The sequence below is a fragment of the Atlantibacter subterraneus genome (genome assembly GCF_007570865.1).
Classification (GTDB): domain Bacteria; phylum Pseudomonadota; class Gammaproteobacteria; order Enterobacterales; family Enterobacteriaceae; genus Atlantibacter; species Atlantibacter subterraneus.
This window is the reverse complement of record NZ_VLPS01000008.1, coordinates 1-55,813: the sequence shown is the minus strand read 5'-3', so window position 1 is coordinate 55,813 and position 55,813 is coordinate 1. Positions and strand designations below refer to the sequence as shown.

The following is a 55,813-nucleotide window of genomic DNA, read 5'->3' as shown; positions in this document are numbered from 1 at the left end:
AGGGCGATTTTTCCCCGCTGTTCCGCTACACCCTGGCGATTATGCTGCTGGCGATAGGTGGCGCGTGGCTGTTTATCCGCATCCAGAACCGACCGCTGGTGGACCTGGAGCATGCGGCGCTTCAGGTTGGTAAAGGCATTATTCCACCGCCGCTGCGCGAGTATGGCGCGTCGGAGGTGCGTTCGGTGACCCGCGCCTTTAACCATATGGCGGCAGGCGTGAAGCAGCTCGCCGATGACCGCACCCTGCTGATGGCGGGCGTCAGCCATGATTTACGCACGCCGCTGACCCGCATTCGTCTCGCGACCGAAATGATGAGCGCGGAAGATGGCTATCTGGCGGAGTCGATTAATAAAGATATCGAAGAGTGCAACGCCATCATCGAGCAGTTTATCGATTATCTGCGTACCGGCCAGGAGATGCCGCTGGAGCTGGCGGACCTGAATAGCGTGCTGGGCGAAGTGATCGCGGCGGAAAGCGGCTATGAGCGCGAAATCGATACCGATCTCCAGCACGGGGTGATTATGGTGAATATTCACCCGTTATCCATCAAGCGCGCGGTAGCCAATATGGTAGTTAACGCGGCGCGCTACGGTAACGGCTGGATCAAGGTCAGCAGCGGCACAGAACTTAACCGCGCCTGGTTCCAGGTGGAAGATGACGGCCCCGGTATCAAGCCCGAACAGCTGAAGCATCTGTTCCAGCCGTTTGTGCGTGGCGACAGCGCCCGCAGCACCAGCGGTACGGGTCTGGGGTTAGCCATCGTTCAGCGTATTGTTGATAATCACAACGGCGCGCTGGATATCGGGCGCAGCGAGCGCGGCGGGTTGCGGATACGGGCTTATTTACCGGTGCCGGTCGCACGGATCGCGCATCCGGTAAGAGAAAGCTAAACCGGATAAATTGCGCCCATAAAAAAAACCACCCTCAGTCATTCAGGGTGGTTTTTTATTTATCGTCACGTCAACTTACAGCTTCGGCCCTGCGCTAACCAGCGCTGCGCCAGCAGGCGTGTCGGTATACTTCTCGAAGTTAGTGATAAACAGCTTCGCCAGTTGAGTGGCTTTTTCCTGCCACTGCTCCGGTGAGGCGTAGGTATTACGCGGATCGAGAATATGGGTATCGACGCCCGGCAGCGTGGTGGGGATCGCCAGGTTAAACATCGGCAGATTAAAGGTTTCGGCGTCGTCGAGCGAACCATCAAGGATAGCGTCGATAATCGCGCGGGTATCTTTAATCGAGATGCGCTTGCCGGTGCCGTTCCAGCCGGTGTTAACCAGATACGCCTGCGCGCCCGCGGCCTGCATGCGTTTTACCAGCACTTCGGCGTACTGCGTCGGATGCAGCGACAGGAACGCAGCGCCAAAGCAGGCAGAGAATGTTGGCGTCGGTTCAGTCACGCCGCGCTCGGTACCGGCCAGTTTGGCGGTAAAGCCGGACAGGAAATGGTACTGAGTCTGGTTAGCGGTCAGGCGCGATACTGGCGGCAACACGCCAAACGCGTCCGCGGTGAGGAAAATCACCTTGGTGGCGTGGCCCGCTTTGGAAACCGGCTTAACGATGTTTTCGATGTGGTAAATCGGGTACGACACCCGGGTATTTTCGGTTTTCGAGGCGTCATCGAAATCAATCACGCCATCTTCGCCAACGGTGACGTTCTCTAACAGCGCGTCACGACGGATGGCATGATAGATATCCGGCTCCGCTTCTTCAGAAAGACGGATCGTTTTGGCATAACAGCCGCCTTCGAAGTTAAACACCCCGTCGTCGTCCCAGCCGTGTTCATCGTCGCCAATCAGGCGGCGTTTCGGGTCGGTAGAGAGCGTGGTTTTACCGGTGCCGGAGAGGCCGAAGAACACTGCCACATCGCCTTTTTCCCCGACGTTCGCCGAGCAGTGCATCGACGCAATGCCCTTCAGCGGCAGCAGGTAGTTCATGATCGAGAACATCCCTTTTTTCATTTCGCCGCCGTACCAGGTACCGCCGATTAACTGCATCCGCTCCGTCAGGTTGAACGCGACAAAGTTCTCGGAATTCAGCCCCTGGGCTTTCCAGTCAGGGTTGGTGCATTTCGCACCATTCATTACCACAAAATCGGGTTCGAAGCCTTCCAGCTCTTCGTCAGTGGGGCGAATAAACATGTTTTTGACGAAGTGCGCCTGCCAGGCCACCTCGGTGATAAAACGCACCGAAAGCCGGGTATCGGCATTGGCACCGCAGAACGCATCAATGATAAACAAGCGTTTACCGGAGAGCTGGCGGGTGACTAACCCCTTGAGGTGTTGCCAGGTTTCAGGCGACAGCGGCTTGTTGTCATTTTTTCCTTTGCCATTATCCGCCCACCACATCGTGTCCCGTGTTGTGTCGTCGCGGACGATATATTTATCTTTCGGCGAACGGCCGGTAAAGATGCCTGTATCGACTGCAACGGCCCCTAAATTGGTTAATACGCCGCGCTCGTAGCCTTCCAGTTCTGGGTTAAGCTCTTCGCGATAAAGCGTATCGTAATCAGGGTTGTAGACCACGTCCTGGGCGTCGTTGATACCATAAGCCTTGAGTTCTTGCGGGGTTAAACCTTTAACGCGCATATCACTTCTCCTTAGCCAATTTGTACTGCCTGAAATTGTAGGGTTGTTTGTAACATGTTAACCGGGACGTGCTTCATAGATTTACGTATCGACGCTTTTAAGACAGCGGAAAATACTGTGATTCAGCTCACGACGCGGGATAGAGTAGCGGAGGAGTGTATAACGGAAAGAGGAAAATGTTCTGATTATGTTAATGAATGGAAGCGTTAATATGACATTTTGTGAGTGTAAGCGCTTTCTTAAAGGTAAATTTTATGAAAGATTATCGCGTTTTTATGGACGAATCGATTTTGCAAACAGGGGCAGTGGGAGTGAAAAATAGCGAGCGCCTGACGTCGCAGGCGCTCGTTGTGGTTTTAATGGATCTGCGGATCCGCCGGTGAGGCGTTATTGCGGATCGCGGCAATGTCCATAGCATCGAACAGATAGTGTGTACCGCAGTAATCGCAGTGCATATCAATCTCGCCATCTTCCGCCAGGATGGTTTCAATCTCTTCATCCGGCAGGGTTTTCAGCGCGCCCGCACAGCGCTCGCGGGAGCAGGTGCATTTAAATTCCACATCCTGCGGATCGTAAAGCGTCACTTCTTCTTCGTGATACAGACGCCACAGCACGTCGTTGGCAGGTAAGGTAAACAGCTCTTCCGCCTTGATGGTTTCGGTCAGCGTCGCCAGGTGATTGAAATCGTCCGCCTGAGCATTCTGCGCAGGCAGAACCTGGAGCAGCATACCGCCCGCCGCAGGCTGGCCGTCTACATCGCCGGTGCGAATAAACAGACGCGTCGGCAGCTGTTCGGAGCGCAGGAAATAATCTTCCAGGCATTCTGCCAGGGTATCGCCTTCCAGACCGACCACGCCCTGATAGCGCTCGCCTTCGGCAGGGGTAATGGTGATCACCAGATAGCCGTTGCCGACCAGCGTTTTCAGAGAGGCATCTGCCGGTACGTCGCCCTGAACGCGTGCGACGCCGCGCATTTGCTGCTCGTTATTGCCGTTGATAACGGCCAGAGTCATGGGGCCATCACCCTGCAGCTGTACGGTGATGTCGCCCGCAAACTTCAGCGTGGCGGTAAGCAGGCTGGTCGCTACCAGCAGCTCGCCCAGCACGTTTTTTACCGGTTGAGGATAATCGTGATTTTCCAGAATCTGCTTCCAGGTTTCTGAAACGGTAACCAGCTCGCCGCGGACGGCATAGTTTTCAAATAGATAGCGATGTAATTGGTCGTGTTGAGCCATAATGTTCTCTCTTGCGGGCGACGGTTATTCGTCGTCACCGTATTTAAATTTTATCAAATCACGACGCTCTTTCTTATCCGGGCGGCGTTCCGGATGCGGCATCGTGAGCGCATTCATTTTGCGGGCAAGGGCCAGCTTTTCGCGGTTCTCCACGCTTTGCGCCGTCTCTTCGTAAAGCAGCACGGCTTCGCTCGCCGGGCGACGCTGATCGGTGATCGTTTTCACGATAACGGTGCGCTGATCGTTGCCCTGACGCAGAATAATCTCCGCGTTCAGTTCCACATTTTTGCTGGGGCGGGTGCGTTGTCCGTTGTAATGCACCTTTCCGCCTTCAATCATTTCACGCGCCAGCGCGCGGGTTTTATAAAAACGGGCCGCCCATAACCATTTGTCCAGGCGTACCTCAGACGGCGCTTTCTCTTTCATGGTCGTCACCTGTTTTGCAGTGAGGGTGCAACGCGGGGATTAACCGACGGTAGTCATTGAGCGCGGCGTGGCGCTGATACGCTTTCTCCGCCACGCCGGAGTCCGGATTGGTGACGCCGAGGCAGTAGCGAATGCCAAACTGCGCCGCCGCATCCAGAATCGGTTCGCTGTCGTCAATAAACAGCGTTCGCGCCGGATCCAGCCCGGTATGGGCCCTGACGGCTTCCCACAAACGCTGATCCTCTTTCGGATATCCAAATGTGTGGGTGGAAAGTAATAAATCAAGGTGCGAAGCCAGGCCTGTGTATTCCAGCTTCACCGCCAGATTATGAGGATGGGCGTTGGTCAGCAGTATTCGGCGCTTGCCGCAGGCTTTGAGCGCATCCAGAAAAGGCACCGTATCGTCGCGCAGTATCGCGCGTGGGCCTTGCTGTGTGGTCATCGCACAGATATCGAGGCCAAGCCGCTCGCTCCAGTAATCCAGACAGTACCAGTTTAGCGTATGCTGGACCGCGTGATATTCCTGGCGAATATACTGATGCGCCTCGTCCAGCGTGATGCCGCGCAGCTCGCTTAAGGTTTCTGGCACCAGCTGCTGCCAGAAATGGTTATCGAACGCTAAATCCAGCAGAGTGCCGTCCATGTCCAGTAACACGGTATCGACATCAGGCCAGGCGATATCTACATGCATGGGTCATCTCATCCTGTAAAAAAGTGACGACAGGGTAGCATAAACCCGTCGCCACGTTTTACTCAGGGGAGATGCTGCACCTCGGTGGTGGGAACCAGTTCCTGGTTGTAGCAGCTGGCGTAATACTGCTGAATATCCGCCAGCCGCGAGCGCTGGCGCTGCCAGCGGCGGATCGCCTGCACGCCGTTATACAGGGTACAAACAATCATCGCGAACAGCAGCAGGGTGGTGCTGACATAGCGCCATAAGCCGGCGCTGTCCGGGATACGGTGCAGAGAAACATGCTCGGTGCCGTTGGCGTCGGTGCGGATACTGGTAATCACCCCTTCGGCGTGGAACGGCGTCTGCATCAGCATTTCCGCCAGCCGCTGGAATTCGCTCCACTGTTGCTGGGCAGGGTAATCGTAGAGCGACATCGGCGGCAGCGGTTGATCGACTAAATCGCCGCCTTCTTCGCTGATAATCATAAAGCCGCCGGGAGCCGGGCTGTTCAGCGACTGGGCCGCGCGGTTAGTTTCACGAATAAAAAATGGCGCGGTAGAGGTGGTCACCAGGTTATCCAGCGATTCGGCGCTCACCGGGCGCAACAGCACGTTCACTCCATCGAGTTTTCCGCTGCTGGCGCGCTTAACCAGCGCTTCCCAGTCCTTGGTGTTGCCGAGGTTGATCAACGCGTTTTTCAGCCGGATGCACTCATCGTCTGCGGTACACAGCGCCTGCGTTTTCAGCACGATTTCCGCGAAATCATCCAGCAGTACCATGCCGGATTTCTGGATGGCGGAACGTAACTGCGGATTGACTTTGGAATCATTTTCCTGGGGATGAAGCTGGCGGTTAACCGCCTCGGTCAGCGCCGTGGCGTTGTTGACGATCTCTGATTCAGGCAGCGGCAGCGGTCGTGCGGCGTTCCAGATAATCTGTGAACAATCGAACGGCATAAACGGATAATTCTGGCGTGGCGAGTAGGTGCCGGGAACGTGAATATTGCACATACCGGTACCGGTGACTTTCAGGGTGTCACCCACTTTTAACCCCGATTTTTGCAGCTGCTCTACGCTGGTGGCCTCTACCGTTTGCGCGCCTTTCAACCAGGAAACGGTAAGTTTAATCGGCATATCCAGCGGCACCCAGAACAGCAGCATCATCAGCACCAGAAACGCCGCGCCGCTCAACACCAGGCTGCGCAACCAGTGTTGCAGCGGGAAGTTTTTTACCTCTTCATGGAGCGATAAAAAGCGCCCCTGACGGACGACGCGGCGATCGAGATAAATATCGATACCCGTTTTCTGGCCTAAATCGTAATGGGTGAACGGCTGCCAGTGCGGCGGGTACACTAAATCGACGATGCCCAGCGAAATAGTGTTGATCTGCTCCTGATCGGATTCGCCGAATAAACCCCAGCGTTTTGGCGTACCGCGCAGGCAGTGAATTTCGCGTAGCGTGTTTTTGGCAGGCGGTGCAAATATTCCCCACAAGCCAGCGGCCAGAAGCAGAACACCGCTCCCGGCGAGCCAGGGAATTAACACTTCGGGGGCTACCAGGCAGCTGAAAAAGAAAAAGAAGGAGAGGCCAATCAGCAGAGCCTCACGTAAACCGTCCGGGCGGCTCAGGGCATACTCTTCACGGGTTTCCTGACGAACGTTCAGTAACTCGATTTGCTCGCTTTCTTCACCGCGAATGGATGCCTGAGTACCGGTCACGCGTTCCAGAGCGTAACTGCCGGTATCCTGATGAGAATTGAGCAGCGTATGGCCATTCAGCGATATCACCAGCGGGCGCGTTTCGGTGCGGATAAACTCGACGTTATTATCATCGGTAATGTACTGCTCCCAGAACGGCGGTAAATGCACTTCTACCGAATCGAGGTAGTAACGCCATTTATTGGGATCGTCGGTAGATAAGCCATAGCGGGTGATCGCCCGCGTTACGGCGTATACGGTATTGCTCTGCGGCGTCAGCGTTAGCGTGCCGGGCGACTTGCTGGAGCCGGTTGGGGCGGGCGCACTCTCCGTACGGGACAGCGACTCCAGATAGCTTTCAACGGCGCTGCGCTCTTCCGGCGTCAGCTTGCGGGTGGCCGCGCCAGCAAAGGCTTGCAGCAACGGCAGCGCACGGCGTTGCCCCAGGCGATGCCTGAAAATCAAACCGACTGCTATCCCTATAACCAGCACCGTCACTACTACCGTCAATAAGGTGCCCATGCGTTCCCCATAACCAAAAAAGTCTTCATTCCACGCGCGAAGGTGAACTGTAACAAAAATTATTGTCAGTGAGTATTTATCGACGACTGTAGCGCAAACCGGTTGTTTTGCTGGCCTTGTCGCGACGATTCAGAATAACAGCAATAGAACCGCTGAATTATCAGCAAATTCTTAGCAGGATTTCAAACCCGGCGACATCGCTCATCGGGCTGAGCCTCTAGGAAAATGCCAAAAGTGTAAATAACAAACAATTAACATTGGTCAAACTGTGTGGGATATCGCACAATATTGTCATTCTCCTTATTTCATTCTCCTTACGATGAGTAAACCATTACAAAAGCCTACTATTTTGCGTGTTGAAACCGTCGCCCGTTCGCGCCTCTTTAACGTCGAAACGGTGGATCTGGAGTTCAGCAACGGCGTGCGTCGGGTTTACGAACGTATGCGCCCCTCGACCCGCGAGGCGGTGATGATCGTGCCGATCATTGACGAGAGTCTGGTGCTGATCCGGGAATATGCGGTGGGGACTGAATCCTACGAACTGGGCTTTTCGAAAGGGCTGATCGATCCGGGCGAAACGGTGTTTGAAGCCGCGAACCGCGAATTGAAAGAAGAGGTGGGCTTTGGCGCGCACCAGCTAACGTTCCTCAAAAAGCTGACCATGGCACCGTCCTACTTCTCCAGCAAAATGAATATCGTGGTGGCGGAAAATCTTTACCCGGAATCCCTGCAAGGTGATGAGCCGGAGCCGCTGCCAAAAGTACACTGGCCGTTGAAGGATATGATGGCGCTGCTGGACGATCCGGATTTCAACGAAGCGCGTAACGTTAGCGCGCTGTTCCTGGTGCGGGAGTGGCTGCGAGCGCAGGGCCGACTCTAAACGACAAATAATTAAGGCCCTGAAAAGGGCCTTAATTTTTAGCGCTACCGGTTAAAACAGCTCGTGGGTTTCACCGTTGTCGATAATAGTGGTGCCCACTTCATGAATCGCATGCTGCGTCGGCTGCGTCCCTTCAATGAAATACTCTTCGCGACTGTTTCCGCCGTTCGCCAACTGGCCGGTGCTGCGATCGATATTAACGCTGATAATGCCCGGCGGCGGCGTCAGCGGCTCTTCCGGCACGCCTTCCAGAATCGATTTCATAAAGGCATCCCAGGCAGGCTGGGCGCTTTTCGCCCCGCCTTCATAACCGGAGATCTGATCTTTGATTGCGCCAGACGCGGTGGTGCGGCCAAGGTCACGACGGTGATCGTCAAAACCAATCCACACTGAGGTCACCACGCCCGGACCGTAGCCGGAGAACCAGGCATCCTTCGAGCTGTTAGTGGTGCCGGTTTTACCGCCGATATCCTTACGCTGAAGATCGCGGCCCGCACGCCAGCCGGTGCCTTGCCAGCCGGGTTCGCCAAAGATGTTGGTGTTCAGCGCGCTTTTCATCAGGAAGGCCAGCGGCGTGTTGATCACGTGGGGGGCATATTCCTGCGGCTGGCTTTGCGCCACCAGCGCGCGGTTGACCTGCTCCAGTTGCGGCATCGGCACGGCGGCGTTTTGCTGCTCCTGAGAGATAGCGACATCTTCCACGTTGTTATTATCCAGCACGTTGGATTTCGGCGTTTCGCCATAAATCACCGGCAGATCGCACTCCGGGCAGGCGATTTTCGGTTTGGCTTCGAAAATATTGTCGCCCTGCTCATTGACGATTTTGGTGATGAAATACGGGTCCACCAGGAAACCGCCGTTGGCCATCACCGCATAGCCGCGCGCAACCTGCATCGGCGTAAAGGAGGCGGAACCCAGCGCCAGCGATTCGGTATGCACAATATTCTGCGCCGGGAAACCAAAGCGTTGCAGGTATTCCGCAGCGTAATCCACGCCCATGGCGCGCATGGCGCGCACCATCACCACGTTTTTCGACTGGCCTAAGCCCTGGCGTAAACGGATCGGGCCGGCATACTCTGCCGGGGAGTTTTTCGGACGCCAGTCAGAGCCTGCGCCTGCATCCCAGCGTGAAATCGGCACATCGTTGAGGATGCTTGCCAGCGTCAGCCCTTTATCCATCGCTGCGGTGTAAAGGAACGGTTTGATATTCGAGCCGACCTGACGCAGCGCCTGGGTCGCGCGGTTGAATTTGCTCTGGTTAAAGTCGAAGCCGCCTACCAGCGCCAGTACCGCGCCGTCACGCGGGTTGAGCGATACCAGCGCAGAGTTGACGTCCGGCACCTGCGCCAGCCACCAGTTTTCATCCACCTGACGGACCCAGATTTGCTGGCCCGCCTGCAAAACGTCAGTCACCCGGCGCGGTGTTGGCCCCTGGGCGGTATCGGAACGGTAAGGGCGCGCCCAGCGCACGCCGGCCATTTTCAGCGACACGCTGGAGCCATCGGCCATCAGCGCAGTAGCCTCATCGGCGCTGGCCTGGGTCACCACGGCGGCGCGCAGCGGGCCATAGCCCGGTAGGCCTTTCAGTGAATCGATAATTTTCTTCTGGTCCCACGCCGCTTCGCCGACTTTCCACAGCACGTTAGCCGGGCCGCGGTAGCCGTGGCGCATGTCATAGGCAAGAACGTTATCGCGTACCGCCTGCTGTGCGGCCTGCTGATCTTTGCGCTTAACGGTGGTGTAAACCTTGTAGCCGTCTTCGTAGGCTTTTTCGCCGTAGCGGCTCACCATCTCCTGGCGCACCAGTTCCGCGAGGTAAGGGGAAGAGAACGCGATTTCCGGCGCGTGATAGTTGGCGTCGATGGCTTCACTACGCGCCGTGTCGTACTGCTGCTGCGTGATGTAGCCTTCGTTCAGCATACGCGCCAGCACCACGTTACGACGCGCGGTGGCGCGATCCAGCGAATACAGCGGGTTATAGGTCGACGGCGCTTTCGGCAGACCGGCAATCACCGCAATCTCACTGAGCGTTAACTGATCGACGGTTTTACCAAAATAGACCTGTGCAGCAGCCCCAACGCCATAGGCGCGGTAGCCGAGATAGATCTTGTTGAGGTACAGCTCAAGAATGTCGTCTTTGTTAAGCAACTGCTCAATGCGAATGGCGAGGAACACCTCTTTAATCTTGCGCATCAGCTTGCGCTCGGGGCTCAGGAAGAAGTTACGCGCCAGCTGCTGCGTAATGGTACTGGCCCCCTGGGAGGCATGCCCTGAAAACAGCGCCACGCTGGTCGCGCGGAAAATCCCCACCGGGTCAACGCCGTGATGCTCATAAAAGCGGCTGTCTTCGGTGGCGATAATCGCTTTAACCAGTTCAGGCGGGATTTGCTTAAGCGTTAACGGGATGCGGCGCTTTTCGCCAAACTGCGCAATAAGTTCATTATCCGCGCTGTAAACCTGCATAGGTATTTGCAAACGCACGTCTTTCAGCGTCGCGACGTCAGGCAGTTGTGGCTCGACATATTTGTACAAACCATAAATCGAGCCTGCTCCCAGCAGGATGCAACACACTGCAAGGATGAATAAATACTTTACGAACTTCACCGAGGATTTCTCACCAGATTTCAATTGGGCAGTTTATAAACAACAGCTCGGTAGTATAAAGGCAAGCCAGAAGCATTGATATGTCCTTTTCATTAACAGGGGCTGCAAGGAGTGCAATATGGTGAGTCGCGTCTGGAAAATTGGTCTTCATATTCAAAGGGATGGCATTAGGGCCGTTGCGGTGCAGCGCCGCCGGGAAGGCTGGCAGCTCAAAAAGTGGTGGTATTTTCCGCTTAGCGCTGCGACCGATTGCCACGGCTTAATCATCAGCAACGCGCCGCTCATTCAGGCCCTGCAAACGCTGCGTGCCGAACTGCCAGCGCAGCATCATCTGCGCGTTGCGTTTCCGGCCAGGCGAACGCTACAGCGCACCATGCCGCTACCTGACCAACTTTGCGAGTCTGAATGCCAGGCCTATGTCACGACGGCGACGGCAAAAGCGCTACAAATGGCACCGGAAAGCCTTTTTTCCGATTACCGCCCTGACGCGGCGCAAAAGACGCTTTCCGTCACTGCAGCACACCGTCAGGAAGTGGGGGATGTGATAGCGCTGTTGGAGCGTGGCGGGTTTTCTTATTACGCGCTTACGCCCGATGCGTGCGCATTAACCAGCTTTTTTCCTTACGCCGCGCCGCAGATACAGGGAATTGCCGCCTGCGATGGCGAACAGTGGCTCTGGGCGACACGGGAACGTTGGGGAGGCCAGACTGAAGGCGGCCTCGGCGGCCTGGCCCAGACGCTGTCTATTCCCCTCTCGCAATGGCTTTGCTGTAGCGACACGCCGCAGGAGGGCGCAGCGGTTTGCGATCCCTGGCGCTGGCTGACATGGGTACATCCGCCAAAAGCGCCTGACGAATGGCGTTTTGCCGTGGCGCTTGGCCTGGCGATGGGGAATTACCCGATATGAGCGGGCTAATTAATCTTCTTCCCTGGCGCGCGCAGCGGCTAAAGCAGCGAATGATATTGTGGACCAGCCTGTTTCTGGCGGGCCTTATCACGATTGCGGCGGTGTGCGGCACGTGGCGTGGGTATATCGAATACTGTCTCGAGCAGGGGCGGTTAGTGCAGCCGTCGCCCCAACAGTTGAAAACGCTTCGTGGCGACAATGCCCGGCAACGCCAGCGACTGGACGTGCTGGCGGTTGAGCATCAGCAGCGGCTGGCGACACGTAAGGCGCAGGCCACTTTTCAACGTTGGGGACAGCGGCTGGAACAGCTCGCCGCGCAGTTGCCGGATGCGGTCTGGTTTACCGCGCTGCGTTTTGACGCCGGGCGGCTGGAGATCACCGGCAAGTCTTTAACGTCGGAAGCGTTAAGTCAGTGGGCGGAGACGCTAAAAGCGTTGCCTGGCGCGGGTATGCTTCATCAGGGGGCGACCGCGCGCGATAGTGATGGCGCATGGCAATTTCACTGGTCGTTGACCCTGGAGCCTGACGATGCGCCGACTCTTTGAACAATGGCTTACGGCGGATGCCAGGCTGCGTGTTGCCACATGGGCGGCGTCGATGATGTTGTTGATGGCGCTGGGCTGGCTTTGGGTCATCCATCCGGGCTACCAGGCGCTGGAGCAGCAACGCCTCAGCCGGGCAGCGGGCGTGCGGGCAATAAAAGAAGAGCAACAAATAAGCCGCGTACTCGGCGCGCAACTCAACGCAACGCAACGCAACGCAATTTACCGGCTCTGACATCAGAGAGTTTCTCTGCCATGGCGACGGGTAAACTCCCCGGCGTGACGCTGATGAAATGGCAGCCAGAGGGTGAATCAGCCGAGCTGGAGTTACGCAGCCAATGGTTACCCGTGCCTGGGCTGTTTAACGCGCTATCCCGTACCGATGCGCGCTTAAAACGTTTCTCCGTGGCAGCCGGTGAAGGGGGAGCGCTAACCGTGACCCTGCTGCTGGAGGCTGCCCATGAGAAATAGCATCGCGACACTTTCACTATTGTGCTGCCTGGCGGCGGATGCTGCTCCCCGCGATCCTTTCCAGCCGCCCGTTAATAACTGCCCGTACGCGCAGTGGGAGACATGGCGCTTTCACGGCGCGGTGGGTAACGCGTCGGCAATTAAAGCGTTAATTGAGAACCCGGAAGGTAAATGGCTACGGGTGAGCCCGAACCAGAATTTATCGGCAGAGTTACAGGTTAAGGACATCACCACGGACGCGATGGTGCTCGCCATACCTGCCGGGTGTGATAACGGTGAGATTCGTTGGCAACGGAAGGAAAAATTCTATGGCAAGGATGTGCAGATTAGCCGGGCTGATGCTGCTCCCACTGGGCGCAATAGCCGCAAAGCCGGCAAGTAATATCTCTCTGGTCGTTGATGACGTGCCCATACGTCAGGTTTTACAAGCGCTGGCGGAGACGGAAAAACAAAACGTGATCGTTGCGCCCGAGGTAGCGGGTGACGTGACGCTACATCTGGTGAACGTTCCCTGGCAGATGGCCTTTCAAACCGTTGTGGAGATCGGCCAACTTCACTGGCGTAAAGAGGGCAATATCCTGCGGGTTTATCCAGCGGAATGGCAACAGCGCCAGCAGCAAGAAGAAGAGCAAGCCCGCTTAAAGCGGCTCAGTAACCAGCCGTTAAGTACCCGTACGGTGTCCCTTCGCTACGCCGATGCGACAGAACTGGCGGCGGCGATGACGGCCCTGGGTGACAAACTGCTGGGCCCGAAAGGCAGCGTGATGGCGGATAAACGCACCAACCGACTGCTGATTGACGACAACCGCGCGGCGCTCAAAAAGATAGAGAGCTGGATTGCCAGCATGGATATTCCGGTAGGGCAGGTGGAACTCTCGGCGCATATTGTCACCATCAATCAAACCAGCCTGCGCGAGCTGGGCGTAAAGTGGAGTACGGCGGAGGGCGAAGGCAAAGAGCGGCTGTATCGCCCCAGTGCGATTTCTGCCGATCTTTCTGTTCCTGAAGCCTCAACGCGACTGAGTTTTAACGTTGGCCGGATTAACGGCAACATGCTGGATCTCGAGCTTTCCGCGCTGGAACAAAAGCATAAGCTGGAGATCATCGCCAGCCCGCGCCTGCTGGCTTCGCACCAGCAGCCTGCAAGCATCAAACAGGGCAGCGAAATTCCCTATCAGGTTTCCAGCGGCGAAAGCGGCGCGACCTCAATCGAATTTAAAGAAGCGGTATTGGGGATGGAGGTGACGCCAACCATTCAACCCTTTGGCAGGATCAGGATGAAACTGCGCATCAGCCAGAATATGCCGGGGCAGGTATTAAAGCAGTCGGATGGCGAAGTGATGGCGATTGATAAGCAGGAAATCGAAACCCAGGTGGAAATAAAAGACGGCGAAACGATTGCCCTCGGCGGCATTTTTCAGCAGAAGCGTAAAGGCGGTAAGGACAGCGTACCGTTTTTGGGCGATATCCCGCTGCTGGGCGGCTTATTTAGCTATGACGGGAAAGATGATGAACGACGAGAACTGGTGGTGTTCATTACTCCGCGCCTGATCGCGCCGAAGACGTAGCGTCCTTTATTGTCGATTTCACATTTTTCTTCGGTCGGGCGTTTGACGTCAGACTCGAATTAGCATACAAGGAGTACCGATTTGAGTGTCAGCCCAATTCGGTACTCCCGATGGCGTTTTTCCCTCCAGCTCTTCGGGCGCGGTAATTTAATCGGTTGCCAAACCACCTTGAGTGTTGAGATAATTTTTGGTCTGACTCTCGCACTATCGCATAAAGAGGTTTCAGTTCATTATCCGTAACGCAAACATGAAGCGCAGCGGGTTTACCATCAACGAATTGTCTTAGTAGTACCAAAAAAATGGCAGAGAAACGCAATATCTTTCTGGTTGGGCCGATGGGTGCTGGCAAAAGCACGATTGGGCGTCAGTTAGCTCAGCAGCTCAATATGGAATTTTACGATTCTGATCAAGAGATTGAGAAACGAACCGGCGCTGATGTAGGTTGGGTCTTCGACGTTGAAGGCGAAGAAGGCTTCCGTGACAGAGAAGAAAAAGTCATCAATGAACTCACCGAGAAGCAAGGCATTGTTCTGGCAACCGGCGGCGGCTCTGTAAAATCTCGCGAAACCCGTAACCGTCTCTCCGCTCGCGGCGTCGTGGTTTACCTTGAGACAACCATCGAAAAACAACTGGCTCGTACCCAGCGCGATAAAAAGCGTCCTTTGTTGCAGGTTGAAACCCCGCCTCGCGAAGTTCTGGAAGCGCTGGCCGGTGAACGCAATCCGCTGTATGAAGAGATTGCCGACGTAACCATTCGCACTGACGATCAAAGCGCGAAAGTTGTGGCAAACCAGATTATTCATATGCTGGAAAACAACTGATTCTGGCTAAATAAACACTCGCCCGCGGGTACAAGCAACAGAAGGTGTTGAGCGTCATGGAGCAGTTAACAGTCACTCTCGGGGAACGCAGTTACCCTATCACCATCGCTGCCGGCTTATTCAACCAGCCGGCTTCATTTTGGCCTTTGCGCGCGGGTGACCAGACGATGTTGGTCACTAACGAAACGCTGGCCCCGCTGTACCTTGATAAAGTCCGTCAGGTGCTGGAACAGGCGGGTGTCAAAGTCGATCAGGTTATCCTTCCTGATGGCGAGCAACATAAAAGCCTCGCCGTGCTGGAAACCGTCTTCAGTGCGTTATTAGAAAAACCCCACGGTCGGGATACGACGCTCGTCGCCCTTGGCGGCGGCGTGATTGGCGATCTCACCGGTTTCGCCGCGGCCTGTTATCAGCGCGGCGTACGTTTTATTCAGGTGCCGACGACGCTGCTTTCGCAAGTCGACTCCTCAGTTGGCGGCAAAACCGCCGTTAACCATCCGCTCGGCAAAAACATGATCGGCGCGTTTTATCAGCCTGCGTCGGTGGTGGTCGATCTGGATTGTTTAAAAACCCTCCCTCCCCGCGAACTCTCCTCCGGCCTGGCCGAAGTCATCAAGTACGGCATCATTCTTGATGGCGAATTCTTTAACTGGCTGGAAGCCAATCTGGATGCAGTGATGGTGCTCGACACCACGGCCATGGCGTACTGCATTCGCCGTTGTTGTGAGCTGAAAGCAGAAGTTGTGGCAGCAGACGAGCGCGAAAGCGGCTTACGTGCTTTACTCAATCTGGGCCATACCTTCGGCCACGCCATCGAAGCGGAAATGGGCTACGGCAACTGGCTGCATGGCGAAGCCGTTGCAGCCGGTATGGTGATGGCAGCGCGTACCGCGCAGCGGTTAGGACAGTTTGGCGAACAGGATATTCAGCGCATCATTACGCTGCTTAAACGTGCAGGGTTGCCGGTGAATGGCCCGCAGAGCATGTCGCCTGGCGCTTATTTGCCGCACATGATGCGCGATAAAAAAGTATTGGCTGGCGAGCTCCGTCTGGTGCTGCCGCTGGCAATTGGTCAAAGTGAGGTACGCGGCGGCGTATCGCACGAGCTGGTACTTAGCGCGATTGCGGATTGTCAGCAAGCGTAACTATTAAAAAGGTATTTCGCCGACAGGCGATGTTTAATTCAGGTGATATGGCAGTAGTACTGACATAAGCCTTTTAGTGGGGTGTGAAATGGATGAATTTAAACCAGAAGACGAGCTGAAACCCGATCCCAGCGATCGTCGTACTGGTCGTTCCCGTAAATCTTCCGAGTACGACAACGAACCGCAGCTGAATATCGACGATGTCGATCTTGACGCGGACGATCGTCGTCCGACGCGCGCGCGCCGCGCCCGTGACGAAGAGGCGGAGTATGAAGCGGAAGAAGAATTAGCCGATGACGCCGATGTTGAGCGCCGTCCGCGCAAACGTAAAAAAGCGCCCGCCAAAGGGCCGGTTTCCCGCCAGCACATCATGATGGGCGTCGGCATTCTGGTGCTGTTGCTGCTGATTATTGGCATCGGCTCCGCGCTCAAGGCTCCATCGTCAGATTCCACCACTGCGCAGAATCAACCTGCCGAGAAGAGCGTTAATCTCAACGGCGGCGATAACTCTGCCGCTAACCAGGCCAATGGCACCCAGCCAGCGCCGGGCGCGACCTCCGCTGAGAATCCGTCCAACGGCCAGGATATCTCTTTACCGCCGGTTTCCTCCACCCCGACTCAGGGCCAGGTGACTGCGGCACCTGAAGGCCAGCAACGTGTTGAAGTCCAGGGCGACCTGAATAATGCGCTGACTGCACAGCAGGGCCAGATTGATGCGGCGGTGACCAATTCCACGCTGCCGACTGAACCGGCTACCGTGGCGTCTACCGGCAGCCATGCCAGCCGACAGGCTGCAAGCAATGAAGCGCAGCCTGCGCGTACCGAACGCAAACAGGCGGTGATTGAACCTGCGCCGCGTAAAACGCAGGCCACGCAAACCGCACCGGCTCGCCAGCCAGCCGCGCCGAAAGCGACAGAAACAAAACCGACGGCGACCGTGAAACAAACCGCGCCTGCAGCCAATTCCGGCAGCGCCAGCGCCCCGGTTAAAGCGCCGACGGCAACGGCTACTGCGCCGAAAGCGACCACCAGCGCGCCAGCCGCGACGGCGACCGCATCAGCACCGGCAGCCAGCGCAGGCGCGTCAAGCGGCAACGTCGGTTCACTGAAATCAGCGCCTTCCAGCCACTACACGCTTCAGTTGAGCAGTTCGTCGAACTATAACAACCTGAATGCCTGGGCGAAGAAAGAGAGCCTGAAAAACTACGTGGTGTACCAGACAACGCGTAATGGGCAGCCCTGGTATGTGTTGGTTAGCGGCGTTTATGCATCAAAAGAAGACGCGAAGCGTGCGGTATCTACCTTACCGGCGGATGTACAGGCCAAAAACCCATGGGCGAAACCGATCCATCAGGTTCAGGCCGATCTGAAGTAATGATCAAAGCGCAGGATGCTCCAGGAGCCTTCTCCCTGGATAGAGAAGGTTAATCAGTAAGACAGCATGAAAAAAAAACGCGCTTTTCTTAAATGGGCAGGGGGGAAATACCCCCTGCTGGATGAAATCAAAAAGCACCTTCCTCAGGGTGACTGCCTGATAGAACCTTTCGTTGGCGCAGGGTCGGTTTTCCTCAATACTGACTATTCGCGCTATATTCTCGCAGACATCAACAGCGATTTGATTAGCCTGTACAACATCGTCAAGACCCAGACCGATGAGTACGTGCAGCAGTCGCGGGATTTGTTCACGCCGGAGTCAAACCAGTCCGAGGTTTATTACCAGCTGCGTGACGAATTTAATCAGAGCCAGGATCCGTTCCGGCGCGCGCTGCTGTTTTTGTATCTCAACCGTCATGGGTACAATGGCCTGTGTCGGTATAATTTACGCGGCGAGTTCAACGTCCCGTTTGGGCGTTATCGCAAACCCTATTTCCCGGAAGATGAGCTGTATCACTTCGCGGAGCGGGCGCGTAACGCGCTGTTTATTTGCGAAGGTTACGCCAGCAGCATGGCGCGCGCGCAGCAGGGCACGGTGGTGTATTGCGATCCGCCCTATGCGCCGCTTTCCGCCACCGCAAATTTCACCGCGTACCACACCAACAGTTTTAATTTCGAGCAGCAACAGCATCTCGCCGATCTGGCTCATGGGCTTAAAGTCAGCCAGGTTCCGGTGTTGATTTCAAATCACGATACCGAACTTACCCGCCAGTGGTATCGGCAAGCTGACGACCTGCACGTGGTGCGGGCGCGACGTAGTATTAGCAGCAATGGCGGCACCCGTAAAAAAGTGGACGAACTGCTGGCGCTCTATTCCGCCTGAGCCGTTTCGCCCGCCGCACAACACACTTATGGAGAAGCGGATGAAACAGTTTTTGATTGCCCCCTCGATTCTGTCGGCCGATTTTGCCCGTCTGGGTGAGGATACCGCCGCTGCGTTGGCCGCTGGTGCCGATGTCGTTCATTTCGACGTGATGGATAACCACTACGTGCCGAATTTAACCATCGGCCCGATGGTGCTGAAGGCGCTGCGCAAATACGGGATCACCGCGCCGATTGATGTGCATCTGATGGTGAAACCGGTGGACCGCATTATTCCTGATTTCGCCGCGGCGGGTGCCAGCTATATCACCTTCCATCCGGAAGCCTCCGAGCATGTGGATCGCTCTTTACAGCTGATCAAAGAGCACGGCTGTAAAGCGGGCCTGGTGTTTAACCCGGCGACGCCGCTTAGCTATCTCGATCACGTAATGGATAAGCTGGATGTGATCCTGCTGATGTCGGTTAACCCCGGTTTCGGTGGCCAGTCTTTTATTCCGCACACCCTGGATAAGCTGCGCGAAGTGCGTCAACGCATTGACGCCTCGGGTTATGATATTCGTCTCGAAGTGGATGGCGGCGTCAAAGCCTCCAACATTGGTAAAATCGCCGCCGCAGGCGCGGATATGTTTGTTGCGGGCTCGGCAGTGTTCGACGCCCCGGATTACAAAGCGGTTATCGATGAGATGCGTCGTGAACTGGCAAAGGTAAGCCATGGATAAGTTTAATAATATTCGCGGCGTGGCGTTCGATCTGGACGGTACGCTGGTCGACAGCGCGCCGGGCCTGGCCACGGCGGTGGATATGGCGCTGTATGCGCTGGAATTACCCCAGGCCGGTGAGGCGCGGGTAATTACCTGGATTGGCAACGGCGCGGATGTGCTGGTGGAACGCGCCCTGACCTGGGCGCGCCAGGAGCGCGATATACAGCGTGCGGCGTCGGGTAAACCGGCGGTTGAAGACGCGGATATCCCGCATGCCGATCGTGTACGCATGCTGCGCAAGCTGTTCGACCGCTTCTACGCCGATGCGGTGGATGAAGGTAGCGCGCTGTTCCCGGACGTGGCCACGACCCTGAGCGCCCTGGCGGAAAATGATATTCCAATGGCGCTGGTGACCAACAAGCCGACGCCGTTTGTCGCGCCGCTGCTGGAAGCGCTGGATATCGCCAAATACTTTACCGTGGTGATCGGCGGCGACGATGTGAAGAATAAGAAACCGCACCCGGAGCCGCTGCTGTTGGTGGCGGAAAAATTAGGCATGGCACCAGGCGAACTGCTGTTTGTCGGCGATTCGCGCAATGATATTCTGGCTGCGTCTGCCGCAGGCTGCCGTTCCGTCGGCCTGACCTACGGTTACAACTACGGCGAAGCGATTGAACTGAGCAACCCTGACGTGGTGTTCCATCACTTCAAAGACATTCTGCCCGCACTTGGGCTTCCCCACAGTGAAAATCAGGAATTAACAAATGAGTAAGCCCATCGTATTTAGTGGCGCACAGCCCTCAGGTGAACTGACTATCGGCAACTACATGGGTGCACTCCGTCAGTGGGTCAACATGCAGGACGACTACCACTGCATCTATTGCATCGTCGATCAGCACGCCATCACCGTCCGGCAGGACCCGGCTGCGCTGCGTAAAGCTACCCTGGACACCCTGGCCCTGTATCTGGCCTGCGGTATCGACCCGGAAAAAAGCACTATCTTCGTTCAGTCGCACGTGCCGGAACACGCGCAGCTGGCCTGGGCGCTGAACTGCTACACCTACTTCGGTGAGCTGAGCCGCATGACCCAGTTTAAAGATAAATCTTCGCGTTACGCGGAGAACATCAACGCCGGGCTGTTCGATTACCCGGTGCTGATGGCGGCGGATATTCTGCTGTATCAAACCAACCAGGTGCCGGTGGGTGAAGACCAGAAACAGCATCTGGAGCTGAGCCGCGATATCGCCCAGCGCTTTAACGCCCTGTATGGCGAGGTGTTTAAAGTGCCGGAGCCGTTTATTCCGAAGTCCGGCGCGCGCGTAATGTCGCTGCTTGAGCCGACCAAAAAGATGTCCAAGTCTGACGATAACCGCAATAACGTGATCGGCCTGCTGGAAGATCCGAAGTCGGTGGTGAAGAAAATTAAACGCGCGGTCACCGATTCCGACGAGCCGCCGGTGGTGCGCTACGACGTGGCGAACAAAGCCGGTGTTTCCAACCTGCTGGACATTCTTTCCGCCGTCACCGGCCAGAGCATTCCGGAGCTGGAGCAGCATTTCGAAGGCAAAATGTACGGCCATCTGAAAGGCGAAGTCGCGGAAGCGGTTTCCGGCATGCTGACCGAGCTGCAGGAGCGCTATCATCGCTTCCGTAACGACGAAGCCTTCCTGCAGAGCGTGATGAAAGACGGCGCGGCGAAAGCCCGCGCCCGCGCCAGCGAAACGCTGAAGCACGTCTACGAAGTGATTGGCTTTGTGGCCCAGCCGTAAGTCTGGCTGCGAAAAACGTTAAGAGGGCTTCGGCCCTCTTTTTTATTTCTGGCGCTGATTATCAATCGTCAGGCTGACGCGGTTGGCGCGACAGAACAGCTCTGAGTAGTGAACCGGCTTCGCATTCTGATCGAAGGCGATTTTACTGATGCGAAACAGCGGCTCGCCCAGTTCGCACTTAAGCCTTTGGGCCTCGGCTTTGGTAGCCATAAAAATATCAATCGTTTTTTTATCGCTCACCACGCGGGTGTCGAATTTTTCCTGGAACAACTTATAGGTAGACGCGCCCGCAGTATAAATTTCGTCAAATGCCGGGTAGCGGGACAGCGGGATCCAGGAGCTGTCGATAAACAGCGGCTCGTCGTCGAGATACATGACCCGCATCAGGCGAAAAATCTCGCTGCCGCCGGGGATATTTAGCCGCTCGCAGAACGGATCGGCGCTGATGCGCTCCTGTTCGATCACCTCTTCCCGGGTCGGTTTACCCTGGGAGACGCCGAAATCGGTAAAGCCGCTTACCGTCAGCAGCGCGTTTTCAACCTTTTTACTCTGCACGAAGGTGCCTTTCCCCTGCCAGCGTTGCAGCACGCCGTCGTTAACCAGATCGCTGATTGCTTTGCGAATGGTGATGCGGCTGACGTTATAGAGCGTGCATAACTCGCTTTCAGTCGGGATCTGTTGGCCCGCCCGGTAAACCCCCTGCGCGATATCATCAAGCAGGCGTTGGCGCACGGTGGCATAAAGGAGTTGATGTGAGTAGCGCTCCGTAGCTGGCATGAATCGACCCTGAAGTTGTAGGAAGAGTGGGGTTGATTATATGAGCGTTTTTGGATCAGTAACAGGCGTTGGCGTGCGGATTGTCACGCCAACGCTGACCTTACCAGGCACCATGATAGCCAATGGTGCGCGCGGCGCACTCGGTGCCCTGTTTCATGGCGTCCTGTAGCGGCAACCCGCTGGCGATAGCGCACAGGAACCCGGCAATGTAGGAATCCCCGGCCCCCATGGTATCCACCACCTCAACCTGTTGCGGCGGCATTCGCCAGAACTGTGTGCCGTCCCATGCCAGGCTGCCGTTTTCGCCGAGCGTGGCGATCGCCGTCCCCGCGCCGCACTGCACGATGGTTTGCAGCCGGTCGCGCAGCCACGGGTTTTCTTCATTTGCCGAGGAAAAAGCGTAATCAAGGTGTTCCGGCAGCGTGCGCCACAGCGGGCTTTCCCATTTGTCGGCAAAATCAAAAGACAGGATTTTGCCTGCCGCCTTCAGCGCAGGGAAGGCGGACTCCGCATGGCCCCAGATGGCGGAATGGATAATGTCGAATTGCTGGAGCCACGCAAGCTCCTGCTCGTCGACGCTGAAATCCGCCATCACGCCTTCGGTATAGTCGCCGAGAATACGATCGTTATTGCGCAGCTCCACCTGAGTTTGTGCCGTTACGCCGGGCATCACCCGCAGATGAGAGATATCCACGCCATGCTGCGCCAGATCGCGGCGCAGCATGGTGCCGTAATCGTCTTCACCTACCCAACTGACGCAGGCGGGTTGCATCCCGTAACGCGTGCTGTAGACCGCCACGTTAACGGCGTTGCCGCCGGAAAACGCTTTGCCCAACTGGGGATAGATATCCACGCAGTTATCGCCTACCGTAGCCAGCCGTTTCATTGCGCCTCCTGTGGCAGCAGCTCGCGAAAACGCGCCAGCGCCTGGCGGGCGTAAAGCCGCGGCTCGTTCATATACATCGTTACCAGTTCAATAGTGCAGTAGCCGTTATACCCGCTGTCGATAATATCGCGCATTAACTCGCGCAGCGGCATTTTGCCTTCCCCCGGAATGTAGTGGCTGTCGCTGGCACCGTCGCTGTCGACAATATGCAGATGGCGCAGCTTGTCGCCCAGCTTAGCGAAATAGCTCATCACCGGCTCGCCCTGGACAAACGGGGCGCAGATATCAATCATGCTGAACAGGCGCGGCGAGGGCACCAGCGCCAGCGCGCGCAACACATCGTTGGCGTTGCACACCACGTTGGACTCATACGGCGTCAGCGGTTCCAGCAGCAGATCCATGCCGATGTCTTCTGCATGATCGCAGAGTTCGCGCAGATTATCCGCCAGCCGCTGCCAGATGGCGTCAGGCGGCGTGAGATAGCCGGCGTGAGCAGCGGAAATCAGCGTGAATCCGGCGTCCATTTCTTTCGCCATATCCATACCGAGCTTGATCATATCCAGGCTTTCGCGGCGCATCCGCTCATCGCCCAGCATCATATTGTACGGATAGCCGTTGGTTTCCGGGGTGTAGCCGATGATTGGCATCTGATACACCCGCGCCAGTTCTTTAACGTGCTTAATGCCGCCCGCGTTGAGATCCGGCGCATAAGCGTGGGGTCGACCACCCCACAGTTCCAGCCCGTCATACCCTAATTCATGCGCGTCGCGAAACGCGTGCTCCAGCGGTAAACGCTGATGCCCGCAGGTAAACATACCCGTTTTCATCTTCCTGCTCCTTGCTGTGATGCCCGGCCTGCACGGAGGCCGGGCGAGGGAATTAATACTCGACGATACCGCCGTAGTAACGACGATCGTCCGGGTTATGGTCTTTGTAGATAGAGAGGTAGTAGCAGAGCCATTCCATCGGTACGAACATCAGGAACGGCGCGAGCCACGGGTGCAGCCCCTGGGCGATCTCGGCATAGTCGATCACGATGACGTTATCGGTACGCTCGCGCACGAAACGAATGGCGCGCTCGGTGGTGTGACGGCTTTCGTCGTTGCCGAGCAGGAACAGGAACGGCACGCCCGGCTCAACGATTTCCAGCGGGCCGTGGCGAAATTCACCGCTCTCAATCACCGAACCGTGGGTCCAGGTAAATTCCATCAGCGTGACGATCCCCTCTTTGTAACCCAGCGGGCGCAGTGGACCGGCGGAAACGGTATAGATCATTGGCCACTGGGAGGCCTGCTCGCCAAGCTGACGCCCTTTGTCTTCCCATGTGCGTACCAGATGCCCGAGCGCCTGCGGCAGCTTGCGCAGATCGTTTTTGATTTTACCGATTTCGGTATGTGGCGCGAGGCGGGTAATCATCTCCAGCACCACGCTGTAGCACAGCAGCAGATGGATTTCCCAGATGCAGTCGGCTTCATACGCCACTACATGTTCGGCGGCCTGAGTGATCGGGCTGTCCGGGCGTTTGGTAAAGGCGGCGGTCAGCGCGCCGCACGCCGCGCCCAGCTCCAGCGCTTTAATCACTTCTTCGGTCTTGCCGTAGTCAGAGACGCCGATCACCGCGCAGCGCGAATCCAGGCGGTGCGGGGTGTTATCACAGAATTCCCAGCCGGATAGCGCGTAGACCTGCAAACTGGAGAAGCGGTCCGCCAGATGTTTTGCCGTCTGCGCCGCATTCAGCGGGGAGCCGCAGGCAACAAAGTAAATGCGATCCACGCCGCGCGCGATCATTTCATCAACAATGGCATGCACGCGGGGAACGTCTTTCTCAAGTACCTTCTCCACTTCCTTGACCATGTTTTCGGTTACCAGGAAATCCACCGTGCTTTTATCAATATTCAACATGCAACAACTCTCCAGACAGGGTTAAGAAATATGCGCCAGGCGGCGGTTGCGCTTTTCCCAGAAGGCATAAGCGGGCAGGCCGGTGGCGATAACAATCAGGGCGCAAACCAGCCCCGGGATTGGCGCCCACACGAAGGTGGAGGCCACAAGAATCAAGCTTGAAGCGATAGCGGCGAAGGTCATCAGGCCGAACGCCGGCGTACGCCACAGCGGTTTATAGTCCTCACGCTTGCGGCACCAGATAATCGAGCCAAAGGTCAGGGTGTTTTTGAAGCACATCACCAGCGTGAAGTAGCCCAGCAGGCTGGTCAGGTCAGAAACGAAGATAAAGAAGATGCCGAGGGCGCATTGCAGGATGATGGAGACATCCGGCGTGTTGTATTTCGGGTGGACGTGCCCGAAGCTTTTGAAAAACAGGTTATCTTTCGCCATCGCATACTCGAGGCGCGGCTGGTACATCACGCAGCTGGAGAGCGAGCCAAGGATCACGATGATGGCGGTAATGGCGACAAAGATGCCCGCTACGCTGCCCAGCGCCGGGATGTAGGTAAGCGCATCGGAAATGGGCGTCCCGGAGGCGGCGAGCTTGTCGAACGGCATCAGTCCGGTGATCACCAGCGCCAACAGCGAATAGAGCACCAGCACCAGTAAGCAGGAACCGATCAGTGCGCGTGGCATGGTTTTGCCCGGGTTTTTGATTTCGCCGGTCATGTAGCAGATGGATGCCATGCCGGTGTAGGACCAGCTGGTGGCGGATATCCCGGCCAGCAGCGCCATAATGCCCGCCGCCGCGCTGGTGGTGGCGGTCGCTGGCGCGCTAAAGTTATCGCCTTTGAGCCAGAACACGCCGATACCAATTACGATGGCAAACGGAATGATTTTGGCAATGGTGATCAGCGTCTGGAAAGTCGCGCCGCCTTCCACCGAACGCAGGTGCAGCAGCATAAATGCCAGAATCAGTCCGGTGGCGATGAATTTCCCGGCAAACGGATCGATGGGCACCAGAAAGGCCAGATTACTGACAATCGCCAGCGCCATAATAGAGAGCGAGGGTGCGTCGTTGGCCCAGAAGCTGGCCCAGCCGGAGAGAAACGCCAGCGGACGACTGCCAGCGTTTTTCAGATACACATAGTCTGCGCCGTTTTCGGGATACGCGGTGGAAAGCTCCGCGTAAACGCACATCTGCGGGATCACGATCAGCCCGCCAATCACGAAAGCAAGCACCGTGAGCCACGGAGAGCCTGCTGCTTTTGCTACTTCACCAACCGAAACGAAAATACCGGAACCGACGGTCGTTCCGACGGAAATGGCCAGCACGGCCCAAAAGCCGAGCTTGCGTTGGAGTTCCTGGCCTTCCATATCGTTACCTTTTTAATTATCAAATGGAGTTGTAGGGTTCAGTGCGTCTGAATGAAGGCAGCAGGTCGCCGCACGATCCTGACAGGGGATCGTGGGATATCGCTTTACTGTTTCATTATGAGATGACGCATAATGAATATAACAACATATGATGAATTGTATTGGCGAAGTAGATCACAAAATCGCCATTTGTGAGCGAGGTGTTATGAGTTAATTATTTAAGCGATTGAAAATGAATGATTTAAATTATTTAGAACACTTAAGGAACACAATGGACAGGAAAGACAAATTCGGAAGTGCAACAGGAGCGAGCAGGCTGTGAGCCTGCCCGGGATAATTAAAACCAGCGTAATTTATCGCGCAGCGCCACCACCCGGCCCACGAAAATCAGGCTCGGGCTTTCAACCTCTTGCGCCAGCTCGCCGAGCTGCGTCAGCGTGCCGTTGACCACTCGCTGCTTAACGCTGGTGCCGTTTTCCACCAGCGCCACCGGCATGTCGGCATCCATACCGTGTTCCAGCAGTTTTTGCTGGATGGTCGCCGCCTGGTTCAGGCCCATATAGAACACCAGCGTCTGTTTCTCTGCCGCCAGATTATGCCAGTCAAACTCGCCGCCGCTCTTCAGGTGGCCGGTGATTAACCGCACGCTCTGGGCGTAATCGCGATGGGTGAGCGGGATACCCGCATAGGCAGAACAGCCGGATGCGGCGGTAATGCCGGGCACTACGGAGAACGGGATACCCGCGCCGATCAGCGTTTCGAGTTCCTCGCCGCCGCGCCCGAAAATAAACGGGTCGCCGCCTTTCAGCCGCACCACGCGTTTGCCGCGCTGGGCTTCGCGCAGCAGAATTTGATTAATCTCTTCCTGCGGCACGCAGTGGTAACCGGCGCGCTTGCCGACGAATACCCGATCGGCGTCACGGCGCACCAGATTCATAATCTCATCAGATACCAGCCGGTCGTAGACCACGATATCCGCCTGTTGGATCTGCTGTAGCCCTTTCAGCGTCAGCAGGCCCGGATCGCCCGGACCTGCACCCACCAGCACCACTTCGCCGCGGTTATCCAGCGGCTCCGTGAACAGCGTTTCGGTGATGGTCGCGACGTTTTGCTCATCCTGATTAGCGAGCGACTGCGCCAGCCGATCGTTAACAAACAGCTTTTCCCAGAAGCGACGGCGCTCGCTCATGCTGCCGAAGGTGTTCTTCACGCGGCGGCGCAGTTTCCCGGCGTAGTGGGCGATTTGCCCCAAATGCTGGGGCAGAAGGGATTCGAGTTTCTCACGTAGCAAGCGCGCTAAAACAGGAGAGGTGCCGCCGGAAGAGACCGCCACCATCAGCGGCGAGCGGTCGATAATCGACGGCATGATAAAGCTGGCCTGCTGTGGCGCATCCACCACGTTACAGAAAATACGGCGCGCTTCGGCAGCTTCGCTGACCTGAGCGTTCACCGCGTCGTCGTTGGTGGCAGCGATCACCAGCCAGCAGTCGTCCATCAGGCTGGCATCAAACGGTCCGGCGGCGAGAGTTAATGCGCCCTCGTCACGCCAGACCTGAAACTGCGGGGTAAACGCCAGCGCGTTTACCGTCACCCGGGCTCCTGCCTCCATCAGCAGGCGCGCTTTGCGTTCTGCTACGTCCCCGCCACCGACTAATAAGCAGGGGCGCTGTTTTAACTGACAAAATATCGGCAGGTGATCCACGACATGACCTCTTAGTGGCTGGCTTTCGCCGCAACGGTTGCGATGTGTGCAGGAGTCGGACGCTCCGCTTTTGGCGTAGCATACCAGTAACCTAATCCCATAAACACCGCACCGGAGAAGGTATTGCCGAGGGTTACCCACAACAGGTTATGGCCGATGCCGGAAAGCGTGTAAGCATCGCTGTGGTGGCCGAACCAGGAAAGAGCGAATAGCGTCATGTTGGCAACGGAGTGCTCGTAGCCGGAGGCAATAAACGCCAGCAGGCACCACCAGATCGCCAGGAATTTCGCTGCGCCTTCGGTGCGGATCGCCATCCAGATCGCCAGGCAAACCAGCCAGTTACACAGCGCGCCTTTAAAGAACAGCACCATCGCTGGCGCAGAGGTTTTGGCCAGCGCCACGGTATGTACCAGACTGGTGTCAACCGGCAGCAGGCTACCGCCGCCCCAGCTATACAGCAGTGCCACGAACACCGAACCCACCAGGTTGCCCAGCCAGGTTTGCGGCAGGATCGCCCACATCTGGCCGTGGCTGATGGTGCCCGCTTTGACGCCAAAGGTCAGGAACATGGTGTGGCCGGTAAACAGTTCGGAACCGGCGATGATCACCAGGGTCAACGCGATGCCGAAGGTCGCCCCCATCACCAGCGGACGCACTGACGGGTCGAGCAGGTTGCCCAGGGTGAAAATCAAAATAATCCCCAGGCCGACGTAGGCACCCGCCATCGCGGAGCTAACCCAAAACCCGAACGGATTGCCGGAAGAGAGCCGGGCGATACGCGCCGCATTGGCCGCGCATTTGTTGATGGTGTCTGTAAACATGATGGTTATCCTAATAGATTGAAAATAATAAATTTGGCTGCGCTGGCGTTCGCGGCCGGAATGATTTCCGGTCTGTTTTTATCGCGATGCTTCACGCAAAACGCCCACGGTTTACCGCACATCTTTGCGTGCAAAGAGGCCGGGGACGGAAAAAATTTAAAAAGGGCGAGGAGATTCCTCGCCCAGGGGCATTACGCTTTGAGCTGCACCAGCCCGTCTTTTACGCGGGCTTCATAATGGGCAACGGAGTGGCTTTCGTCCTCCATGCACAAACCATCGCGCAGGCGGAAGCGCTGTTTCTTCAGCGGGCTGGCCACCCACAGTTCGCTCTGGTGTTCGACGATTAAACCGCGCGAGAGCACGCTGGCCTCGAAGAACGGGTCGATGTTGCTGATGGCGTACACGTCGTCAGACGAGTGAGGACGGAAGATCGCCACCTGCTGGTTGTTCAGCAGGGCGCACACGCCGGTTGCAGGCAGGATCTTGTCGATTGGGCAGATGTTAATCCACTGGCTCATACGGTTTCCTCCTCCACAAAGGTGACCGGGATACGTTCATACGGCGTGGCCGGACGATGCTGTTGACGCTCGGAAACCACCTGAACATTCGGGTCGCGAAGCGGGCTATTGATGAAGTGCTGGAAGCGAACCTGGGCAGCCGGATCGTTCACCGTCTCGGTCCATTCGCAGACCACGGCGTCACGCAGGCGGGCCATTTCGGCTTCAAGCTGGGAGTTCAGGCCCAGTTTGTCGTCGATGATTACGCTCTTCAGGTAGTCGATGCCGCCTTCCATGTTATCCAGCCACGGCGCGGTACGGGTCAGTTTGTCAGCGGTGCGAATGTAGAACATCATAAAGCGGTCCAGATAACGCACCAGGGTGTCGCGATCGAGGTCCGCCGCCAGCAGATCCGCATGACGCGGTTTCATGCCGCCGTTGCCGCATACGTACAGGTTCCAGCCTTTTTCGGTGGCGATGATGCCCACGTCTTTACCCTGTGCTTCGGCACATTCACGGGTACAGCCGGAAACGCCAAACTTCATTTTGTGCGGAGTGCGGATGCCTTTGTAACGGTTTTCCAGCTCGACGCCGAAGCCCACGCTGTCACCCACGCCGTAGCGGCACCAGGTGCTGCCTACACAGGTTTTCGCCATACGCAGCGCTTTGGCATAGGCATGGCCGGTTTCGAAGCCCGCTTCAATCAGCTGACGCCAGATTTCCGGCAGGTCGTCTTTCTGCGCGCCGAACAGGCCGATACGCTGAGAACCGGTGATTTTGGTGTACAGGTTGAATTCGCGAGCGATACGGCCCACTTCCATCAGCCCTTCCGGCGTGATTTCCCCACCCGCAGAGCGTGGGATCACCGAGTAGGTGCCATCTTTCTGGATGTTCGCCAGGAAATTGTCGTTAGTATCCTGAAGCGGGGTGTGCTTCGGTTTCAGGATGTATTCGTTCCAGCAGGACGCCAGCAGCGAGCCCACGGTAGGTTTACAGACTTCACAGCCGTAGCCTTTACCGTATTTCGCCAGCAGCTCGTCGAAGGTTTTGATGCCTTCAACGCGGATCAGGTGATACAGCTCCTGACGGGAGAACGCGAAGTGCTCGCACAGGTTGTGGCTGACTTCGATGCCCTGTTTCGCCAGCTCGGCGTTCAGCACCTGGGTCACCAGCGGGATACAGCCGCCGCAGCCGGTACCGGCTTTGGTTTCCGCTTTCAGCGCCGCCACGGTGTGGCAGCCTTTGTTGATAGCAGAGATCAGCATGCCTTTGGTGACGTCGAAGCAGGAGCAGATTTGCGCGCTGTCCGGCAGTTTATCCACACCGATAGCCGGTTTACCCTGGCTGGCGTGCGCTGGCAGGATCAATGCATCCGGGTTTTCCGGCAGTTCGATTTGATTCAGCACCAGTTGCAGCAGGTTACCGTAATCGCTGGTGTCGCCCACCAGCACCGCGCCCAGCAGGGTTTTGTTGTCTTCGCTGACGATAAGGCGCTTGTAGGTTTCTTTGCTTTCGTCCAGGAATACATAGCTGCGGGAGTTTGGGGTGCGACCATGGGCATCGCCGATGCCGCCAACGTCCACGCCCAGCAGTTTCAGCTTGGCGCTGAGATCGGCACCTTCAAAGGCGTTAGTGTGGCCGAGGATATGGTCAACCGCCACCTGAGCCATTTTATAGCCTGGTGCTACCAGGCCATACACGCGGTTGTGCCAGCTGGCGCACTCGCCGATGGCGTAAATATCCGGATCGGAAGTCTGGCATTTGTCGTTAATCACAATACCGCCGCGCTGCGCAACGGCCAGGCCGCACTGGGTCGCCAGCTTGTCGCGCGGGCGAATACCGGTGGAGAACACGATGAAATCGACTTCCAGGTCGCTGCCGTCAGCAAAGCGCATGGTTTTACGCGCGCTTTTGCCGCTCTGAACGATTTCCTGAGTGTTTTTGCTGGTGTGGACTTTCACGCCCAGGCTTTCTATTTTCTTACGCAGCTGCTCGCCACCCATCTGATCGAGCTGTTCAGCCATCAGCATCGGTGCGAATTCAATCACGTGGGTTTCCACGCCGAGGTTTTTTAGCGCGCCAGCAGCTTCCAGACCTAACAGACCGCCGCCGACCACCGCGCCGCGTTTGCTGCGACGGGCGCAGGACTCGATGGCGTTGAGATCTTCGATGGTGCGGTAAACGAAGCAGTCCTGGGTTTCAGACCCTTTGATTGGCGGGATCCACGGATAGGAGCCGGTCGCCATGATCAGTTTGTCGTAATAGACGGTGCGCCCGGCGCTGGAGTGGATCACTTTTTCCTGGCGGTTAATGGTGATGGCGCGTTCGCCCATCAGCACGTTGACGCCGTGCTTCTCATAATAACCTTCACGCACCAGAGAGAGCTCTTCGGCAGTGTGGTGAGAGAAGTAAGAGGAGAGGTGAACACGATCGTAGGCGATACGTGGCTCTTCACAAAATACGGTAATGTCGAACTGGCTGGCGTCAGCTTTATCGAGAAGATCCTCAATAAAACGATGGCCTACCATCCCGTTACCGATTATAGCCAGTTTGACTTTGCTCATTTTTGCCTCAATTTCTATTCTACTACTGCCTACCTTAACGATTCAGCAAACCCCCTTCTTGATTCAGATCAATTTCCGCCCCATATACCCCTTAATGGGTATAGCCTTGATTTTTGTAGGATTTTCTAAGTGGCGGAATTGATTCAGGTTTCGATTTTGCGCGCTTTTTAAACAAATTCGGGTCAGGCCAGACGGAATGTGGTATCACTCTGTAAAAAGCGCTTACAGCGGAGGGAGTATGTCTTCAACGTCTTTGTGGTTAATCCAGAATGTGCGTTTACCGGGGCGGGAAGGATTATGGCAAATCGCTATCGATAAAGGTCGGTTCGGGACCATCGCGCCGATGGAAAATGGCGTTCACAGCAGCCTTGATGTGCTGAATGCGCGCGGCGGATTGGCCGTTCCGCCGTTTATCGAGCCGCATATCCATCTGGACACCACGCAGACCGCAGGCGAGCCCAGCTGGAATCTCTCCGGAACCCTGTTCGAAGGCATTGAGCGCTGGGCCGAGCGTAAGGCGACGCTGAGCCCTGAGGATGTCAAAGCGCGCGCCTGGCAAACCCTGAAGTGGCAAATGGCGCAGGGGATCCAGTATGTGCGCACGCATGTGGATGTCTCCGACCCGACGCTCACGGCGCTGAAAGCGCTGCTGGAAGTGAAAAAAGAGGTCGCGCCGTGGATTGATTTACAACTGGTAGCCTTTCCGCAGGAGGGCATTCTCTCGTATCCCAACGGCGAAGCCTTACTGGAAGAGGCGCTGAGGCTCGGCGCGGACGTGGTGGGGGCGATCCCGCATTTCGAGTTCACGCGTGAATACGGCGTTGAGTCGCTGAATATTGCTTTCGCCCTGGCAAAAAAATATGACCGGCCGCTGGATATTCACTGCGATGAAATTGACGACGAGCAGTCGCGCTTTCTGGAAACCGTGGCGGCGCTGGCGCTGCGGGACAACATTGGCGAACGCGTGACCGCCAGCCATACCACCGCGATGCACAGCTACAACGGCGCATACACCTCGCGGCTGTTCCGCCTGCTGAAGCTCTCCGGGATTAATTTTGTCGCCAATCCGCTGGTGAATATTCATTTACAGGGGCGGTTTGACGATTATCCGAAGCGGCGCGGTATTACCCGGGTGAAGGAGCTATTGGCGGCGGATATCAATGTCTGCTTCGGCCATGACGATGTGTTTGATCCGTGGTATCCGCTGGGTACCGGCAACATGTTGCAGGTGCTGCATATGGGCCTGCACGTTTGCCAGATGATGGGCTATGAACAAATTAACCAGAGCCTGGATCTCATTACTCACAACAGCGCCAGAACCCTGGGCATTGCGCAGTACGGCATTGAAGAGGGCAACCCGGCCAATCTGATTATTCTCCCGGCGGAGAACGGTTTTGAGGCGGTACGACGCCAGGTGCCGGTGCGCTGGTCGGTGCGTCACGGCAAAGCGATCGCCACCACGCAGCTGGCGCAAACCTGGGTGCAGATGGATAACGGCGGAGAGGAGATTTACTTTACGCGCCCTTCAGCAGACTAAAGGGCGCGTTGAACATTACTGTGCTGTGTGGCGGCGATGACGCGTCACGAAGCCCAATACAAAGCACATCACGAACACCACGGCGTACAAACCATTAGCGGTATTGAGCGCCGCCTGCGGGCCGCTGTGGGCGACAATCGGGCCGGTGACCACAAAGGTCAACATGGTTCCGACGGTGCCGCAGGTCAGAATAAAGTTAACCAGCTTCGGCGATGGCACCCTGGTTTGCAGAGAACCGAGGGTGATGATCGAGGTGTAAATGGCGCTGGAGAAGAAGCCCAGCGTCAGAATAAACCACGCCATATGCTGCGGTTCGCCGGAAATAAAGCAGTACATCAGCACCGTAGCGAGGCCCGCCAGCACGGTCAGAATGCGTTGCAGATCGAAGAAGCGCAGGATAAAGCTGAACGCCCACATGCCGAACATGTACGACATCCAGAAATCGCTCACCAGTTTACCGGCGTCGTTCAGGCTCATGCCGAGGCTTTTCGCGTATTCCGGCACCCAGGAGATAAAGCCCAGCTGGCCGAGGATGTAGCACAGCGCCGCCACCGACAGGAACAGCACGCCAATACCCCATTTTTCTTTTTCGACAGGGGTGTCATTCTGTTTGGCGTGCTTGCCCAGCGCCGGGAACTCGCAGCCAAAGGTCAGAATAAAAATCGCCACGTAGACCAGGCCGATGCAGGCGTAAACCCAGTACCATTCGATGGTGCGCGCCAGCAGCCAGGCCGCCAGCATCGGGAATATCATGCCTGCCATGCTGAAAAAGGAGTCGGTAAACAGCAGGCGCGAGCCGCGCTGACGCCCTTCGTACATCTGGGTGACCAGGAAGGTGCCGATAGACATGGTGATACCGCTGACTACGCCCAGTACGAACATACAGGCGGAAAACAGTGCCAGACTGTGGCTAAACATCAGCCCCGCGACTGCCAGCACCATCATCACAAAGCCGAAGCGCAGCTGGGTTTTCAGCGGAACGATTTCCATCAGCCAGGCATTCAGGAAGATGGAAATTAAAATCCCGGCGTTCAGGAAAGTGAAGGTGTTACTCATACTGGAAACCGGCAGGCCGAAGTAGTCGGCGATATTGCCCATCACCATCCCGGTGACAATTACTAACGCGCCGGTCAGGGCGTAAGAAAAGTAACTGATCCATGTGAGCTTGATGCGATTGCTGTTAGTCATGAAGATCCTGTGAAGAGGTAAGTAAGGCATCCCGGGGATGCCATAAGCGCGGGCAGTTTATGTTTTTTTGTGACGCATATAAATGTTTGAGTATTAATTTGCTGCAAAAACCACAAGCTGGTGTGAGTTAAATCACACGGATAACCGATACTTTTAAGAGAAAAATCCCGGATGTTAGCCAGGCATCGTAAAACCAGGTAAATCTCTGGCACGATGCGGTTACGGTCTTTAGAATCAAGCCACTCGCTTTTAACCCTGTTTTCGTAAGGAATGCTTCATGCTCAAATCAACTCTGGCGGCTGTTGCAGCTGTGTTCGCTCTTTCCGCTCTCTCACCTGCGGCGCTGGCTGCTAAAGGCGACCCTCGCGTACTGTTGACGACCTCTGCCGGCAATATCGAACTGGAGTTAAATAGCCAGAAAGCGCCAGTTTCTGCGAAAAACTTCGTTGATTACGTGAATAGCGGTTACTACAACAACACCATTTTCCATCGCGTGATCCCGGGCTTTATGATCCAGGGCGGCGGCTTCACTTCCGATATGCAGCAAAAGCAAGCCAACGCGCCGATCAAAAACGAAGCCGATAACGGCCTGCGCAACACCCGTGGCACCATCTCTATGGCGCGGACCGCAGATAAAGACAGCGCCACCAGCCAGTTCTTTATCAACGTGGCGGACAACGCGTTCCTTGACCACGGCCAGCGCGATTTCGGGTATGCGGTGTTTGGTAAAGTTGTGAAAGGGATGGACGTGGCCGATAAAATCGCCCAGGCCCAGACCCATGACGTGGGCCCTTACCAAAATGTCCCGTCAAAACCGATAGTTATCCAGTCTGCTAAAGTCCTGCCGTAACTGCCTTTCGCGCGGGTTCGCTTAACCCGCGCTTGCCGCTTCCCGGCGTGTCTGTGATTTGCTGCTTATACTTGTGGCAAATACGGTCACGATCAGGGAGGCGCTATGTCTAAAAAACTCACCGATAAACAAAAATCCCGTCTCTGGGAACAAAAGCGAAACGGCAACTTTCAGGCCAGCCTGCGCCTGGAGGGACGGGATATCCCGGTAATCGAGTTAACCACAGACGAAGCCGAGCAACGCCTTCAGGAACTCAGGGGGCACTATGAGCGATAAATTCGGTGACGGGCGTGACCCGTATCTGTATGCCGGTCTGGACGTGCTGAAAAACCGTCTTAATATCCGCCAGGCGCAGCGCCTGGACGCCGCGATGCTGGAGCTGATCGCGTTGCGCGCCGCCACGCTGCCACTGGGGCCGATCCCGCGCGGGTTGCCTCATCTGTGCGCGATCCACCGTCACCTGTTCCAGGACGTGTTCGACTGGGCAGGCGAGCTGCGTGAAGTGGATATTTACCAGGGCGATACCCGGTTTTGCCATTTCGGTTATATCGAAAAAGAGGGCAACGACCTGTTCCAGGATCTGGAAGATGAAGGGTATCTGGCGGGGCTGCCCGCGCAGGAATTTATCCAGCGGCTGGCGCATTACTATTGCGAAATCAACGTGCTGCATCCGTTCCGTCTCGGTTCAGGGCTGAGCCAGCGCATTTTCTTTGAGCAACTGGCGATCCATGCTGGATACAGCCTCGACTGGCGCGATATCGACCCGCAGTTCTGGCGCGAAGCGAACCAGGCCGGGGCGATGGGCGATCTGGAGCCGTTGATTGCCATCTTCAGCAAAGTGGTGAGTGAAGCCAGGGAAAGTGAGTAGAATAGCGCGGTTCATATTTTCGGAGCCGCCATGCTACTGCTGATTGATAACTACGATTCGTTCACCTGGAACCTGTACCAGTATTTCTGCGAACTCGGCGCGGAAGTAGTGGTTAAGCGCAATGATGAAATCAGCGTGGCTGACATCGCCACGCTCGCGCCGCAAAAAATCGTGATATCCCCCGGTCCCTGCACGCCCAACGAGGCAGGTATCTCGCTGGATGTGATACGGGATTACGCGGGCAAGCTGCCGATCCTGGGCGTCTGTCTTGGCCATCAGGCCATTGGCCAGGCGTTCGGCGCGCGGATTGTTCGCGCCCGCCAGGTCATGCACGGTAAGACCTCGGCAATCTCCCATAACGGTAGCGGCGTGTTTCATGGGCTGAATAACCCGCTCACCGTAACGCGCTACCACTCCCTGTTGATTGATCCCGCCACGCTGCCGGATGAGTTCGACGTCACGGCCTGGAGTGCCGGGGACGAAATTATGGGCATCCGCCATCGCGAGTGGGATCTGGAAGGGGTGCAGTTTCATCCGGAAAGTATTCTCAGTGAACAGGGCCACGCGCTGCTGAACAACTTTTTACGGCGCTGATTTTCTGTTGCCATCAACTGATTTTTTATGCATATTTTGTGATTATATTTTCAATCAAGATTTTGCATAAACGGATGGGCGTGAGATGGCTACAGAACAGACGGCAATTACCCGGGCGACTTTTGACGACGTTATTCTGCCAGTCTATGCACCGGCTGAGTTTATTCCGGTAAAAGGCAAGGGCAGCCGCGTATGGGATCAGCAGGGCAAAGAGTATGTTGATTTTGCCGGCGGGATTGCGGTTACGGCGCTGGGTCACTGTCATCCGGCACTGGTGGAAGCGTTGAAAACCCAGGGTGAAACCCTGTGGCACACCAGCAACGTCTTTACCAACGAGCCGGCGCTGCGTCTGGGCCGCAAGCTTATTGATGCCACCTTTGCCGAGCGCGTGCTGTTTATGAACTCGGGCACCGAAGCCAACGAGACCGCGTTCAAACTGGCACGCTATTACGCGTCCACCCGCCACAGCCCGTATAAAACCAAGATCATCGCCTTTCATAACGCATTCCATGGCCGCTCGCTGTTTACCGTGTCGGTCGGCGGGCAGCCGAAATATTCCGACGGCTTCGGACCGAAACCGGCGGACATTATCCATGTGCCGTTTAACGATCTGCATGCGGTGAAAGCGGTGATGGACGATCACACCTGTGCCGTCGTGGTAGAGCCGATTCAGGGTGAAGGTGGCGTGACGGCGGCGACCCCGGAATTCTTACAGGGGCTGCGCGATCTGTGCGACCAGCATCAGGCGCTGCTGGTATTTGATGAAGTGCAGTGCGGCATGGGCCGTACCGGAGATCTGTTCGCTTACATACATTACGGCGTGACGCCGGATATCCTCACCAGCGCCAAAGCGCTGGGCGGCGGTTTCCCGATTAGCGCGATGCTGACCACTCAGGATATCGCCTCGGCGTTCCATGTGGGCTCTCACGGCTCCACCTATGGCGGTAACCCGCTGGCCTGCGCGGTTGCCGGTGCGGCGTTTGATATCATCAATACGCCGGATGTACTGGCTGGCGTAAACCACAAGCGCGCGCGCTTCGTGCAGCATCTTGAGCAGATCGATGCGCAGTACGATGTGTTCAGCGATATTCGCGGTATGGGACTATTGATTGGCGCGGAGCTTAAACCGCAGTTTAAAGGCCGCGCCCGTGAATTCTTATACGCCGCGGCAGAGGCGGGCGTTATGGTGCTTAACGCCGGTCCGGATGTGATGCGTTTTGCCCCCTCGCTGGTGGTGGACGTGGCGGACATTGACGAAGGCATGACGCGCTTCGCGCAGGCCGTGGCGAAAGTCAGTCGTTAACCGCTTTTGGATTATTGAGTCGCCGGTTAAGCCAGATCCCATGATGCGGCCGCTGACGCCATGCTACTGATGAAATGGTATGCATGGTGTCGAGGTGGCCGAGTATCCGCTGCAGGTGCTGTTCCAGTACGCTTAACGGCCCCTGAGACATGGCTTCCGGCATATCCAGTATTACCGCGTCTTTGGTCTCACCCGGCTCGTCATATTCCAGCCGCTGCTGGCAGCGTTGCAGCGCAATTTCGCATGACTGCAAATAGCGCTGCGCCAGATCCGGCGTCAGCATAGTATGTTCCCGCGCCATGGTGGTCATGGCATTAATGTGCTCGACGATAAACTGGCTGTGCGTCACCCACAGTTTCATCTCTTCCAGATAGCGGGTATTAAATCCCGGCTCCTGCATGGCCTGATTCAGCGAGTTGTAGAGGGCATTGTGCGCCTGATTCACCAGCATGCGCTGCCACGCCAGCGGCGTCGGCTGTGGGTCGTCGCTGAGAATTAAGCGTATCGCTTTCTGGTCGGCCTCCAGCGCATCGTGGGCGTTTTTACGCAGCAGGCCGCTTTGCCACTGGGGCCATAGCCAGACCATGCCGCCAAAGGCAATCAGGCAGCCTATCAGCGTATCGATAAGCCTCGGCAGAATATATTGCTCGCCGCTCAGGGAGAGCAACTGAAGGCTGTATACCGCGGTAACGGTAAAGCCGATGGTGGCCCAGCCGTAATTTTTGCGGATGATGAGATAACTCACGATGGTGATGACCAGCATCGCCAGCAGGGTATAACCGTCGGCAACGTGATAGTGCAGGGTGATCCCGGCAATAATCAGCCCCGCCATGGTACCGCCCGCACGGTGGAGAATGCGCACCCGCGTGGCACCGTAGCCGTTCTGGGTTACGAACATCACGGTCATTAAAATCCAGTAGGGTTTCGGCAGATGCAGGGCGCTGCCCACCAGGCTGGCGATACTCAGCATTACGGCAATACGCGCAGAACTGCGCAGCGCGGTGGACTTCAGCGACAGATAGCTTTTTAACGCGCGCAGCACTGGCAGGCGGCGCTGTTTGTCTTCCATCAGATCCCGCGAATAGAGCGGGCGCTGGGATTTTAATACCCTGGCGATACGGCTGAAGTGGTATTCGCAGAACTGGCCTACCGGGTTATCCGGGTGCTGGCGGGCGATTTTCTCCAGCGCGCCGATCTGTTTATCCATTTCGAAGCGTTTGGGATAGCGGTGATACAGAATGTCGTCGGCGCGCTCGCGCAGACGAGCCGCCACGGTTTGGGCATTCCAGCGGATCACCGCTTCGGCATGAGTTTCATGCACCAGTTTCTGCACTTCTTCAGGCTGGTGCAGGCTCACCGAAATATGTTCCTGTAAATCGAGCGCGATCTGGAAGGTGCGCAGCAGGCGCTTATAGCCGTGATGGTTACCGGTCGACAGCATATGCAGTTGCTGGTAGCACTGGGTAATCAGGTCGACGGTTTTTTGCTGGCGCGCCAGCAGCGGCGGCAGCGCGTTTTGCGGATCGGTATGCTGAGTCAACAGGCTGTATTTGGCTTCGCAATACTCCGCTAACTGGCGGTACAGCAGGCTCAGGGTTTCGCGCAGCGGCTGCTCGCGCCACAGCCAGAACCAAAACCAGTTGAACAGCCCGTACCACAGCGTGCCCAGGGCATACAGCAGTAGCGGTTCCCATATCGGCATATAGCCTGCCAGGCTGAGCGTGAAGATTGCCGCGATGAGCGAGGCCGGGAGCAGGCGCGCATGTAACGGACTGATTTCCGCGGTTACGCCCAGGAGCAGTGCCAGCCCGGAGAGCGCCAGCGGCAGCGGCACGGCGTTAAGCAGCAGTAATTGCATCGCCAGGCTGCTGAGCGCAAATAGCGAACCGCCGATAATCAGTCGTTTAAAGAAGCGTTTGTGTGGGGTATCCAGACCCGCGATATTGCAGCAGGCGGGAACGAGAGAGAACAGCAGGCCCTGTTGCAGATGGCCCAGAATCAGACCCACCGCCACAGGCAGACACAGCACCAGAGTTTGACGAAGTGCGTAGTTGATTTCCGGATGGTAGATCAGGCGTCGCCACATGGGTGAGGTCGGATGAAACGGCGTGTCGCCACGCCGTCTCGTAGGGTTTAGCGGGTACCGTAAACCACAATGGTTTTACCGTGGGCGGAGATCAGGTTCTGATCTTCGAGCATCTTCAGAATGCGGCCAACGGTTTCGCGGGAGCAGCCGACGATCTGGCCAATCTCCTGACGGGTGATCTTGATCTGCATACCATCCGGGTGGGTCATGGCGTCCGGCTGTTTCGCCAGATTCAGCAGCGTTTGTGCGATACGGCCAGTCACATCAAGGAAGGCGAGGTTACCCACTTTCTCTGACGTTACCTGCAGACGGCGCGCCATCTGCGAAGAAAGACGCATCAGGATGTCAGGGTTAACCTGAATCAACTGACGGAATTTTTTGTAAGAGATTTCTGCCACTTCACACGCCGTTTTGGCGCGAACCCAGGCACTGCGTTCCTGACCTTCTTCGAACAATCCCAGTTCGCCGATGAAATCGCCCTGATTCAGATAAGAGAGGATCATTTCCTTGCCCTCTTCATCTTTAATCAGCACTGCCACGGAGCCTTTAACGATGTAATACAACGTTTCCGCCTTTTCACCCTGGTGAATCAGCGTGCTCTTCGATGGGTACTTATGAATATGGCAATGAGACAAGAACCATTCGAGAGTCGGGTCTGTTTGCGGTTTGCCAAGCACCATGCGCGGTTATCCTCTGTTTTAAGCTGACTCCAGAGAGCGACAATAATAACCCTCTGGGTTTTTGCAATCGTCTCTTCTCCTGGCCGGAGAAGGGGCCTTTAACGTCCTGTGGCCTGTAATAGGTGTGGTCGTATGCACACATGCATTACATCAATGTATCGCTGTAGCATCCGACTGTTTTAGCATAGCTTTACGTGAGTGTCTCCTATTGTCTCGTTTCAGCTTGACGTGGCTCTCATCCGTTGCGCGTTTTGTTACAGCCGCGTAATCTGTCAGTAATTTTGAAACACTGGAGTAACCAAAATGCAGGCAAGAGTGAAGTGGGTTGAAGGGTTAACTTTTCTCGGTGAGTCCGCTTCCGGACACCAGGTTTTAATGGACGGTAACTCCGGCGACAAAGCACCCAGCCCGATGGAAATGGTGTTGATGGCGGCGGGCGGTTGCAGCGCCATTGACGTGGTGTCGATCCTTCAGAAAGGACGTCATGACATTACCGACTGCGAAGTGAAGTTGACCTCGGAACGCCGTGAAGAGGCACCGCGCTACTTTACCCATATCAATCTGCATTTCATCGTGACCGGTAAGGCATTGAAAGACGCGGCGGTATCCCGTGCGGTGGATCTCTCCGCAGAGAAATATTGTTCAGTGGCGTTGATGCTGGAGAAGGCGGTCAGCGTCACCCATTCCTACGAAGTCGTTGAAGGCTAAAGACTCTTTGTTAAGGCGGCGTTGCCGCCTTAAATTTTTCGCCCTTCCATGATTCTTTTCACCAGCGGCAGCATAATCAGCTCCATCGCCAGCCCCATCTTCCCGCCTGGCACCACTAATGTATTGATGTGGGAAATGAATGAACCCTGCAACATGGCCAGCAGCCAGGGGAAATCGATCCCTTCAAGATTCCTGAAGTGAATCACCACCAGACTCTCATCCAGCGACGGGATGGCTTTGGCGGCAAACGGGTTTGAGGTGTCCACGGTAGGCACGCGCTGGAAATTAATGTGGGTGCGGGAGAACTGCGGCGTGATGAAGTTAATGTAGTCCTCCATTGAGCGCACCACCGAATCCATCACCGCTTCCCGGGAGTGCCCGCGTTCGCTGGTGTCGCGGATCAGCTTCTGGATCCACTCCAGGTTGACGATTGGCACCACGCCTACCAGCAAATCCACATGGCGCGCCACATCGTGATGCGGGGTGACTACGCCGCCGTGTAGCCCTTCGTAAAACAGCACGTCGGTCGGTTCGGGCAGCGGTTGCCAGGGCGTAAAGGTACCCGGCACCTGATTCCACGGCACGGCTTCGTCATAGGTATGCAGATATTTACGCGATTGCCCGGTGCCGGTTTGGCCGTACTGATGAAAGGTCTGCTCCAGCAGGCCAAAGTCGTTAGCCTCCGGCCCGAAATAGCTGATGTGTTTACCCACGTCGCGCGCTTTGCGGATCGCCATATCCATCTCCGGGCGGGTATAGCGATGAAAACTGTCCCCTTCTACTTCGGCGGCATGCAGGTTGAGCTGGGCGAATATCTTGCGAAAGGCGAGGCTGGTGGTGGTGGTTCCGGCCCCGCTGGAGCCGGTAACGGCGATGATCGGATGTTGGGCAGACATAGCGGAACAACTCCTTAGGGTAGCGACATGAAAATAAGACCCGTGCAAGGCGAATGAGTTCTGGCGGTCTGATAAGCCGCCAGTGGTTTTTATTGTTCAGCGAACGGATCAGCCCCGGAATTGGTCGCGCGGCATAATGTTGACCGTTTCATGCAGTTCCGACCACACCAGAACCGCGTCACCGCGTTCCAGTTGGTGCTTTACCTGCGAGACTTTATCGCTGAGCGAGCGTTCATGTTCACCATAATCGGTGCCTTCCCGCAAGACAAAAGCTTCGATGAGGTTTTCAAGCGTTTCCGGGTCGAGGGATTGCCAAGGAATAATCATGCTTTATCCAGATAAGGTGTGAGCCAGTCGGGAATGCGCGCTTCAAGCCACATTGTTGGGCGCAGTGTCGTACCGCCCACAAATCCCACGTGCCCGCCATATTCAGTCAGCTGATATTCGATATTGGCAGGCAGTTGGGCGATGTCCGGGATAACGTGGCTATCCATAAACGGGTCGTCCTGCGCATGAATGATAAGTGTAGGCTGGGTAATCGATGGCAGCAGCGGCATCGCGCTACAGCGGCGGTAATAATCGATCGCGTCGTTGAAGCCGTGGGCTTTTGAGGTGATTAAATCGTCGAATTCGCGCAGGCGGCGAATGCTTTTCAACTGGGTTAAATCCACCGGCAGCGTGCCCGGCCAGGCCAGCAGCTTGCGCGAGGCATTGGCCTTAAGCAGATTCAACAGGTAGTGCTGATAGACTCGCGAGAAGCCTTTTTCCATATGGTAGCAGCAGTGCTCCAGTACAAACGGCGCGGAAACAATCACCGTCGCGTTGACCGGTAGCTGCGGATACTTCGCCAGCATGCAGGCCAGCATATTGCCGCCGAGGGAAAAACCCACCGCCGCGGTGGGTTGTTCGCCAAACTGCTGAGCGATCCACTCCAGAAACCAGCGGCCATCTTCCGTTTCGCCGGAATGGTAAATCCGGTGCATGCGATTCGGCTCACCGCTGCATCCCCGAAAATGCATGACGACTCCCAGCCAGCCGCGGGCTTGCGCCGCCTGGATTAAACCGTGGGCGTAAGGGCTGTTCAGACTGCCTTCCAGACCGTGGAAAATCACCAGCCGGGGCTTATGGCGCGCCTTTTGAGGATCTTCACCCCAGGCCAGATCGACAAAATCGCCGTCCGGGGTATCGAGCCGCTGCCACACCGGGGTGAACTGAAGCCGCCGCCGCAGAATACGCGGCAGCATGGTTTGCAGGTGAGGATTGCGTGCCCCCGGCATAGGCCGAAAATGGCGCGACTTCTCTTGATTATCGGTTAAATCCGCAGGAGTAATTTCAGCCATAGCACAGGTTCATGTTTTATTTAGTGTTTATGATTCCTGAAGCAGTTGCTCTAACTGCTCCTGAGCGTCCAGCCATTCCATTTCGCAATTTTCCAGGTCGGCTTTGGTTTTTGCCTGGCGTTGCAGGCACTCCGTTAAGTCGGCCTTGCGGCTTTGATCGTACAGCGCGCTGTCGCCAAGCTGCTCTTCTACGTCCGCCAGCTGCTGCTGGAGTTTTTCCATCAGCTTTTCGAGACGCATAATCTCTTTACGCAGCGGTTGCGTCAGGGTGCGCAGCTCCGCCTCGCGGCGTTTCTGATCTTTACGCGACTGGGCGCTGTTGGCGTTCTCTTTCGCCGCCTCCGCCGGCTGGCTCTCCTGCTTTTGCAGGTCGCTCAGCCACTTCTGATAATCTTCCAGATCGCCGTCAAAGGCTTCTACTTTGCCGTCGTGCACCAGATATAAATCATCAGTGGTGGAACGCAGTAAATGACGGTCGTGCGAGACCACCACCAGCGCACCTTCAAATTCAATTAGCGCATCGGTGAGCGCCTGGCGCATATCCAGATCGAGGTGGTTAGTCGGTTCATCGAGCAGCAGCAGGTTAGGGCGCTGCCAGACAATCAGCGCCAGCACCAGCCGCGCTTTTTCGCCGCCGGAGAAGCGTTCAGTGTTCTCGCTGACCTTATCACCCTGGAAGCCGAAACCGCCGAGATAATCGCGCAGCTGCTGTTCCAGTTCACGCGGCGCAATACGCGCCAGGTGCTGGAGCGGCGACTCATCGGCGCGCAAAAATTCCAGCTGATGCTGGGCGAAATAGCCGAGCTTGATGCCCTTCGCCAGGCCAATCTCACCCTGCATTGGGGCCAGTTCGCCCGCCAGCAGTTTAATCAGCGTCGATTTACCCGCGCCGTTACGGCCCAGCAACCCGATGCGCGAGCCCGGCACCAGGTTGAGCTTGATGGAGTCGAGAATCGTTTTATCGCCATAGCCCGCGCTGACTTTTTCCATCTTCAACAGCGGATTGGGCAGGCTTTCCGGGGCGCGAAAACTGAAGTGGAACGGATTATCGACGTGCGCGGGCAGAATCAGCTCCATGCGCTCGAGCATTTTGATACGGCTCTGGGCCTGCTTCGCTTTCGAAGCTTTGGCTTTAAATCGGTCGATAAAGCTTTGCAGGTGCGCCACGCGCTGCTGCTGGCTTTCATACATCGACTGCTGCTGCGCGAGACGCGTGGCGCGCTGGCGTTCGAACGAGCTGTAGTTGCCGGTGTATTCGAACATCGTCTGCTGTTCGATATGAATAATTTTATCCACCACCGGATCGAGAAAGTCACGGTCGTGGGAGATCAAAATCAGCGTTCCCTGATAGCTTTTCAGCCATTTTTCCAGCCAGATAACCGCATCTAAATCGAGGTGGTTGGTCGGTTCATCGAGCAGCAGCAAGTCGGAGCGGCAAATCAGCGCCTGCGCCAGGTTAAGGCGCATCCGCCATCCACCGGAGAAATCGCTGACCGGGCGGTCGAGCTGCTCGTTGCTGAAACCTAAGCCGTGCAGCAGGCTGGCGGCGCGGGAACGAATGGTCCAGGCATTGATGGCGTCGAGCTTGCCGTGCGCGGTGGCAATGGCGTGACCGTCGTTGCGGACGTTGGCGTCGTTAAGCTCGCGCTCAAACTGGCGGTATTCGCGATCGCCATCGATCACGTATTCCATGGCCGGAACGGCGAGGGCAGGGGTTTCCTGATTCACCCAGGCTAACTGCCAGTTGCCCGGAAAGGTATAGCTCCCCCCGTCGGCGGTGATTTCGCTTTTCAGCAGCGATAGCAGGGTAGATTTACCGCAGCCGTTTTTACCCACCAGGCCCACTTTTTGGCCAGGGTTGATGGTAGCGGTCGCGTTATCCAGCAGTACGCGTGTGCCGCGACGAATTTGCAACGAGGAGAATACAATCATAGAGCGCCGTATGTTCTGACTATGTTAATTTGTCATTATGATAATGTAAGGTGTGGGCGATTCGCCGCACCGGGCCGCAATGGTAGCCCAAAAAGAAGACGATACACAAAATCATTCTGGCTGCGCCATTGCGGCAAGAAGATTGGCGGCGCAGGCAGTTGCGTGCCCGTCGGGAAGAGAAAAGTTTTACGCCCGGGAGGGGAATGATGTCAGACACAGCGAAAGTGTTGCTGCTGTATGCCCATCCGGAATCCCAGGACTCGGTGGCAAACCGGGTTCTGCTTAAGCCGGCTTCGCAACTTGCAAATGTTACCGTGCACGATCTCTATGCACACTATCCAGACTTTTTTATTGATATCCCGCGTGAACAGGAATTGCTGTTGGCGCACGACGTCATTGTGTTTCAACACCCGCTTTATACCTACAGCTGCCCGGCGTTGCTCAAAGAGTGGCTCGACCGGGTGCTCAGCCGCGGCTTTGCCAGCGGACCGGGAGGGAATCAGCTCGCGGGAAAGTACTGGCGTAGCGTCATCACCACCGGCGAGCCGGAAGGCGCTTATCGCGGTGATGGTTTTAATCGCTACTCTCTCAGTGAAATTCTTCGTCCCTTCGAACTGACGGCGGCCATGTGCCATATGCAGTGGCTTTCGCCAATGATCGTCTACTGGGCACGTCGCCAGGCGCTGGCAGAATTAGAAAATCACGCCAAAGCCTATGGCGAATGGCTGGCGTCACCGCGTATTCCGGGAGGTCGATAATGGAAGGCGCGGATATGTTGTTAGCGGGCGTGCTGTTTTTATTCGCGGCGGTGGTCGCGGTGCCGCTGGCGGCGCGTTTAGGCATTGGCGCGGTGCTGGGCTACTTGCTGGCGGGGATTGCTATCGGCCCGTGGGGGTTAGGTTTTATCAGCGACGTTGATGAGATCCTGCATTTCTCTGAGCTGGGCGTGGTATTCCTGATGTTTATCATCGGGCTGGAGCTGAACCCGGCGAAACTGTGGCAACTGCGGCGTTCAATTTTCGGCGTGGGGGCAGCGCAGGTACTGCTTAGCGCGGGGATCCTGGCGGTGTTGCTGATGCTCACTAACTTCTCCTGGCAGGCGGCGATTGTCGGTGGGATTGGCCTGGCGATGTCTTCTACCGCGATGGCGCTGCAACTCATGCGTGAAAAAGGCATGAACCGCAGCGAGTCCGGGCAATTGGGCTTTTCAGTGCTGCTGTTTCAGGATCTGGCGGTGATCCCGGCGCTGGCGCTGGTGCCGCTGCTGGCGGGCAATGCCGATGAGCATCTCGACTGGACTAAAGTTGGTCTCAAGGTGCTGGCGTTCGCCGGGATGTTGATTGGTGGCCGTTATCTGCTGCGCCCGGTGTTTCGCTTCATCGCCAGTTCCGGGGTGCGCGAGGTGTTTACTGCCGCGACCCTGTTACTGGTGCTGGGCTCGGCGCTGTTTATGGATGCGTTAGGCCTGTCGATGGCGCTGGGGACGTTTATCGCCGGGATCCTGCTGGCGGAAAGCGAATATCGCCATGAGCTGGAAATCGCCATCGATCCCTTTAAGGGACTCTTGTTGGGGCTGTTCTTTATCTCTGTCGGCATGGCGCTCAATCTGGGGGTGTTGTACACCCATATCCTGCTGGTGGTGGCGGGCGTCGCTATTCTGGTGGCGGTGAAAATGGCGGTGCTGTACGGCCTTGCCCATATCTACGGGTTGCGTAATTCGGAGCGGCTGCAATTTTCCGGCGTACTCAGCCAGGGCGGCGAATTTGCGTTTGTGCTGTTTTCAACGGCTTCATCGCAGCGGCTGTTTCAGGGGGATCAGATGGCGCTGCTGCTGGTTACCGTGACGCTGTCGATGATGACCACGCCGCTATTAATGAAGCGCATTGATAAGCATCTGGCGCGCCGGTTCAATGAGCCAGAAGATGGCGATGAGCAACCCTGGGTTGAAGATGATAAGCCGCAGGTGATTGTGGTGGGCTTTGGGCGCTTCGGTCAGGTGATTGGGCGCTTACTGATGGCGAATAAGATGCGTATTACGGTGCTGGAGCGCGATATTAGCAGCGTCAATCTGATGCGCAAATACGGTTACAAGGTTTACTACGGGGATGCGACACAACTCGAGCTTTTGCGTTCTGCCGGGGCGGAACAAGCAAAATCCATTGTCATTACCAGTAATGAGCCGGAAGATACCCTAAAGATTGTGCACCTTTGCCAACAGCATTTTCCTCATCTGGCGATTTTAGCCCGTGCGCGGGGGCGCGTTGAGGCCCATGAGCTGCTGCAGGCAGGCGTTACGCAATTTTCCCGTGAGACGTTTTCCAGCGCGCTTGAACTTGGCCGCAAAGCGTTAATATCGGTGGGACTGCATCCCCATCAGGCCCAGCGCGCGCAGCTGCATTTTCGTCGGTTGGATATGCGTATGCTGCGGGAATTAATGCCCATCCATACCGATACCGCGCAGATATCCCGCGTGCGCGAAGCTCGCCGCGAACTGGAAGAGATCTTCCAGCGTGAAATGCAGCAGGAGCGACGGCAGTTTGATGGTTGGGATGAATTTGAGTAATAACGAGGTACCGCAGTGCGTAAAAGATTTATAGCCGGGGCGGTTTGTCCGTCCTGCCAGGCGCAGGATTCGCTGGCGATGTGGCGCGAAAATAATGTCGATATTGTTGAATGCGTTAAGTGCGGCCATCAAATGCGTGAGGCGGATAAATCTGCCCAGTCGCATGTGCGCGAGCAAGAGCAAGTGATTGGGATTTTCCATCCCGACTAGCGCGATCGACCAGCTTTTTTTAAGCTTAGGGGTACACAGGCGTCGATTTCCGTTACAATCGGCGCCAGAAATTTTTCCACGCTCAGGAGATATCATGAAAGTAGCAAAAGACCTGGTGGTCAGCCTGGCCTATCAGGTACGTACAGAAGACGGTGTATTGGTGGATGAGTCTCCGGTGAGTGCACCGCTGGACTATCTTCATGGTCATGGCTCACTGATTTCCGGTCTGGAAAATGCGCTGGAAGGCCACGACGTCGGCGATAAATTCGACGTTGCTGTAGGTGCCAACGACGCTTACGGCCAGTATGACGAAAACCTGGTGCAGCGCGTACCCAAAGACGTATTCATGGGCGTTGACGAACTGCAGGTTGGCATGCGTTTCCTGGCTGAAACTGACCAGGGCCCGGTTCCGGTTGAAATCACTGAAGTGGAAGACGATCACGTTGTGGTCGACGGCAACCACATGCTGGCTGGACAGAATCTGAAATTCAACGTGGAAGTTGTGGCGATCCGCGAAGCGACCGAAGAAGAACTGGCTCATGGCCACGTTCACGGCGCGCATGGCCATGACCACGATCATGACCACGGTCACGACGGCTGCTGCGGCGGTCACGGCCATGACCACGGCCACGAGCACGGCAAAGGCGGTTGCGGCGGCAACGGCGGCTGCGGTTGCCACTAAGCGCGAAAACGAAAAAGGCAGCCTGGCTGCCTTTTTTATTGCTCTCAATAATGCGGTGGGGGCGTTTCTTCAGACTGCGACGCGACCATCGAAGGTTGTGTGGCCTTCAGCTTTTCCACTAATAACCTAAGATGCTCCCGCAGCTTAACCATCTCCAGCTCGTGGGCCGTTACCGTCTGGTTTAACTCTTCGATGGTAATTTCCTGAAATGCAAGACGACTTTCAAGCTCTGCCAGCCGTTGTTCGGTCGATTGATGCTGCATGACTAACCTCTCTGACAGCGTTTAAATAAGTTTTGGGATTTTACGCGAAAAAACAGGGTGTTTGCAGCGATGATTTACCGGAGATGAAACTTCTGCATACAAAAATAGTCTCATTTTGATCCTATAACGGGCCCGAAGATTGTGTAGATTTCTTCCTCGACGTTATAGTAAGCCTCTTTGCTGATATTAATCCGGGGTGAGAGGCCCCGGTTCTGGAGAAATGGATGAAATCACTGTTTAAAGTCACGCTGCTGGCGACCACTCTGGCCGTTGCTCTGAATGCACCTGCGTTTGCTGCTCCTGCGGCCGCGCCTGCTGCCTCTGCCGAGAGCAAATCAGCATTCCAAAATGATGACCAGAAATCAGCTTATGCGCTGGGTGCTTCGCTGGGTCGTTACATGGAAAACTCATTAAAAGAACAAGAAAAGCTGGGCATTAAATTAGATAAAGCACAGCTGATTGCCGGTGTTCAGGACGCATTTGCTGATAAGAGCAAACTTTCCGATCAGGAAATTGAGCAGACTCTCCAGGCGTTTGAAGCGCGTGTGAAAGCCTCAGCGCAAGAGAAGATGGAAAAAGACGCGAAAGAAAACGCCGATAAAGGCAAAGCCTACCGTGATACCTTCGCAAAAGAAAAAGGTGTGAAAACCTCCTCTACCGGCCTGCTGTACAAAGTAGAAAAAGCCGGTACTGGCGAAGCGCCTAAAGACAGCGACACCGTTGTGGTTAACTACAAAGGGACGCTGGTTGACGGTAAAGAGTTTGATAACTCATACACCCGTGGCGAGCCGCTCTCTTTCCGTCTTGACGGTGTGATCCCGGGCTGGACTGAAGGCCTTAAAAACATCAAGAAAGGCGGCAAAATTAAGCTGGTTATCCCACCAGAGCTGGCTTACGGTAAAAATGGCGTACCGGGCATTCCTGCCAACTCTACCCTGGTGTTTGACGTAGAGCTGCTGGACATCAAACCGGCTCCGAAAGCCGATGCCGCGCCGCAAGCAGATGAGAAAGCCGCTGCTGGCGACGACGCTAAGCAATAAGCAAGAGTGTGAAACCGCCGCCTGCCAGGCGGCGGTTTTTTATTTGCCGCAGGGAATTTGTCCGTTATGTTTCAGGCCCGGGCACAGGCAACCCGAAAGATGACGGGTATAATTAACACTGGAAAACACGTCTGACGCTGTATTACTTTATCTGTTTGCGTAACAACTGAGTGATGAGTCTGCCCTGACACCGAAATACGACAGGCTCTATGTATAGGGTGGTATTCTTTCATGTCCAATTCGCTTTTAACTAACGAGACCAGTGAACTTGATTTACTGGACCAACGTCCTTTTGATCAAACTGATTTCGATATTCTTAAATCCTATGAAGCGGTAGTGGACGGGTTAGCCATGCTAATTGGCTCACATTGCGAAATCGTGTTGCACTCTTTGCAGGACCTGAAATGCTCCGCCATCCGCATCGCGAACGGCGAACACACCGGGCGAAAAATTGGTTCGCCGATAACCGACCTGGCGCTGCGTATGCTGCATGATATGACCGGTGCCGACAGCAGCGTGTCGAAGTGCTATTTCACCCGCGCCAAAAGCGGCGTGCTGATGAAGTCTGTCACTATTGCTATCCGCAACCGCGATCAGCGGGTAATCGGCCTGTTGTGCATCAATATGAATCTCGACGTGCCGTTCTCGCAGATTATGAGCACCTTTGTGCCGCCGGAAACCCAGGATCAGGAAGTGCCGTCCTCGGTTAACTTCGCCTCCTCGGTGGAAGACCTGGTGATGCAAACGCTGGAATTCACCATTGAAGAGGTCAACGCGGATCGCAATGTCTCCAACAATGCCAAGAACCGCCAGATTGTGCTCAACCTCTATGAGAAAGGTATTTTCGATATTAAAGATGCCATCAACCAGGTCGCCGATCGATTGAACATCTCCAAACACACGGTTTATCTCTATATTCGCCAGTTCAAGAGCGGCGACTTTACCGGGCAAGAACGCTAATGCGATTTGCGCTTATGGTTACCGGCCCGGCGTATGGCACGCAGCAAGCCAGCAGCGCTTACCAATTCGCCAGAGCTGTCATTGACGAAGGGCATCGTGTGGAAAGCGTCTTCTTTTATCGGGAAGGCGTTTATAACGCCAATCAGCTGACGTCCCCTGCCAGCGATGAGTTTGATATGGTGCGCGCCTGGCAACGCTTAAGTGAAGAGCAGGGTGTGGCGCTGCACATTTGCGTCGCGGCGGCGTTACGACGCGGTATCACCGACGACGAACAGGCGCAGCAACTCAATTTGCCTGGCGCTAATCTACAGCCTGGATTTACGTTAAGCGGCCTTGGCGCACTGGCTGAAGCGGCGCTGACCAGCGATCGTATGGTGCAATTCTGATGAACCGTGTCGCGTTTGTTTTTTCTTCCGCTCCCCATGGTACCTCAGCAGGGCGTGAAGGGCTGGACGCGCTGTTGGCGACATCGGCGCTAAGCGATGAGTTGGGCGTTTTCTTTATTGGCGACGGCGTTTTTCAAATCCTGGCAGGCCAACAGCCCGGCGAGATCCTGGCGCGCGACTATATTGCCACTTTCAAACTGCTGGCACTCTACGATATTGAGAACTGCTGGCTATGCGCCGACTCGTTGCGCGAACGCGGGCTGGACCCGAACGCCAGCGAGTTTGTTGTGGAGGCAGAAGCGCTGGACAGTGTGCAACTGCGGGACACGCTTAGCCAGTACGATGTGATTTTACGTTTCTGAGGTTTCAATGCTGCATACCTTAACGCGTTCGCCATGGCAGATGGATTTCACGGGCTTCCTGCGGATGCTTGCGCCCGGCGATGATGTCTTGCTGATTCAGGATGGCGTGGCGGCCGGTATCGCAGGCACTTCCTTCCTTGAATTATTACAGCAGGCCTCCATATCCCTTTACGCGCTGGAAAATGACATTGTTGCGAGAGGTTTGAGTGGTCAAATTTCGACCGATATCGGCAGGGTTAGCTATAATGACTTCGTCAGATTGGCCATTACGCACCCTGGACAGATGAACTGGTAGCCCGAGATCGCTGTATATTTCTTGACTCCTTTTCGACAGAGCCATAAAATTCTGCGTCCTCATATTATATGAGGTCGATTTATTACGTGTTTACGAAGCAAAAGCTAAAACCAGGAGCTATTTAATGGCAACAGTTAACCAGCTGGTACGCAAACCACGCTCTCGCAAAGTTGCAAAAAGCAACGTGCCGGCGCTGGAAGCATGCCCGCAAAAACGTGGCGTATGTACTCGCGTATATACCACCACCCCGAAAAAACCGAACTCCGCTCTGCGTAAAGTGTGCCGTGTTCGTCTGACAAACGGTTTTGAAGTGACTTCCTACATCGGTGGTGAAGGTCACAACCTGCAGGAGCACTCCGTGATCCTGATCCGTGGCGGTCGTGTTAAAGACCTCCCGGGTGTTCGTTATCACACCGTTCGCGGTGCGCTTGACTGCTCCGGCGTTAAAGACCGTAAGCAAGCTCGCTCCAAGTACGGCGTGAAGCGTCCTAAGGCTTAATGGTTCTCCGTTAAGTAAGGCCAAACGTTTTATATTACTGTCAAACTAAACTCGTAGAGTTTTGGACAATCCTGAATTAACAACGGAGTATTTCCATGCCACGTCGTCGCGTCATTGGTCAGCGTAAAATTCTGCCGGATCCGAAGTTCGGATCAGAACTGCTGGCTAAATTTGTAAATATCCTGATGGTAGATGGTAAAAAATCTACTGCAGAAGCCATCGTATACAGTGCTCTTGAGACCCTGGCTCAACGCTCTGGTAAAAATGAACTGGAAGCTTTCGAAGTCGCTCTGGACAACGTTCGTCCGACTGTCGAAGTTAAGTCCCGCCGCGTTGGTGGTTCTACTTATCAGGTTCCAGTTGAAGTTCGTCCGGTCCGTCGTAATGCTCTGGCAATGCGTTGGATCGTTGAAGCTGCTCGTAAACGCGGTGATAAATCCATGGCTCTGCGCCTGGCGAACGAACTCACTGACGCTGCAGACAACAAAGGTACTGCAGTGAAGAAACGTGAAGACGTTCACCGTATGGCAGAAGCCAACAAGGCGTTCGCACACTACCGTTGGTAATCCCTTCGGAATGATAGTCACCAGGCGGGCGCTTCAGTTGGGTTGCCCGCACTGGTTAACTTAATCTGAACGCCTAATGCAATAAACGAGGAATCAAATGGCTCGTACAACACCCATTGCACGCTACCGTAACATCGGTATCAGTGCACACATCGACGCCGGTAAAACCACTACTACCGAACGTATTCTGTTCTACACCGGTGTAAACCATAAAATCGGTGAAGTTCATGACGGCGCCGCTACCATGGACTGGATGGAGCAGGAGCAGGAGCGTGGTATCACCATCACCTCCGCAGCGACTACTGCGTTCTGGTCTGGTATGGCTAAGCAGTATGAACCGCATCGCGTAAACATCATCGACACCCCGGGCCACGTTGACTTCACTATCGAAGTAGAACGTTCCATGCGTGTGCTTGACGGTGCGGTAATGGTTTACTGCGCAGTTGGTGGTGTTCAGCCGCAGTCTGAAACCGTATGGCGTCAGGCAAACAAATATAAAGTTCCGCGTATCGCGTTCGTTAACAAAATGGACCGTATGGGTGCGAACTTCCTGAAAGTTGTTGGTCAGATCAAATCCCGTCTGGGCGCGAACCCGGTTCCGCTGCAGCTGGCGATTGGTGCTGAAGAAGGTTTCACCGGTGTTGTTGACCTGGTGAAAATGAAAGCCATCAACTGGAACGATGCAGATCAGGGCGTGACCTTCGAATACGAAGATATCCCGGCTGATATGCAGGACCTGGCTGAAGAATGGCACCAGAATCTGATCGAATCTGCTGCTGAAGCTTCTGAAGAGCTGATGGAAAAATACCTGGGCGGCGAAGAGCTGACCGAGGAAGAAATCAAGAAAGCTCTGCGTCAGCGCGTTCTGAACAACGAAATCATCCTGGTAACCTGTGGTTCTGCATTTAAGAACAAAGGTGTTCAGGCAATGCTGGATGCGGTAATCGATTACCTGCCGGCACCGACTGACGTACCTGCGATCAACGGTATGCTGGATGACGGTAAAGATACTCCGGCTGAGCGTCACGCTAGCGATGACGAGCCGTTCTCTGCACTGGCGTTCAAAATCGCGACCGACCCGTTCGTAGGTAACCTGACGTTCTTCCGCGTGTACTCTGGCGTGGTTAACTCTGGTGATACCGTACTGAACTCCGTGAAAGCCGCTCGTGAGCGTTTTGGCCGTATCGTACAGATGCACGCTAACAAACGTGAAGAGATCAAAGAAGTTCGCGCAGGCGACATCGCGGCTGCTATCGGTCTGAAAGACGTGACTACGGGTGATACTCTGTGTGATCCGAACTCGCCGATCATTCTGGAGCGTATGGAATTCCCTGAGCCGGTAATCTCCATCGCCGTAGAACCGAAAACCAAAGCTGACCAGGAAAAAATGGGTCTGGCTCTGGGCCGTCTGGCTAAAGAAGACCCGTCATTCCGCGTATGGACTGATGAAGAATCTAACCAGACCATCATCGCGGGTATGGGCGAACTGCACCTGGACATCATCGTTGACCGTATGAAGCGCGAGTTCAACGTTGAAGCTAACGTGGGTAAACCTCAGGTTGCTTACCGCGAAGCGATTCGCGCGAAAGTTACCGATATTGAAGGTAAACACGCTAAGCAGTCTGGTGGTCGTGGTCAGTACGGTCATGTTGTTATCGACATGTACCCGCTGGAGCCGGGCTCGAATCCGAAAGGTTACGAGTTCGTCAACGACATCAAAGGTGGTGTAATTCCTGGCGAATACATCCCTGCCGTTGATAAAGGTATCCAGGAGCAGTTGAAGTCTGGTCCGCTGGCGGGTTACCCGGTAGTAGACATGGGTATTCGTCTGCACTTCGGTTCTTACCATGACGTTGACTCCTCTGAACTGGCGTTTAAACTGGCCGCTTCTATCGCCTTTAAAGAAGGCTTTAAGAAAGCGAAACCTGTTCTGCTTGAGCCGATCATGAAGGTTGAAGTAGAAACTCCGGAAGAGAACACCGGTGACGTTATCGGTGACTTGAGCCGTCGTCGTGGTATGCTGCGCGGTCAGGAATCTGACGTTACTGGCGTTAAGATCCACGCTGAAGTTCCGCTGTCTGAAATGTTTGGATATGCAACTCAGCTGCGTTCTCTGACCAAAGGTCGTGCATCTTATACTATGGAATTCCTGAAGTATGATGATGCGCCGAACAACGTTGCTCAGGCCGTAATTGAAGCTCGTGGCAAATAAGCCCCGGGGTTAAAACTAATGTCCCGTGCTCTCTCCTGTTGGGGAGAGCACTATAGTAAGGAATATAGCCGTGTCTAAAGAAAAATTTGAACGTACAAAACCGCACGTCAACGTTGGTACTATCGGCCACGTTGACCACGGTAAAACTACCCTGACTGCTGCCATCACTACCGTTCTGGCTAAAACCTACGGTGGTTCTGCTCGTGCATTCGATCAGATCGATAACGCGCCGGAAGAAAAAGCTCGTGGTATCACCATCAACACTTCTCACGTTGAATACGACACCCCGACTCGCCACTACGCGCACGTTGACTGCCCGGGCCACGCCGACTACGTGAAAAACATGATCACCGGTGCTGCCCAGATGGACGGCGCGATCCTGGTTGTTGCTGCGACTGACGGCCCGATGCCGCAGACCCGTGAGCACATCCTGCTGGGTCGTCAGGTAGGCGTTCCGTACATCATCGTGTTCCTGAACAA

At 55.8% G+C, this 55,813-nt stretch carries 59 protein-coding genes (1 of these 59 cut by a window edge); 36 read left to right on the top strand and 23 right to left on the bottom strand.

What is annotated here, in order from left to right; all coding sequences use genetic code 11:
- Nucleotides 1–893, top strand: partial view of a two-component system sensor histidine kinase EnvZ gene (envZ, locus tag FND52_RS15130; protein ID WP_144131647.1) — the 3' portion only. Its footprint begins 460 nt before the window's first position; only the last 893 of its 1,353 coding nucleotides appear in the window; the start codon falls outside the window, past its left edge; its stop codon occupies nt 891–893.
- A 75-nt stretch (nt 894–968) separates the two neighbouring features.
- Here the strand turns inward: envZ and pckA are convergent, their stop codons facing one another.
- Nucleotides 969–2,588, bottom strand: coding sequence for a phosphoenolpyruvate carboxykinase (ATP) (gene pckA, locus FND52_RS15125; protein WP_144131645.1), 1,620 nt, complete (start codon nt 2,586–2,588; stop codon nt 969–971).
- A 254-nt stretch (nt 2,589–2,842) separates the two neighbouring features.
- On the opposite strand from pckA, the gene FND52_RS22050 reads away from it, so the two are divergent.
- Nucleotides 2,843–2,971, top strand: a complete 129-nt coding sequence (locus tag FND52_RS22050; RefSeq protein ID WP_280114074.1) for a hypothetical protein — start codon at nt 2,843–2,845, stop codon at nt 2,969–2,971.
- Here FND52_RS22050 and hslO read toward each other — a convergent pair.
- From hslO to FND52_RS15105, 4 genes are all read right to left on the bottom strand, one after another.
- Complete coding sequence (gene hslO, locus FND52_RS15120) at nt 2,945–3,823, bottom strand: Hsp33 family molecular chaperone HslO (RefSeq protein WP_125292567.1); 879 nt, start codon at nt 3,821–3,823, stop codon at nt 2,945–2,947. The genes FND52_RS22050 and hslO overlap by 27 nt on opposite strands.
- A gap of 24 nt (nt 3,824–3,847) precedes the next feature.
- Nucleotides 3,848–4,249 (bottom strand): ribosome-associated heat shock protein Hsp15, encoded by a 402-nt coding sequence (gene hslR / locus FND52_RS15115; RefSeq protein WP_144131643.1) that lies wholly within the window; start codon nt 4,247–4,249, stop codon nt 3,848–3,850.
- Entirely contained in the window at nt 4,227–4,940 is a 714-nt protein-coding gene (gene yrfG / locus FND52_RS15110) for a GMP/IMP nucleotidase (RefSeq protein ID WP_125292565.1), read from the bottom strand. The genes hslR and yrfG overlap by 23 nt, the downstream gene beginning before the upstream one ends.
- A gap of 62 nt (nt 4,941–5,002) precedes the next feature.
- Nucleotides 5,003–7,141: an intracellular growth attenuator family protein gene (locus FND52_RS15105; protein WP_144131641.1), complete on the bottom strand. Its 2,139-nt coding sequence runs from the start codon at nt 7,139–7,141 to the stop codon at nt 5,003–5,005.
- 319 nt (nt 7,142–7,460) lie between these two features.
- Here FND52_RS15105 and nudE point away from each other — a divergent pair, with 319 nt between their 5' ends.
- The gene (nudE, locus tag FND52_RS15100) at nt 7,461–8,021 is read left to right on the top strand and encodes an ADP compounds hydrolase NudE (protein WP_125292563.1); all 561 of its coding nucleotides are present in this window, start codon (nt 7,461–7,463) and stop codon (nt 8,019–8,021) included.
- A 51-nt stretch (nt 8,022–8,072) separates the two neighbouring features.
- Here nudE and mrcA read toward each other — a convergent pair whose 3' ends face one another.
- Nucleotides 8,073–10,625 (bottom strand): peptidoglycan glycosyltransferase/peptidoglycan DD-transpeptidase MrcA, encoded by a 2,553-nt coding sequence (gene mrcA / locus FND52_RS15095; RefSeq protein ID WP_125292562.1) that lies wholly within the window; start codon nt 10,623–10,625, stop codon nt 8,073–8,075.
- Between the two features lie 118 nt (nt 10,626–10,743).
- Between mrcA and FND52_RS15090 the strand changes: the two genes are divergently transcribed.
- The 13 genes from FND52_RS15090 (at nt 10,744) to trpS (ending at nt 20,805) form a co-directional block, all read left to right on the top strand.
- Entirely contained in the window at nt 10,744–11,532 is a 789-nt protein-coding gene (locus tag FND52_RS15090) for a type IV pilus biogenesis protein PilM (protein ID WP_144131639.1), read from the top strand.
- Complete coding sequence (locus FND52_RS15085; protein ID WP_167509366.1) at nt 11,529–12,077, top strand: PilN domain-containing protein; 549 nt, start codon at nt 11,529–11,531, stop codon at nt 12,075–12,077. The genes FND52_RS15090 and FND52_RS15085 overlap by 4 nt, the downstream gene beginning before the upstream one ends.
- Entirely contained in the window at nt 12,061–12,309 is a 249-nt protein-coding gene (locus FND52_RS15080; RefSeq protein WP_144131634.1) for a hypothetical protein, read from the top strand. Before FND52_RS15085 ends, FND52_RS15080 begins: the two co-directional genes overlap by 17 nt.
- Before the next feature lie 20 nt (nt 12,310–12,329).
- Nucleotides 12,330–12,545, top strand: a complete 216-nt coding sequence (locus tag FND52_RS15075; protein WP_144131632.1) for a HofO family protein — start codon at nt 12,330–12,332, stop codon at nt 12,543–12,545.
- On the top strand, nt 12,535–12,927 hold the full coding sequence (locus tag FND52_RS15070) for a HofP DNA utilization family protein (RefSeq protein ID WP_125292557.1): 393 nt from the start codon (nt 12,535–12,537) through the stop codon (nt 12,925–12,927). Before FND52_RS15075 ends, FND52_RS15070 begins: the two co-directional genes overlap by 11 nt.
- Nucleotides 12,854–14,113 (top strand): DNA uptake porin HofQ, encoded by a 1,260-nt coding sequence (gene hofQ, locus FND52_RS15065; protein ID WP_144131629.1) that lies wholly within the window; start codon nt 12,854–12,856, stop codon nt 14,111–14,113. The genes FND52_RS15070 and hofQ overlap by 74 nt, the downstream gene beginning before the upstream one ends.
- A 299-nt stretch (nt 14,114–14,412) precedes the next feature.
- Nucleotides 14,413–14,934: a shikimate kinase AroK gene (aroK, locus tag FND52_RS15060; RefSeq protein ID WP_002436422.1), complete on the top strand. Its 522-nt coding sequence runs from the start codon at nt 14,413–14,415 to the stop codon at nt 14,932–14,934.
- 56 nt (nt 14,935–14,990) lie between these two features.
- The gene (gene aroB, locus FND52_RS15055; RefSeq protein WP_144131627.1) at nt 14,991–16,079 is read left to right on the top strand and encodes a 3-dehydroquinate synthase; all 1,089 of its coding nucleotides are present in this window, start codon (nt 14,991–14,993) and stop codon (nt 16,077–16,079) included.
- 88 nt (nt 16,080–16,167) lie between these two features.
- Nucleotides 16,168–17,454 (top strand): cell division protein DamX, encoded by a 1,287-nt coding sequence (gene damX / locus FND52_RS15050; RefSeq protein ID WP_144131625.1) that lies wholly within the window; start codon nt 16,168–16,170, stop codon nt 17,452–17,454.
- 66 nt (nt 17,455–17,520) lie between these two features.
- A complete protein-coding gene (dam, locus tag FND52_RS15045) occupies nt 17,521–18,336 on the top strand; it encodes an adenine-specific DNA-methyltransferase (RefSeq protein ID WP_125292552.1) in 816 nt (271 codons plus the stop codon).
- Between the two features lie 40 nt (nt 18,337–18,376).
- Nucleotides 18,377–19,054, top strand: coding sequence for a ribulose-phosphate 3-epimerase (gene rpe, locus FND52_RS15040; protein ID WP_144131623.1), 678 nt, complete (start codon nt 18,377–18,379; stop codon nt 19,052–19,054).
- The gene (gene gph, locus FND52_RS15035; protein WP_125292551.1) at nt 19,047–19,808 is read left to right on the top strand and encodes a phosphoglycolate phosphatase; all 762 of its coding nucleotides are present in this window, start codon (nt 19,047–19,049) and stop codon (nt 19,806–19,808) included. Before rpe ends, gph begins: the two co-directional genes overlap by 8 nt.
- The gene (trpS, locus tag FND52_RS15030; protein ID WP_125292549.1) at nt 19,801–20,805 is read left to right on the top strand and encodes a tryptophan--tRNA ligase; all 1,005 of its coding nucleotides are present in this window, start codon (nt 19,801–19,803) and stop codon (nt 20,803–20,805) included. Before gph ends, trpS begins: the two co-directional genes overlap by 8 nt.
- A gap of 42 nt (nt 20,806–20,847) precedes the next feature.
- On the opposite strand, the gene FND52_RS15025 is transcribed toward trpS, so the two are convergent.
- From FND52_RS15025 to nirB, 9 genes are all read right to left on the bottom strand, one after another.
- A complete protein-coding gene (locus FND52_RS15025; RefSeq protein ID WP_144131621.1) occupies nt 20,848–21,582 on the bottom strand; it encodes a GntR family transcriptional regulator in 735 nt (244 codons plus the stop codon).
- A gap of 100 nt (nt 21,583–21,682) precedes the next feature.
- Nucleotides 21,683–22,468, bottom strand: coding sequence for a fructoselysine 6-kinase (frlD, locus tag FND52_RS15020; RefSeq protein ID WP_144131619.1), 786 nt, complete (start codon nt 22,466–22,468; stop codon nt 21,683–21,685).
- Nucleotides 22,465–23,295, bottom strand: a complete 831-nt coding sequence (frlC, locus tag FND52_RS15015) for a fructoselysine 3-epimerase (RefSeq protein WP_144131617.1) — start codon at nt 23,293–23,295, stop codon at nt 22,465–22,467. Before frlC ends, frlD begins: the two co-directional genes overlap by 4 nt.
- Nucleotides 23,296–23,347: 52 nt before the next feature.
- The gene (gene frlB, locus FND52_RS15010; protein WP_125292544.1) at nt 23,348–24,370 is read right to left on the bottom strand and encodes a fructoselysine 6-phosphate deglycase; all 1,023 of its coding nucleotides are present in this window, start codon (nt 24,368–24,370) and stop codon (nt 23,348–23,350) included.
- A gap of 21 nt (nt 24,371–24,391) precedes the next feature.
- Nucleotides 24,392–25,729, bottom strand: a complete 1,338-nt coding sequence (gene frlA, locus FND52_RS15005) for a fructoselysine/psicoselysine transporter FrlA (RefSeq protein WP_125292543.1) — start codon at nt 25,727–25,729, stop codon at nt 24,392–24,394.
- A gap of 337 nt (nt 25,730–26,066) precedes the next feature.
- Nucleotides 26,067–27,431 (bottom strand): siroheme synthase CysG, encoded by a 1,365-nt coding sequence (gene cysG / locus FND52_RS15000; RefSeq protein WP_144131615.1) that lies wholly within the window; start codon nt 27,429–27,431, stop codon nt 26,067–26,069.
- An 11-nt stretch (nt 27,432–27,442) separates the two neighbouring features.
- Nucleotides 27,443–28,252 (bottom strand): nitrite transporter NirC, encoded by an 810-nt coding sequence (gene nirC / locus FND52_RS14995; protein ID WP_125292541.1) that lies wholly within the window; start codon nt 28,250–28,252, stop codon nt 27,443–27,445.
- 191 nt (nt 28,253–28,443) lie between these two features.
- Nucleotides 28,444–28,770 (bottom strand): nitrite reductase small subunit NirD, encoded by a 327-nt coding sequence (nirD, locus tag FND52_RS14990; protein ID WP_144131613.1) that lies wholly within the window; start codon nt 28,768–28,770, stop codon nt 28,444–28,446.
- A complete protein-coding gene (nirB, locus tag FND52_RS14985; RefSeq protein WP_144131611.1) occupies nt 28,767–31,313 on the bottom strand; it encodes a nitrite reductase large subunit NirB in 2,547 nt (848 codons plus the stop codon). The genes nirD and nirB overlap by 4 nt, the downstream gene beginning before the upstream one ends.
- A 238-nt stretch (nt 31,314–31,551) precedes the next feature.
- Here nirB and FND52_RS14980 point away from each other — a divergent pair, with 238 nt between their 5' ends.
- Nucleotides 31,552–32,850 carry a cytosine deaminase gene (locus FND52_RS14980; RefSeq protein ID WP_144131609.1) on the top strand — a complete coding sequence of 433 codons (1,299 nt, stop codon included), beginning with the start codon at nt 31,552–31,554 and terminating at the stop codon, nt 32,848–32,850.
- 15 nt (nt 32,851–32,865) lie between these two features.
- On the opposite strand, the gene tsgA is transcribed toward FND52_RS14980, so the two are convergent.
- Nucleotides 32,866–34,038 (bottom strand): MFS transporter TsgA, encoded by a 1,173-nt coding sequence (gene tsgA / locus FND52_RS14975; protein WP_144131607.1) that lies wholly within the window; start codon nt 34,036–34,038, stop codon nt 32,866–32,868.
- 277 nt (nt 34,039–34,315) lie between these two features.
- Between tsgA and ppiA the strand changes: the two genes are divergently transcribed.
- The 5 genes from ppiA (at nt 34,316) to argD (ending at nt 37,653) form a co-directional block, all read left to right on the top strand.
- Nucleotides 34,316–34,888, top strand: coding sequence for a peptidylprolyl isomerase A (gene ppiA / locus FND52_RS14970; protein ID WP_125292536.1), 573 nt, complete (start codon nt 34,316–34,318; stop codon nt 34,886–34,888).
- Nucleotides 34,889–34,993: 105 nt separating this feature from the next.
- Nucleotides 34,994–35,164 (top strand): YhfG family protein, encoded by a 171-nt coding sequence (locus FND52_RS14965; RefSeq protein WP_125292535.1) that lies wholly within the window; start codon nt 34,994–34,996, stop codon nt 35,162–35,164.
- A complete protein-coding gene (locus FND52_RS14960) occupies nt 35,154–35,756 on the top strand; it encodes a putative adenosine monophosphate-protein transferase Fic (protein WP_144131605.1) in 603 nt (200 codons plus the stop codon). The genes FND52_RS14965 and FND52_RS14960 overlap by 11 nt, the downstream gene beginning before the upstream one ends.
- A gap of 30 nt (nt 35,757–35,786) precedes the next feature.
- A complete protein-coding gene (gene pabA, locus FND52_RS14955) occupies nt 35,787–36,350 on the top strand; it encodes an aminodeoxychorismate synthase component 2 (RefSeq protein WP_125292533.1) in 564 nt (187 codons plus the stop codon).
- A gap of 85 nt (nt 36,351–36,435) precedes the next feature.
- Nucleotides 36,436–37,653: a bifunctional acetylornithine/succinyldiaminopimelate transaminase gene (gene argD / locus FND52_RS14950; protein WP_144131603.1), complete on the top strand. Its 1,218-nt coding sequence runs from the start codon at nt 36,436–36,438 to the stop codon at nt 37,651–37,653.
- Here the strand turns inward: argD and FND52_RS14945 are convergent.
- Nucleotides 37,643–39,739, bottom strand: a complete 2,097-nt coding sequence (locus FND52_RS14945) for a YccS/YhfK family putative transporter (protein ID WP_144131601.1) — start codon at nt 39,737–39,739, stop codon at nt 37,643–37,645. The genes argD and FND52_RS14945 overlap by 11 nt on opposite strands.
- A 47-nt stretch (nt 39,740–39,786) precedes the next feature.
- Complete coding sequence (crp, locus tag FND52_RS14940) at nt 39,787–40,419, bottom strand: cAMP-activated global transcriptional regulator CRP (protein WP_000242758.1); 633 nt, start codon at nt 40,417–40,419, stop codon at nt 39,787–39,789.
- Between the two features lie 303 nt (nt 40,420–40,722).
- Between crp and FND52_RS14935 the strand changes: the two genes are divergently transcribed.
- Entirely contained in the window at nt 40,723–41,127 is a 405-nt protein-coding gene (locus FND52_RS14935) for an OsmC family protein (RefSeq protein ID WP_125292528.1), read from the top strand.
- A gap of 29 nt (nt 41,128–41,156) precedes the next feature.
- Here FND52_RS14935 and FND52_RS14930 read toward each other — a convergent pair whose 3' ends face one another.
- From FND52_RS14930 to FND52_RS14915, 4 genes are all read right to left on the bottom strand, one after another.
- The gene (locus FND52_RS14930; protein WP_125292527.1) at nt 41,157–42,023 is read right to left on the bottom strand and encodes a phosphoribulokinase; all 867 of its coding nucleotides are present in this window, start codon (nt 42,021–42,023) and stop codon (nt 41,157–41,159) included.
- Between the two features lie 108 nt (nt 42,024–42,131).
- On the bottom strand, nt 42,132–42,350 hold the full coding sequence (locus tag FND52_RS14925) for a YheU family protein (protein ID WP_125292526.1): 219 nt from the start codon (nt 42,348–42,350) through the stop codon (nt 42,132–42,134).
- Nucleotides 42,347–43,363, bottom strand: coding sequence for a hydrolase (locus tag FND52_RS14920; protein WP_144131599.1), 1,017 nt, complete (start codon nt 43,361–43,363; stop codon nt 42,347–42,349). The genes FND52_RS14925 and FND52_RS14920 overlap by 4 nt, the downstream gene beginning before the upstream one ends.
- Before the next feature lie 27 nt (nt 43,364–43,390).
- Entirely contained in the window at nt 43,391–45,295 is a 1,905-nt protein-coding gene (locus tag FND52_RS14915; RefSeq protein WP_144131597.1) for an ABC transporter ATP-binding protein, read from the bottom strand.
- A gap of 206 nt (nt 45,296–45,501) precedes the next feature.
- On the opposite strand from FND52_RS14915, the gene kefG reads away from it, so the two are divergent.
- The 4 genes from kefG (at nt 45,502) to slyD (ending at nt 48,750) form a co-directional block, all read left to right on the top strand.
- Complete coding sequence (gene kefG / locus FND52_RS14910; RefSeq protein WP_144132032.1) at nt 45,502–46,053, top strand: glutathione-regulated potassium-efflux system ancillary protein KefG; 552 nt, start codon at nt 45,502–45,504, stop codon at nt 46,051–46,053.
- Nucleotides 46,053–47,858 (top strand): glutathione-regulated potassium-efflux system protein KefB, encoded by a 1,806-nt coding sequence (gene kefB / locus FND52_RS14905; protein ID WP_125292522.1) that lies wholly within the window; start codon nt 46,053–46,055, stop codon nt 47,856–47,858. The genes kefG and kefB overlap by 1 nt, the downstream gene beginning before the upstream one ends.
- Before the next feature lie 15 nt (nt 47,859–47,873).
- Nucleotides 47,874–48,068, top strand: coding sequence for a YheV family putative zinc ribbon protein (locus FND52_RS14900; RefSeq protein ID WP_125292521.1), 195 nt, complete (start codon nt 47,874–47,876; stop codon nt 48,066–48,068).
- A 94-nt stretch (nt 48,069–48,162) separates the two neighbouring features.
- A complete protein-coding gene (gene slyD / locus FND52_RS14895; protein ID WP_144131595.1) occupies nt 48,163–48,750 on the top strand; it encodes a peptidylprolyl isomerase in 588 nt (195 codons plus the stop codon).
- A gap of 44 nt (nt 48,751–48,794) precedes the next feature.
- Here slyD and FND52_RS14890 read toward each other — a convergent pair whose 3' ends face one another.
- On the bottom strand, nt 48,795–49,013 hold the full coding sequence (locus FND52_RS14890) for a protein SlyX (RefSeq protein WP_125292519.1): 219 nt from the start codon (nt 49,011–49,013) through the stop codon (nt 48,795–48,797).
- A gap of 224 nt (nt 49,014–49,237) precedes the next feature.
- Here FND52_RS14890 and fkpA point away from each other — a divergent pair, with 224 nt between their 5' ends.
- The 9 genes from fkpA to FND52_RS14845 all read left to right on the top strand — a co-directional run.
- Nucleotides 49,238–50,053: an FKBP-type peptidyl-prolyl cis-trans isomerase gene (fkpA, locus tag FND52_RS14885; RefSeq protein ID WP_125292518.1), complete on the top strand. Its 816-nt coding sequence runs from the start codon at nt 49,238–49,240 to the stop codon at nt 50,051–50,053.
- A 231-nt stretch (nt 50,054–50,284) separates the two neighbouring features.
- On the top strand, nt 50,285–51,013 hold the full coding sequence (locus FND52_RS14880; RefSeq protein ID WP_125292517.1) for a helix-turn-helix transcriptional regulator: 729 nt from the start codon (nt 50,285–50,287) through the stop codon (nt 51,011–51,013).
- Nucleotides 51,013–51,399, top strand: coding sequence for a sulfurtransferase complex subunit TusD (gene tusD / locus FND52_RS14875; protein WP_144131593.1), 387 nt, complete (start codon nt 51,013–51,015; stop codon nt 51,397–51,399). The genes FND52_RS14880 and tusD overlap by 1 nt, the downstream gene beginning before the upstream one ends.
- Entirely contained in the window at nt 51,399–51,761 is a 363-nt protein-coding gene (gene tusC / locus FND52_RS14870) for a sulfurtransferase complex subunit TusC (protein WP_144131591.1), read from the top strand. Before tusD ends, tusC begins: the two co-directional genes overlap by 1 nt.
- A 7-nt stretch (nt 51,762–51,768) precedes the next feature.
- The gene (gene tusB / locus FND52_RS14865; RefSeq protein WP_144131589.1) at nt 51,769–52,056 is read left to right on the top strand and encodes a sulfurtransferase complex subunit TusB; all 288 of its coding nucleotides are present in this window, start codon (nt 51,769–51,771) and stop codon (nt 52,054–52,056) included.
- Nucleotides 52,057–52,180: 124 nt separating this feature from the next.
- Nucleotides 52,181–52,555, top strand: coding sequence for a 30S ribosomal protein S12 (gene rpsL, locus FND52_RS14860; RefSeq protein WP_002436309.1), 375 nt, complete (start codon nt 52,181–52,183; stop codon nt 52,553–52,555).
- 95 nt (nt 52,556–52,650) lie between these two features.
- Nucleotides 52,651–53,121, top strand: coding sequence for a 30S ribosomal protein S7 (gene rpsG, locus FND52_RS14855; RefSeq protein WP_008807044.1), 471 nt, complete (start codon nt 52,651–52,653; stop codon nt 53,119–53,121).
- Nucleotides 53,122–53,218: 97 nt separating this feature from the next.
- Entirely contained in the window at nt 53,219–55,333 is a 2,115-nt protein-coding gene (gene fusA, locus FND52_RS14850) for an elongation factor G (RefSeq protein WP_125292513.1), read from the top strand.
- A gap of 70 nt (nt 55,334–55,403) precedes the next feature.
- The coding region (locus FND52_RS14845) for a GTP-binding protein (RefSeq protein ID WP_004159035.1) at nt 55,404–55,813 on the top strand (410 nt) is incomplete at its 3' end.

Coding starts and splice junctions, on each gene's coding strand:
- pckA (WP_144131645.1), bottom strand. CDS start 2,588: ATGCGCGTTAAAGGTTTAACCCCGCAAGAACTCAAGGCTTATGGTATC.
- FND52_RS22050 (WP_280114074.1), top strand. CDS start 2,843: ATGAAAGATTATCGCGTTTTTATGGACGAATCGATTTTGCAAACAGGG.
- hslO (WP_125292567.1), bottom strand. CDS start 3,823: ATGGCTCAACACGACCAATTACATCGCTATCTATTTGAAAACTATGCC.
- hslR (WP_144131643.1), bottom strand. CDS start 4,249: ATGAAAGAGAAAGCGCCGTCTGAGGTACGCCTGGACAAATGGTTATGG.
- yrfG (WP_125292565.1), bottom strand. CDS start 4,940: ATGCATGTAGATATCGCCTGGCCTGATGTCGATACCGTGTTACTGGAC.
- FND52_RS15105 (WP_144131641.1), bottom strand. CDS start 7,141: ATGGGCACCTTATTGACGGTAGTAGTGACGGTGCTGGTTATAGGGATA.
- nudE (WP_125292563.1), top strand. CDS start 7,461: ATGAGTAAACCATTACAAAAGCCTACTATTTTGCGTGTTGAAACCGTC.
- FND52_RS15090 (WP_144131639.1), top strand. CDS start 10,744: ATGGTGAGTCGCGTCTGGAAAATTGGTCTTCATATTCAAAGGGATGGC.
- FND52_RS15085 (WP_167509366.1), top strand. CDS start 11,529: ATGAGCGGGCTAATTAATCTTCTTCCCTGGCGCGCGCAGCGGCTAAAG.
- FND52_RS15080 (WP_144131634.1), top strand. CDS start 12,061: ATGCGCCGACTCTTTGAACAATGGCTTACGGCGGATGCCAGGCTGCGT.
- FND52_RS15075 (WP_144131632.1), top strand. CDS start 12,330: ATGGCGACGGGTAAACTCCCCGGCGTGACGCTGATGAAATGGCAGCCA.
- FND52_RS15070 (WP_125292557.1), top strand. CDS start 12,535: ATGAGAAATAGCATCGCGACACTTTCACTATTGTGCTGCCTGGCGGCG.
- hofQ (WP_144131629.1), top strand. CDS start 12,854: ATGGCAAGGATGTGCAGATTAGCCGGGCTGATGCTGCTCCCACTGGGC.
- aroK (WP_002436422.1), top strand. CDS start 14,413: ATGGCAGAGAAACGCAATATCTTTCTGGTTGGGCCGATGGGTGCTGGC.
- aroB (WP_144131627.1), top strand. CDS start 14,991: ATGGAGCAGTTAACAGTCACTCTCGGGGAACGCAGTTACCCTATCACC.
- damX (WP_144131625.1), top strand. CDS start 16,168: ATGGATGAATTTAAACCAGAAGACGAGCTGAAACCCGATCCCAGCGAT.
- dam (WP_125292552.1), top strand. CDS start 17,521: ATGAAAAAAAAACGCGCTTTTCTTAAATGGGCAGGGGGGAAATACCCC.
- rpe (WP_144131623.1), top strand. CDS start 18,377: ATGAAACAGTTTTTGATTGCCCCCTCGATTCTGTCGGCCGATTTTGCC.
- gph (WP_125292551.1), top strand. CDS start 19,047: ATGGATAAGTTTAATAATATTCGCGGCGTGGCGTTCGATCTGGACGGT.
- trpS (WP_125292549.1), top strand. CDS start 19,801: ATGAGTAAGCCCATCGTATTTAGTGGCGCACAGCCCTCAGGTGAACTG.
- FND52_RS15025 (WP_144131621.1), bottom strand. CDS start 21,582: ATGCCAGCTACGGAGCGCTACTCACATCAACTCCTTTATGCCACCGTG.
- frlD (WP_144131619.1), bottom strand. CDS start 22,468: ATGAAACGGCTGGCTACGGTAGGCGATAACTGCGTGGATATCTATCCC.
- frlC (WP_144131617.1), bottom strand. CDS start 23,295: ATGAAAACGGGTATGTTTACCTGCGGGCATCAGCGTTTACCGCTGGAG.
- frlB (WP_125292544.1), bottom strand. CDS start 24,370: ATGTTGAATATTGATAAAAGCACGGTGGATTTCCTGGTAACCGAAAAC.
- frlA (WP_125292543.1), bottom strand. CDS start 25,729: ATGGAAGGCCAGGAACTCCAACGCAAGCTCGGCTTTTGGGCCGTGCTG.
- nirC (WP_125292541.1), bottom strand. CDS start 28,252: ATGTTTACAGACACCATCAACAAATGCGCGGCCAATGCGGCGCGTATC.
- nirD (WP_144131613.1), bottom strand. CDS start 28,770: ATGAGCCAGTGGATTAACATCTGCCCAATCGACAAGATCCTGCCTGCA.
- nirB (WP_144131611.1), bottom strand. CDS start 31,313: ATGAGCAAAGTCAAACTGGCTATAATCGGTAACGGGATGGTAGGCCAT.
- FND52_RS14980 (WP_144131609.1), top strand. CDS start 31,552: ATGTCTTCAACGTCTTTGTGGTTAATCCAGAATGTGCGTTTACCGGGG.
- tsgA (WP_144131607.1), bottom strand. CDS start 34,038: ATGACTAACAGCAATCGCATCAAGCTCACATGGATCAGTTACTTTTCT.
- ppiA (WP_125292536.1), top strand. CDS start 34,316: ATGCTCAAATCAACTCTGGCGGCTGTTGCAGCTGTGTTCGCTCTTTCC.
- FND52_RS14965 (WP_125292535.1), top strand. CDS start 34,994: ATGTCTAAAAAACTCACCGATAAACAAAAATCCCGTCTCTGGGAACAA.
- FND52_RS14960 (WP_144131605.1), top strand. CDS start 35,154: ATGAGCGATAAATTCGGTGACGGGCGTGACCCGTATCTGTATGCCGGT.
- pabA (WP_125292533.1), top strand. CDS start 35,787: ATGCTACTGCTGATTGATAACTACGATTCGTTCACCTGGAACCTGTAC.
- argD (WP_144131603.1), top strand. CDS start 36,436: ATGGCTACAGAACAGACGGCAATTACCCGGGCGACTTTTGACGACGTT.
- FND52_RS14945 (WP_144131601.1), bottom strand. CDS start 39,739: ATGTGGCGACGCCTGATCTACCATCCGGAAATCAACTACGCACTTCGT.
- crp (WP_000242758.1), bottom strand. CDS start 40,419: ATGGTGCTTGGCAAACCGCAAACAGACCCGACTCTCGAATGGTTCTTG.
- FND52_RS14935 (WP_125292528.1), top strand. CDS start 40,723: ATGCAGGCAAGAGTGAAGTGGGTTGAAGGGTTAACTTTTCTCGGTGAG.
- FND52_RS14930 (WP_125292527.1), bottom strand. CDS start 42,023: ATGTCTGCCCAACATCCGATCATCGCCGTTACCGGCTCCAGCGGGGCC.
- FND52_RS14925 (WP_125292526.1), bottom strand. CDS start 42,350: ATGATTATTCCTTGGCAATCCCTCGACCCGGAAACGCTTGAAAACCTC.
- FND52_RS14920 (WP_144131599.1), bottom strand. CDS start 43,363: ATGGCTGAAATTACTCCTGCGGATTTAACCGATAATCAAGAGAAGTCG.
- FND52_RS14915 (WP_144131597.1), bottom strand. CDS start 45,295: ATGATTGTATTCTCCTCGTTGCAAATTCGTCGCGGCACACGCGTACTG.
- kefG (WP_144132032.1), top strand. CDS start 45,502: ATGTCAGACACAGCGAAAGTGTTGCTGCTGTATGCCCATCCGGAATCC.
- kefB (WP_125292522.1), top strand. CDS start 46,053: ATGGAAGGCGCGGATATGTTGTTAGCGGGCGTGCTGTTTTTATTCGCG.
- slyD (WP_144131595.1), top strand. CDS start 48,163: ATGAAAGTAGCAAAAGACCTGGTGGTCAGCCTGGCCTATCAGGTACGT.
- FND52_RS14890 (WP_125292519.1), bottom strand. CDS start 49,013: ATGCAGCATCAATCGACCGAACAACGGCTGGCAGAGCTTGAAAGTCGT.
- fkpA (WP_125292518.1), top strand. CDS start 49,238: ATGAAATCACTGTTTAAAGTCACGCTGCTGGCGACCACTCTGGCCGTT.
- FND52_RS14880 (WP_125292517.1), top strand. CDS start 50,285: ATGTCCAATTCGCTTTTAACTAACGAGACCAGTGAACTTGATTTACTG.
- tusD (WP_144131593.1), top strand. CDS start 51,013: ATGCGATTTGCGCTTATGGTTACCGGCCCGGCGTATGGCACGCAGCAA.
- tusC (WP_144131591.1), top strand. CDS start 51,399: ATGAACCGTGTCGCGTTTGTTTTTTCTTCCGCTCCCCATGGTACCTCA.
- tusB (WP_144131589.1), top strand. CDS start 51,769: ATGCTGCATACCTTAACGCGTTCGCCATGGCAGATGGATTTCACGGGC.
- rpsL (WP_002436309.1), top strand. CDS start 52,181: ATGGCAACAGTTAACCAGCTGGTACGCAAACCACGCTCTCGCAAAGTT.
- rpsG (WP_008807044.1), top strand. CDS start 52,651: ATGCCACGTCGTCGCGTCATTGGTCAGCGTAAAATTCTGCCGGATCCG.
- fusA (WP_125292513.1), top strand. CDS start 53,219: ATGGCTCGTACAACACCCATTGCACGCTACCGTAACATCGGTATCAGT.